This is a genomic window from Acidimicrobiia bacterium (assembly GCA_012959995.1).
Taxonomy (GTDB): domain Bacteria; phylum Actinomycetota; class Acidimicrobiia; order Acidimicrobiales; family MedAcidi-G1; genus MedAcidi-G2B.
Genome location: DUCC01000009.1, coordinates 45,910 through 102,077 on the forward strand (window position 1 = coordinate 45,910; position 56,168 = coordinate 102,077).

Annotated in this window: 58 protein-coding genes and 1 tRNA gene (1 of these 59 running past the window's edge); 44 read left to right on the top strand and 15 right to left on the bottom strand. The window is 56.0% G+C overall.

Annotated elements, in window-relative coordinates:
* Positions 1-63 precede the first annotated feature (63 nt).
* From EYQ49_01695 to EYQ49_01705, 3 genes are read left to right on the top strand one after another with little or no spacing between them, the layout of a single operon-like run.
* Complete coding sequence (locus tag EYQ49_01695; GenBank protein HIG24592.1) at positions 64-450, top strand: TraR/DksA family transcriptional regulator; 387 nt, start codon at positions 64-66, stop codon at positions 448-450.
* 11 nt (positions 451-461) lie between these two features.
* Complete coding sequence (gene lspA, locus EYQ49_01700) at positions 462-1,007, top strand: signal peptidase II (protein HIG24593.1); 546 nt, start codon at positions 462-464, stop codon at positions 1,005-1,007.
* Entirely contained in the window at positions 940-1,935 is a 996-nt protein-coding gene (locus EYQ49_01705; GenBank protein HIG24594.1) for an RluA family pseudouridine synthase, read from the top strand. The genes lspA and EYQ49_01705 overlap by 68 nt, the downstream gene beginning before the upstream one ends.
* On the opposite strand, the gene EYQ49_01710 is transcribed toward EYQ49_01705, so the two are convergent.
* Positions 1,932-2,372 (bottom strand): Rrf2 family transcriptional regulator, encoded by a 441-nt coding sequence (locus EYQ49_01710; protein HIG24595.1) that lies wholly within the window; start codon positions 2,370-2,372, stop codon positions 1,932-1,934. The genes EYQ49_01705 and EYQ49_01710 overlap by 4 nt on opposite strands.
* Before the next feature lie 44 nt (positions 2,373-2,416).
* On the opposite strand from EYQ49_01710, the gene EYQ49_01715 reads away from it, so the two are divergent.
* The 5 genes from EYQ49_01715 to EYQ49_01735 all read left to right on the top strand — a co-directional run bounded on the left by EYQ49_01715 (position 2,417) and on the right by EYQ49_01735 (position 9,146).
* Positions 2,417-3,526, top strand: a complete 1,110-nt coding sequence (locus tag EYQ49_01715) for a PglZ domain-containing protein (GenBank protein HIG24596.1) — start codon at positions 2,417-2,419, stop codon at positions 3,524-3,526.
* A 37-nt stretch (positions 3,527-3,563) separates the two neighbouring features.
* On the top strand, positions 3,564-4,064 hold the full coding sequence (locus tag EYQ49_01720) for a DUF2587 domain-containing protein (GenBank protein ID HIG24597.1): 501 nt from the start codon (positions 3,564-3,566) through the stop codon (positions 4,062-4,064).
* A gap of 64 nt (positions 4,065-4,128) precedes the next feature.
* On the top strand, positions 4,129-7,671 hold the full coding sequence (dnaE, locus tag EYQ49_01725; protein HIG24598.1) for a DNA polymerase III subunit alpha: 3,543 nt from the start codon (positions 4,129-4,131) through the stop codon (positions 7,669-7,671).
* A gap of 169 nt (positions 7,672-7,840) precedes the next feature.
* Positions 7,841-8,512, top strand: a complete 672-nt coding sequence (locus EYQ49_01730) for a hypothetical protein (protein HIG24599.1) — start codon at positions 7,841-7,843, stop codon at positions 8,510-8,512.
* Between the two features lie 4 nt (positions 8,513-8,516).
* Positions 8,517-9,146, top strand: a complete 630-nt coding sequence (locus tag EYQ49_01735) for a nitroreductase family protein (protein HIG24600.1) — start codon at positions 8,517-8,519, stop codon at positions 9,144-9,146.
* Here the strand turns inward: EYQ49_01735 and EYQ49_01740 are convergent.
* Positions 9,143-11,173, bottom strand: coding sequence for a thioredoxin domain-containing protein (locus EYQ49_01740; GenBank protein ID HIG24601.1), 2,031 nt, complete (start codon positions 11,171-11,173; stop codon positions 9,143-9,145). The two genes, EYQ49_01735 and EYQ49_01740, sit on opposite strands and share 4 nt — an antisense overlap.
* Positions 11,174-11,244: 71 nt before the next feature.
* Between EYQ49_01740 and EYQ49_01745 the strand changes: the two genes are divergently transcribed.
* Positions 11,245-12,108 carry a 1,4-dihydroxy-2-naphthoate polyprenyltransferase gene (locus tag EYQ49_01745; GenBank protein ID HIG24602.1) on the top strand — a complete coding sequence of 288 codons (864 nt, stop codon included), beginning with the start codon at positions 11,245-11,247 and terminating at the stop codon, positions 12,106-12,108.
* A 4-nt stretch (positions 12,109-12,112) separates the two neighbouring features.
* Here EYQ49_01745 and EYQ49_01750 read toward each other — a convergent pair whose 3' ends face one another.
* Genes EYQ49_01750 through mshD form a run of 4 tightly spaced genes read right to left on the bottom strand, consistent with a single transcriptional unit; the run spans position 12,113 to position 15,159 of the window.
* Positions 12,113-12,748 (bottom strand): ubiquinone/menaquinone biosynthesis methyltransferase, encoded by a 636-nt coding sequence (locus tag EYQ49_01750; GenBank protein HIG24603.1) that lies wholly within the window; start codon positions 12,746-12,748, stop codon positions 12,113-12,115.
* Between the two features lie 50 nt (positions 12,749-12,798).
* Positions 12,799-13,134 (bottom strand): hypothetical protein, encoded by a 336-nt coding sequence (locus EYQ49_01755; GenBank protein ID HIG24604.1) that lies wholly within the window; start codon positions 13,132-13,134, stop codon positions 12,799-12,801.
* A gap of 4 nt (positions 13,135-13,138) precedes the next feature.
* Positions 13,139-14,239, bottom strand: a complete 1,101-nt coding sequence (rlmN, locus tag EYQ49_01760; protein ID HIG24605.1) for a 23S rRNA (adenine(2503)-C(2))-methyltransferase RlmN — start codon at positions 14,237-14,239, stop codon at positions 13,139-13,141.
* Complete coding sequence (gene mshD / locus EYQ49_01765) at positions 14,236-15,159, bottom strand: mycothiol synthase (GenBank protein HIG24606.1); 924 nt, start codon at positions 15,157-15,159, stop codon at positions 14,236-14,238. Before mshD ends, rlmN begins: the two co-directional genes overlap by 4 nt.
* On the opposite strand from mshD, the gene nth reads away from it, so the two are divergent.
* Complete coding sequence (nth, locus tag EYQ49_01770; protein HIG24607.1) at positions 14,981-15,676, top strand: endonuclease III; 696 nt, start codon at positions 14,981-14,983, stop codon at positions 15,674-15,676. The two genes, mshD and nth, sit on opposite strands and share 179 nt — an antisense overlap.
* Before the next feature lie 180 nt (positions 15,677-15,856).
* Here nth and EYQ49_01775 read toward each other — a convergent pair whose 3' ends face one another.
* Positions 15,857-16,048, bottom strand: coding sequence for a hypothetical protein (locus tag EYQ49_01775; protein ID HIG24608.1), 192 nt, complete (start codon positions 16,046-16,048; stop codon positions 15,857-15,859).
* A gap of 95 nt (positions 16,049-16,143) precedes the next feature.
* On the opposite strand from EYQ49_01775, the gene hisD reads away from it, so the two are divergent.
* Genes hisD through trpE form a run of 9 tightly spaced genes read left to right on the top strand, consistent with a single transcriptional unit; the run spans position 16,144 to position 23,548 of the window.
* Positions 16,144-17,448: a histidinol dehydrogenase gene (hisD, locus tag EYQ49_01780; GenBank protein ID HIG24609.1), complete on the top strand. Its 1,305-nt coding sequence runs from the start codon at positions 16,144-16,146 to the stop codon at positions 17,446-17,448.
* Positions 17,441-18,514 (top strand): histidinol-phosphate transaminase, encoded by a 1,074-nt coding sequence (hisC, locus tag EYQ49_01785; GenBank protein HIG24610.1) that lies wholly within the window; start codon positions 17,441-17,443, stop codon positions 18,512-18,514. Before hisD ends, hisC begins: the two co-directional genes overlap by 8 nt.
* Positions 18,511-19,104 carry an imidazoleglycerol-phosphate dehydratase HisB gene (gene hisB / locus EYQ49_01790; protein HIG24611.1) on the top strand — a complete coding sequence of 198 codons (594 nt, stop codon included), beginning with the start codon at positions 18,511-18,513 and terminating at the stop codon, positions 19,102-19,104. Before hisC ends, hisB begins: the two co-directional genes overlap by 4 nt.
* Positions 19,101-19,733 (top strand): imidazole glycerol phosphate synthase subunit HisH, encoded by a 633-nt coding sequence (hisH, locus tag EYQ49_01795; GenBank protein ID HIG24612.1) that lies wholly within the window; start codon positions 19,101-19,103, stop codon positions 19,731-19,733. The genes hisB and hisH overlap by 4 nt, the downstream gene beginning before the upstream one ends.
* On the top strand, positions 19,730-20,464 hold the full coding sequence (gene hisA / locus EYQ49_01800) for a 1-(5-phosphoribosyl)-5-[(5-phosphoribosylamino)methylideneamino]imidazole-4-carboxamide isomerase (GenBank protein ID HIG24613.1): 735 nt from the start codon (positions 19,730-19,732) through the stop codon (positions 20,462-20,464). The genes hisH and hisA overlap by 4 nt, the downstream gene beginning before the upstream one ends.
* Positions 20,461-21,231 carry an imidazole glycerol phosphate synthase subunit HisF gene (gene hisF / locus EYQ49_01805; GenBank protein HIG24614.1) on the top strand — a complete coding sequence of 257 codons (771 nt, stop codon included), beginning with the start codon at positions 20,461-20,463 and terminating at the stop codon, positions 21,229-21,231. Before hisA ends, hisF begins: the two co-directional genes overlap by 4 nt.
* A gap of 21 nt (positions 21,232-21,252) precedes the next feature.
* On the top strand, positions 21,253-21,606 hold the full coding sequence (locus EYQ49_01810) for a co-chaperone GroES (protein ID HIG24615.1): 354 nt from the start codon (positions 21,253-21,255) through the stop codon (positions 21,604-21,606).
* Positions 21,607-21,649: 43 nt separating this feature from the next.
* Positions 21,650-22,024 (top strand): phosphoribosyl-AMP cyclohydrolase, encoded by a 375-nt coding sequence (hisI, locus tag EYQ49_01815; protein ID HIG24616.1) that lies wholly within the window; start codon positions 21,650-21,652, stop codon positions 22,022-22,024.
* A 3-nt stretch (positions 22,025-22,027) separates the two neighbouring features.
* Positions 22,028-23,548, top strand: coding sequence for an anthranilate synthase component I (gene trpE / locus EYQ49_01820; protein ID HIG24617.1), 1,521 nt, complete (start codon positions 22,028-22,030; stop codon positions 23,546-23,548).
* On the opposite strand, the gene EYQ49_01825 is transcribed toward trpE, so the two are convergent.
* The gene (locus EYQ49_01825) at positions 23,545-24,921 is read right to left on the bottom strand and encodes a HAMP domain-containing histidine kinase (GenBank protein ID HIG24618.1); all 1,377 of its coding nucleotides are present in this window, start codon (positions 24,919-24,921) and stop codon (positions 23,545-23,547) included. The genes trpE and EYQ49_01825 overlap by 4 nt on opposite strands.
* Entirely contained in the window at positions 24,921-25,598 is a 678-nt protein-coding gene (locus tag EYQ49_01830) for a response regulator transcription factor (protein HIG24619.1), read from the bottom strand. The genes EYQ49_01825 and EYQ49_01830 overlap by 1 nt, the downstream gene beginning before the upstream one ends.
* A 99-nt stretch (positions 25,599-25,697) precedes the next feature.
* On the opposite strand from EYQ49_01830, the gene trpC reads away from it, so the two are divergent.
* From trpC to EYQ49_01865, 7 genes are all read left to right on the top strand, one after another.
* On the top strand, positions 25,698-26,513 hold the full coding sequence (trpC, locus tag EYQ49_01835) for an indole-3-glycerol phosphate synthase TrpC (GenBank protein ID HIG24620.1): 816 nt from the start codon (positions 25,698-25,700) through the stop codon (positions 26,511-26,513).
* 9 nt (positions 26,514-26,522) lie between these two features.
* On the top strand, positions 26,523-27,185 hold the full coding sequence (locus tag EYQ49_01840; GenBank protein HIG24621.1) for a phosphoribosylanthranilate isomerase: 663 nt from the start codon (positions 26,523-26,525) through the stop codon (positions 27,183-27,185).
* Entirely contained in the window at positions 27,176-28,363 is a 1,188-nt protein-coding gene (gene trpB, locus EYQ49_01845; protein ID HIG24622.1) for a tryptophan synthase subunit beta, read from the top strand. The genes EYQ49_01840 and trpB overlap by 10 nt, the downstream gene beginning before the upstream one ends.
* Positions 28,360-29,145 (top strand): tryptophan synthase subunit alpha, encoded by a 786-nt coding sequence (gene trpA, locus EYQ49_01850; GenBank protein HIG24623.1) that lies wholly within the window; start codon positions 28,360-28,362, stop codon positions 29,143-29,145. Before trpB ends, trpA begins: the two co-directional genes overlap by 4 nt.
* Entirely contained in the window at positions 29,129-29,542 is a 414-nt protein-coding gene (locus tag EYQ49_01855) for a globin (GenBank protein HIG24624.1), read from the top strand. Before trpA ends, EYQ49_01855 begins: the two co-directional genes overlap by 17 nt.
* Before the next feature lie 182 nt (positions 29,543-29,724).
* Positions 29,725-30,003, top strand: a complete 279-nt coding sequence (locus tag EYQ49_01860) for an HU family DNA-binding protein (GenBank protein HIG24625.1) — start codon at positions 29,725-29,727, stop codon at positions 30,001-30,003.
* Positions 30,004-30,141: 138 nt separating this feature from the next.
* On the top strand, positions 30,142-30,591 hold the full coding sequence (locus EYQ49_01865) for a beta-hydroxyacyl-ACP dehydratase (GenBank protein HIG24626.1): 450 nt from the start codon (positions 30,142-30,144) through the stop codon (positions 30,589-30,591).
* Here the strand turns inward: EYQ49_01865 and EYQ49_01870 are convergent.
* From EYQ49_01870 to fabD, 4 genes are all read right to left on the bottom strand, one after another.
* Positions 30,588-31,760 carry a beta-ketoacyl-ACP synthase II gene (locus EYQ49_01870; GenBank protein HIG24627.1) on the bottom strand — a complete coding sequence of 391 codons (1,173 nt, stop codon included), beginning with the start codon at positions 31,758-31,760 and terminating at the stop codon, positions 30,588-30,590. The genes EYQ49_01865 and EYQ49_01870 overlap by 4 nt on opposite strands.
* Positions 31,760-31,996, bottom strand: a complete 237-nt coding sequence (gene acpP, locus EYQ49_01875; protein HIG24628.1) for an acyl carrier protein — start codon at positions 31,994-31,996, stop codon at positions 31,760-31,762. Before acpP ends, EYQ49_01870 begins: the two co-directional genes overlap by 1 nt.
* A 104-nt stretch (positions 31,997-32,100) precedes the next feature.
* A complete protein-coding gene (fabG, locus tag EYQ49_01880; GenBank protein HIG24629.1) occupies positions 32,101-32,841 on the bottom strand; it encodes a 3-oxoacyl-[acyl-carrier-protein] reductase in 741 nt (246 codons plus the stop codon).
* A gap of 20 nt (positions 32,842-32,861) precedes the next feature.
* On the bottom strand, positions 32,862-34,037 hold the full coding sequence (gene fabD, locus EYQ49_01885; GenBank protein HIG24630.1) for an ACP S-malonyltransferase: 1,176 nt from the start codon (positions 34,035-34,037) through the stop codon (positions 32,862-32,864).
* A 136-nt stretch (positions 34,038-34,173) separates the two neighbouring features.
* On the opposite strand from fabD, the gene EYQ49_01890 reads away from it, so the two are divergent.
* The 9 genes from EYQ49_01890 to uvrA all read left to right on the top strand — a co-directional run bounded on the left by EYQ49_01890 (position 34,174) and on the right by uvrA (position 45,757).
* Positions 34,174-34,260: transfer RNA gene (locus EYQ49_01890), tRNA-Leu, on the top strand.
* A gap of 53 nt (positions 34,261-34,313) precedes the next feature.
* Positions 34,314-34,619, top strand: coding sequence for a hypothetical protein (locus tag EYQ49_01895; protein ID HIG24631.1), 306 nt, complete (start codon positions 34,314-34,316; stop codon positions 34,617-34,619).
* On the top strand, positions 34,612-35,202 hold the full coding sequence (locus EYQ49_01900) for a response regulator (protein ID HIG24632.1): 591 nt from the start codon (positions 34,612-34,614) through the stop codon (positions 35,200-35,202). Before EYQ49_01895 ends, EYQ49_01900 begins: the two co-directional genes overlap by 8 nt.
* Positions 35,203-35,228: 26 nt before the next feature.
* On the top strand, positions 35,229-37,907 hold the full coding sequence (polA, locus tag EYQ49_01905) for a DNA polymerase I (protein HIG24633.1): 2,679 nt from the start codon (positions 35,229-35,231) through the stop codon (positions 37,905-37,907).
* Positions 37,894-38,646 (top strand): class I SAM-dependent methyltransferase, encoded by a 753-nt coding sequence (locus tag EYQ49_01910; protein ID HIG24634.1) that lies wholly within the window; start codon positions 37,894-37,896, stop codon positions 38,644-38,646. The genes polA and EYQ49_01910 overlap by 14 nt, the downstream gene beginning before the upstream one ends.
* Positions 38,647-38,793: 147 nt before the next feature.
* The gene (rpsA, locus tag EYQ49_01915; GenBank protein ID HIG24635.1) at positions 38,794-40,266 is read left to right on the top strand and encodes a 30S ribosomal protein S1; all 1,473 of its coding nucleotides are present in this window, start codon (positions 38,794-38,796) and stop codon (positions 40,264-40,266) included.
* Between the two features lie 7 nt (positions 40,267-40,273).
* Entirely contained in the window at positions 40,274-40,897 is a 624-nt protein-coding gene (locus tag EYQ49_01920; GenBank protein HIG24636.1) for a dephospho-CoA kinase, read from the top strand.
* On the top strand, positions 40,894-42,915 hold the full coding sequence (gene uvrB / locus EYQ49_01925) for an excinuclease ABC subunit UvrB (protein ID HIG24637.1): 2,022 nt from the start codon (positions 40,894-40,896) through the stop codon (positions 42,913-42,915). Before EYQ49_01920 ends, uvrB begins: the two co-directional genes overlap by 4 nt.
* Before the next feature lie 10 nt (positions 42,916-42,925).
* Complete coding sequence (uvrA, locus tag EYQ49_01930) at positions 42,926-45,757, top strand: excinuclease ABC subunit UvrA (GenBank protein ID HIG24638.1); 2,832 nt, start codon at positions 42,926-42,928, stop codon at positions 45,755-45,757.
* 36 nt (positions 45,758-45,793) lie between these two features.
* Here the strand turns inward: uvrA and nadA are convergent, their stop codons facing one another.
* On the bottom strand, positions 45,794-46,885 hold the full coding sequence (gene nadA / locus EYQ49_01935) for a quinolinate synthase NadA (protein ID HIG24639.1): 1,092 nt from the start codon (positions 46,883-46,885) through the stop codon (positions 45,794-45,796).
* Positions 46,886-47,077: 192 nt separating this feature from the next.
* Here nadA and uvrC point away from each other — a divergent pair, with 192 nt between their 5' ends.
* Positions 47,078-48,940: an excinuclease ABC subunit UvrC gene (gene uvrC, locus EYQ49_01940; GenBank protein ID HIG24640.1), complete on the top strand. Its 1,863-nt coding sequence runs from the start codon at positions 47,078-47,080 to the stop codon at positions 48,938-48,940.
* 4 nt (positions 48,941-48,944) lie between these two features.
* Here the strand turns inward: uvrC and EYQ49_01945 are convergent, their stop codons facing one another.
* Entirely contained in the window at positions 48,945-49,784 is an 840-nt protein-coding gene (locus EYQ49_01945; protein HIG24641.1) for a DMT family transporter, read from the bottom strand.
* 48 nt (positions 49,785-49,832) lie between these two features.
* Between EYQ49_01945 and EYQ49_01950 the strand changes: the two genes are divergently transcribed.
* The 8 genes from EYQ49_01950 to EYQ49_01985 all read left to right on the top strand — a co-directional run.
* Complete coding sequence (locus EYQ49_01950; protein ID HIG24642.1) at positions 49,833-50,576, top strand: class I SAM-dependent methyltransferase; 744 nt, start codon at positions 49,833-49,835, stop codon at positions 50,574-50,576.
* A gap of 9 nt (positions 50,577-50,585) precedes the next feature.
* Positions 50,586-51,434, top strand: coding sequence for an RNase adapter RapZ (gene rapZ, locus EYQ49_01955; protein HIG24643.1), 849 nt, complete (start codon positions 50,586-50,588; stop codon positions 51,432-51,434).
* Between the two features lie 130 nt (positions 51,435-51,564).
* Entirely contained in the window at positions 51,565-52,692 is a 1,128-nt protein-coding gene (gap, locus tag EYQ49_01960; GenBank protein HIG24644.1) for a type I glyceraldehyde-3-phosphate dehydrogenase, read from the top strand.
* Between the two features lie 5 nt (positions 52,693-52,697).
* Positions 52,698-53,822 carry a phosphoglycerate kinase gene (locus tag EYQ49_01965; GenBank protein ID HIG24645.1) on the top strand — a complete coding sequence of 375 codons (1,125 nt, stop codon included), beginning with the start codon at positions 52,698-52,700 and terminating at the stop codon, positions 53,820-53,822.
* A gap of 37 nt (positions 53,823-53,859) precedes the next feature.
* Positions 53,860-54,636, top strand: coding sequence for a triose-phosphate isomerase (locus EYQ49_01970; protein ID HIG24646.1), 777 nt, complete (start codon positions 53,860-53,862; stop codon positions 54,634-54,636).
* Between the two features lie 27 nt (positions 54,637-54,663).
* Positions 54,664-54,891 (top strand): preprotein translocase subunit SecG, encoded by a 228-nt coding sequence (gene secG, locus EYQ49_01975; protein HIG24647.1) that lies wholly within the window; start codon positions 54,664-54,666, stop codon positions 54,889-54,891.
* 56 nt (positions 54,892-54,947) lie between these two features.
* Positions 54,948-55,916: a hypothetical protein gene (locus EYQ49_01980; GenBank protein HIG24648.1), complete on the top strand. Its 969-nt coding sequence runs from the start codon at positions 54,948-54,950 to the stop codon at positions 55,914-55,916.
* Between the two features lie 110 nt (positions 55,917-56,026).
* Positions 56,027-56,168: the 5' portion of a hypothetical protein gene (locus EYQ49_01985; protein HIG24649.1), read on the top strand. Its footprint extends 815 nt past the window's final position; only the first 142 of its 957 coding nucleotides appear in the window; its start codon is at positions 56,027-56,029; its stop codon lies beyond the right edge, outside the window.

Consider the following 56,168-nt stretch of genomic DNA (forward strand, 5'->3'; position numbering starts at 1 on the left):
GTTGCGGCGAAGAAAACGCCTGCTAAGAAAGCTGCGGCAAAGAAAACCCCGGCCAAGAAAGCTGTGGTAAAAACTCGTTTCGGCAAAGTCTTCCTTGACAAGCAGAAAAAACTCCTCCTCGAAGAACGCAAGCGTTACGTAAAGAGCGCCGACATCCTCCAAGCCGAAGCCGACTCGCTTTTGGAAGGCCGCGAACCTGGGGACGTTCAGTTTGATGAAGAATCCGGCGAAGGCGACTCAGTAGCGGTAGCCCGCGACCTCGACCTGGCCCTTAGCGCCCAAGCCCGCGATGCCGTAGACGCCATAGATGCAGCCCTTGAGCGCATCAAAAAGAAGACCTACGGTGTTTGCATCAAGTCAAGCAAACCGATCCCCAAAGAACGCCTTCAAGTCATTCCTTGGGCCGCCGAACGAGTGGAGTACAAAGTCGGCGGACTAGGCACCCCCTAGGCCTCTCCGCCATGGTCGACATGAAAAAAATAAGCATTTGGGCCCCTGCGGTCGCCGCCGGCAGTGCGGTGTTAATGAGCGACCAACTCAGCAAATGGTGGGCACTCTCTGCTCTCGACGAGCATCAGATAATAGATCTTTTTTGGACATTGCGGCTGCGTCTAGTTTTTAACACCGGAGCCGCTTTTAGCCAAGGAGAAGGCCTCGGCCCCATTTTTGCTGTCCTGGTACTCGTTGTTTTAATAGTGGTAGCCCGACATGGCGCCAAACTCAATGACCCCCGTGCCCGGTTGGCCATAGGAATCATTACCGGCGGGGCCTTGGGCAACCTGGCTGACCGGCTCTTTCGCTCCGACGGTTCATTTTTTAATGGAGCAGTAGTCGACTTTATTGACCTGCAATGGTGGCCGGTTTTTAACGTGGCCGATGCTGCGGTAGTGATGGGTGGGCTGCTCATCATTTTGGTGGGAGTAGCCCACGACCGAACTCATGCCGGCCAAGGAACGCAAACCTCGCCAGAAACCTCTCCGGAAAGAGGTGCCACTCATGGCGACTGAACTCAGCGAAATAATCCCCGAAGCGTTAGCGGGCGAACGCCTCGACCGGGTGGTGGCTTTCATGGCCGACGTCAGCCGAAACCGGGCCGGCACGGCCATCGACGAGGGGCTGGTAACCCTCAACGGAAAAGAAGCCACTGCTCGATCTCGTCGCGTAAATACCGGTGAAAAAATTGTTATCGAAAACCTGCAGCGAAGCCCCGAAGCCGGACCTACTCCGCAAGCCGAAATAGAAATACCTGTTTTGCACGCCGACGCCGAAATAATCGTGGTAAATAAGCCCGCCGGCTTGGTGGTGCATCCGGGGGCCGGCAACGAAACCGGCACCATGGTCAACGGTTTACTGGCGCAATGGCCAGAAATCTCTGGGGTGGGGTCCTCTGAACGGCCGGGCATCGTTCATCGACTCGACCGAGGAACCTCTGGCGTTTTGGTGGTCGCACGCACCCAACAGGCCTACCACCACCTAACAGAGCAACTGGCCGACCACAGCATGGGGCGACGCTATAAAGCGCTCTGCTGGGGCCATTTTGAAGCGGCTAACGGGGTGGTCGACGCTCCCATTGGGCGTTCCGACAAAGATCGCACCCGGATGGCCGTGGTAGCTGCTGGACGCCCCGCCCGTACCCATTACGAAGTACTTCAAGAATGGGAAAATCCTGAAGTCTCCTTGGCGGAATGCCAGTTAGAAACCGGACGCACCCACCAGATCCGAGTACACCTCTCGGCCATTGGGCATGCCCTGGTGGGCGACGGCGCTTACGGCGGAGACCGCATCGGCTTGGACCTTGATCGCCCTTTCCTCCATGCGGCGCATTTAGGTTTTGAACATCCCAACGGTTCAGGTTGGGTGTCGTTCGACGCAGAACTGCCTGATGATTTAGCAGACCTGCTTACTCAACTAAAAGAACCCGAGACGGATACTTAACTGGTTGGCCACTCTTGGTCGCCGCGAGCCATAGCCACGATGTCATGCAAACTAAACGAATCTAAATAAGTCCGCATATGGGTACCGGCATCGGCCCAAATCGATAACAACACGCACTGCCCCTCATGGTCGCAAGCGCCCTCGGTATGCGGCTCGTTAAAATCGCCAGCCACAATTGGGCCATCGACGGCGGACACAATTTGTGATAACAAAATATCTTCCGGGGCTCGAGCCAACAAGTAGCCGCCACCCACGCCTCGTTTGGAACGCACCAAGCCAGCGCCTTTTAGCGCTAATAAAATTTGTTCAAGGTAAGGCTGAGGAAGATCGGTTTGATCAGCGATCTCGCGCACCGACCGCGGAAGATCGCTTTCCTGAGCCAAAGCCAAGGAAAGTAAAGCACGGCTGGCGTAATCGCCACGAGTAGATACCTTCACGCCTACCGATACTAGACGGCGAATAACTCGCTACGGTCATGTTCATGAACTCGGCTTCTTATGCTTCTCCGGTTTTGCCCGACTTTGCTGGCGGTTGCCTTACCGGTTTGGTCCCCGCATTGGTGGAAGGCGACACCTCGCCTGCCTGGATAGCCGCCGAAGTATTGGAAGCCCAACAAATAATTTTGTTAGTTCTGGACGGTTTAGGTTGGCACCAGTTGCAGGAGCGAACCCATATAGCTCCTACGCTCAGCGGCCTCTCGGGCGGAGCGATCACCACGGTGGCCCCCAGCACCACGGCGGCGGCCCTGACCTCTATAACCACCGGAAAGCCGCCAGGAGAACACGGCCTGGTTGGTTACCGCATGCCAATAAATGGAAAAATTTTAAACACTCTGCGCTGGTCAACCGGCCAAGGTGATGCACAAAAACAAATCATCCCCACGGAAATTCAACCCTGTTTGGCTTTCGGCGGGCAATGGCCGCCAGTGGTAAGCCAAAAGAAATTTTCTCATTCCGGCTTCACCTTGGCCCATATGACCAACACCCGGCAAGTGGGTTACGAAAACCGACAAGGCCTCGTAGATGGCGTAGTGGAACAAATCAACAACGGGGAGCCCTTCGTCTACGCCTACTGGGATCGCATCGACCAGATGGGCCACGAGTTTGGTTTTGGTGACCAATACTGCGAAGAATTAGCTGCTTGCGACAAAATGATTACTGAACTGATTAACCGCTTGAACCCGGGGGTGGCTTTGCTGGTGACTGCCGATCACGGGCAAGTGGAAGTCGGGGACCGCATGTTGGACCTTCCCCCAGAAGTTACCAAACTCATCGACGGGCAAAGCGGCGAAGCCCGCTTCCGATGGCTACATGCCCGTTTGGGAAGCAGTCAAGAACTCTACGCGGCAGCAACCGAAGCTTTCGCCGACGTGGCATGGGTGGTTACTGCTGAGCAAACGGTGCGCCAAGGCTGGTTTGGCCCGCAGGTGACCGAAGCGGCGCGCTCTCGATTAGGAGATATTGCGTTGGTCGCCCGAGACCCGGTGGGCTTTCGTGATGCGGCAGAGGTCATGTCCATTGAGTTAATCGGACGCCACGGCTCGCTTACCGCAGAAGAAATGCTGGTACCGGCAATAAGTGTGGTGACCTGACCCGCACTGCGGGTTCAGTGGCGTAGAGTCAGTTTCAATGGAATCTCAAGGCGAAAAAAACAGCAACCTCGAACTCCCGGAAATAATTTCGGCACCCGAGTCGAGTGAAGAAAAAACGGCTGACCAACAACCCGGTGAAGTGATCGAACAACCAGCCAAGGTCATGCGGGTAGGCACCATGATGCGCCAACTCCTCGAAGAGGTGCGTTCCGCCACCTTGGACGAAGCCAGCCGAGGGCGGCTAAAAGAAATATTCGAAAGCGCCGTAGAAGAAATCGGTTCAACCCTTACCGATGACCTACGGGCCGAACTTGATCGCCTGGTCTTGCCCTTTGCCGACGAAGCACCCAGCGCCGCCGAACTGCAGATTGCTCACGCCCAACTGGTGGGCTGGCTAGAGGGCTTAGTACAGGGCATACAAGCCACCTTGTTTGCCCAGCAACTCGAAATGCAACAACAACTGGCCGGCATGCGCGTCGGTGAAATCGGCACCGGAGAAGAGCACAATCCCGAACGCCCCCACGGCAGCTACCTCTAAGTCGGATAATTCTTTTCTATGAACCGGTTAACTGTTTCGTTATCTGATAAACCATCAGGCACCCATGGCTGACTCTTTTACCCACCTCCACGTCCACACCGAGTACTCCATGCTGGACGGTGCAGCTCGCATCGATGACCTGGTGACCGCGGCGGTAGCCGACGGACAGAGCGCTTTGGGGATCACCGACCACGGCAACATGTATGGAATTTTGGACTTCTACCGGGCCTGCCACGCACAAGGGGTGAAACCCATTTTGGGCACTGAAGCGTACATGGCCTACGACTCTCGACATGAGCGCCCCTCACGAAGAGGCCGAGTGGACGACTCAGGCGGCGACACCGGCAAAGGTCGCAAACTTTACTACCACCTGACCTTGTTGGCCGAAAACCAAACGGGCTACCGCAACCTTATTCAGGTCGCCAGCCGGGCCTTCATGGAGGGCTACTACTACAAGCCTCGAGTGGATTGGGAAGTCCTGTCCGACCACCATGAAGGCCTGATTGCCACCACCGGTTGTCTCGGTGGGCAAGTACTACAGGCCCTGATGGCCGACGATTATGAAGGCGCCAAAGCAAAAGCTGCCCGGCTGCAAGACATTTTTGGCCGAGAAAGCCTGTTCGTGGAGCTCCAAGACCACGACATTCCCGAACAACACCGCACCAACCCGCAGCTCATCAAATTGGCCAAAGAAATTGGCGCCCCTTTGCTGGCCACCAACGACAGCCACTACACCCACCAGCACGACGCCAAAAACCATGATGCGTTGCTGTGTGTGCAAACCAGTTCGTTAATGAAAGACCCCAACCGTTTCAAATTCCACGGCGACCAGCACTACCTCAAATCTGCTTACGAAATGCGCAACCTTTTTTCCGAAGTACCGGAATCCTGTGACAACACGCTGCTTATCGCCGAACGCGCCAACGTTGAAATTGAGTTCGGCAACCCGCAACTCCCGGACTTCCCTATCCCCGAAGGGTTCGACGACGACGACGCCTACCTCGAGCACCTGACCCTGAGCGGAGCAAAAAAACGCTGGGGCGACCAACTGCCCGAAAAAGTGACCGACCGCTTGGTCTACGAACTACGGGTCATTCGCGACATGGGGTTCTCCTCGTATTTCCTAATTACTTGGGACCTCATTCGCTACGCCCGAGATCGCGGCATTCGGGTGGGTCCGGGCCGAGGAAGCGCCGCCGGTTGCGCCGTGGCCTATTGCCTGCAAATCACCGACCTCGACCCTATTCGTTACGATCTCTTGTTTGAGCGTTTCTTAAACCCCGGCCGAGCCTCTATGCCCGACATTGACATGGACTTTGACTCCCGCTACCGAGACGAGTTGATTCGCTACGCCGCCGATAAATACGGCCGCGACCACGTAGCCCAAATCGTTACATTTTCTCAAATTAAAGCGCGTGCTGCGGTACGAGATGCCGCCCGAGTACTGGACTTTCCCTACGCCATGGGAGACAAAGTCGCCAAAGCTATGCCTCCGTTGATTATGGGCCGAGACACACCGCTGGCCGCCTGCCTAGAAGAAGTCGAAGAACACCGAGGTGGCTACAAAATGGCTACCGAATTGCGTGAAATGTACGAAACGGACGAAAACGTTCGCCAAATCATTGATGTCGCCAAAGGCCTCGAAGGGATGCGGCGTCAAGACGGTATTCATGCCGCCGCCGTGGTGATTACCAAACAACCACTCACCGACTATCTGCCCATCCAACGAAAACCAGAATCCGGCCAAGACCCAGACCTCGCTCCGGTAGTTACTCAATACGAAATGCACGGTGTGGAAGACTTAGGCCTCCTCAAAATGGACTTTTTGGGCCTCCGCAACCTTGACGTCATTACTGACACCTTGCTGCTGATTAAAAAAACCCGTGGAGAAACGGTCGACATAGACAACGTTGACCTCAAAGACGAAGAAACCTTTGCCTTATTGGCCGCCGGCGATTCCATCGGGGTGTTCCAATTGGAATCCACCCCAATGCGGGCTTTGATGCGGTCGCTGGCCCCCAACAGTTTCGAAGACGTCGCCGCTTTGGTGGCCCTGTACCGGCCCGGCCCTATGGCCGCCAACATGCACAACGACTATGCCGACCGAAAAAACAAGCGACAAAAAGTTACCTATTTTCACCCAGATGCCGAAGAAATTTTAGGCGACACCTACGGGCTCATGATTTACCAAGAATCAGTGATGCGGGTGGCACAAAAGTTCGCCGGTTACTCCTTGGCTCAAGCAGACAACCTACGGAAAGCTTGTGGCAAAAAAGTTCGCTCTTTGATGCAAGAAGAACGCCAAGGCTTTGTCCAGGGCTGCGAAGCCACTGGTTACGGTGCTGAACTTGGCGAAGAACTTTTCGACGTGATCGAACAGTTCGCAGACTACGCCTTTAACAAGAGCCACTCTTACGGTTACGGCTTGATTGCTTACCAGATCGCTTATTTAAAAGCCCACTATCCGGTGGAGTACTTAGCCGCTTTGCTGACCAGTGTGAAATCGAATCTTGATAAAGCGGCGGTCTACCTCAACGAATGCCGCATCCTAGATATTGAGGTAGGGGTTCCCGACATCAACCTGGCCCATAGCGACTTTCACGCCGTGCCTGCGCTTGATGACCTAGAGGCTAAGGACCGCATTGTTTTCGGCTTGTCGGCGGTAAGAAACGTGGGGGAGGGCTTGGTTTCTTTAATGGTGGCCGAACGAGAAGAAAACGGCCCCTTCGTGGATTTCTACGACTTTGCGGAGCGTTGCAACCAAACCGTGCTCAACAAGCGCTCGATCGAATCGTTGATCAAAGCCGGAGCTTTCGACAGCCTGGGGCATGCCCGCCAAGGATTGTTGCTGGCCTTCGAATCCATTGTGAACCACACCTTGGCCCGGCGCCGGGAGCACGATATGGGAGTAATGTCGCTCTTCGGCGAAGCTAACGACGGCCCGGCTTTTGATGAGCGAGAACCCATCACCGATCTCGAATTTGAAAAAATGGTCCGCCTGTCTTTCGAAAAAGAAATGCTGGGCCTCTACGTCTCCGACCACCCATTGATGGGCATCGAAGGCGCTCTGCGGAGACGGGCCGATGTTTCGGTTGCAGACATGCTTGAACAAGAAGAGGGAGCGTTCCGCACGGTGGGCGGGGTTATCACCAACCTCGACAAAAAATGGACACGAGCGGGCAAACTCATGGCGGTGTTCCAGTTAGAAGATTTAGGGGGCGCTGTGGAGGTGGTGGTGTTCCCCAACAATATGGAGACCCACGGCCACAAGCTAGAAGATGACCGGATTGTCTTGGTAAAAGGCCGCATTGACGTGCGTGACGATACGCCCAAGATGATCTGTCAGGACTTAGAAATCTTTACCCCCGCAGAAGTAGACGAAGCACGGCCGCTGCGGGTGAAGCTCCCCTTATCCCAAGTTAACGAAGAAATGATCGACCACTTAAAAGATCTTTTTAAAGCCCACCCCGGAAACTCGGAAGTCTTTTTGCATCTCGGAGAGCGACAAGTGCTGCGCCTACCAACTGATTTTGCGGTTAACCCGGCCGGGGGACTGGTAGCAGAACTGCGAGTTTTGTTAGGTGCCGAAGCAGTAGTTATCGGCTGAATCAACCAAGCTAATTTTGGGGGGTTGGTAACGTGGACTCAACACGGCAGGCTTAAGAAGACAAAATTGGCCTTTAAGCGAGCATTTCGTTATGAACTGCTCCTTTAATCAAGCGAATGACAGATTCCCCAAAGACGATAAACCCTAAACCGGGTGGAGGTTGTGACCAATGGCTGCTATTGAGGTAGAGACCCAAGACTGTTCCATGCTCGGTGATGCCGAAATTGAAGAAATGGCTGACCTGTGTGTTGAGGGAGCGAATGCTTTCGAAATTGGCTTGATCTCAAAGCAAACCGAAGCCTGGGTGCTGGCCACCACTGCACGAGAAAACGGCCGACTGAAAGGCTTCGCCCTGTGCACGTTAGAACGCATCGGCGGCACCCCCAGCGTGATCATCGGCATGGCGTCAATCCATCCCACCTCGCGACGCAACACCGTGCTGCGGGCCGTGATTAACGAACTCCAATGCCGGGCCGTTATGGCTTTTCCTGACGAAGATGTTGTCTTCGGCGCTCGTTTCAATAGCCCCGAGGCCCTAGAGGCCTATCGCTCGTTAAGCGATTTGATTCCTCGGCCAGATCATCGGGCCACCGGGGAAGAACGAGCTTGGGGACGCCGCTTTGTTAAGCGTTTTGGTTTGCCTTCCGCCTCCTACGACGAACGCGCTTTTGTCACCACCGGTGACGGCTCGGCCCCCTGCGTATTTGACCATGTCTCGTTGAAACCAGAGAGTGTCGACCCAGAAATTGCTGCCATTTTTAAGAAACTGAAAACAAAGCGTGGCGACTCGGTGGTGTCTTGGGGTTGGGCCATGTCTGAGGACCTCGAAAAACTCGCCTAGAAGTATGCAAAGCGCAGGTGGTGCGACACCGGGGGTTGCACAAGCCTTGGCCGCTCGCCGGAGTTGCCGCAATTACCGGCCCGACCCACTGCCCAGTGAATTACTAAACGGACTGATTGATCAAGCGCGCCGAGCCCCCACCGCAGGGAATTGTCAAGGGGTAGAATTTTTGGTCCTTGACCAGCCTGACCAAGTGGCTGCTTATTGGGAAATCACCTTGTCGGAGGAAAGAAAAAAAGCCTTCCCTTGGCCAGGCCTTCTACTTGCTCCTGCTTTGGTTGTTCCATATGGGATGCCTAGCCGCTATCTCGAGCGATACCGCGAACCCGACAAAGCAATGGCCGAAATGGGAGAAAACATCGAACAATGGCCAGTGCCTTACTGGCTGGTAGACGGGGCAGCAGCAGCCATGGCCTTACAACTTTTGGTTGTGGAAGCCGGTTTGGACTGCTGCTTCTTCGGGCAATTCAGCCATGAAAAAAATATTGCCGACCGATTCGGCGTGCCCCAAGAGGCCGTGGCTGTCGGCACCTTGGCTATCGGCTATGCCGCCGATGATCGCCCCAGCAAGTCAACAAAGCGCCCCCGCCGCCCTCTGGCAGAAGTACTGCATAACGGCCGCTGGGGCCGTTAGTGCTTTTCGAGAGCTTCGAGTAAGTCCTCGGGAGTACTCACCGGCGCTCGGCACGAAAAGTTTTGACACAGATAGGCCAAACCTTCTTGTCGGCCTTCCCAAAGGGGCCCGGGGAGGGGCTCGCCCCAAGAGAGAACCAAATTAGGTCGCCAGGTGGAGCGCACAGCAGTCAACAGGTCGGGGCGGGTTCCGGGAATGACCAACTCGCTAAGCCCGGTGAGGTGCATGTCCACGGCTCCTAAAAGGTGACCAAAAGCGGTGGCATGGGCGGCGGCGGGCGCCCCAAAAAGCGCCAGCGTGCCTTCGGCCGCCTCGAGGTAGCGGTCTTCACCGGTTAGCGCACCTAAACGCAAGAGCGCTCCGGCGGCCAAACTGTTGGCCGATGGTAAAGCATTGTCCATGATTTCTTTGGGGCGAGCCACCAGCGCCGGAGCATCGCTTCCGGTAGAAAAAAATCCTCCTCGTTCTGGGTCGCTAAAGAACTCCAACAAAACATCAGCAGTTTGGGTAGCTACTTCAATCCAACGGGCTTCACCGGTGGCTTCGCTCAAGCGAACTAGGGCGTCAATCATGGCGGCATGGTCGGCGGCAAAGCCGAGTTGACGGGCGCCGCCGTCGGCCTGCCACGAGCGCAACCAGCGGCCCTGCCCCTGGTGTAAATGGGTACAAAGAAAGTCAGCGTTTTCTTGGGCCGCTTGCAACCAGTCGGGGCGGTCCAAAGCAGCGGCCGCTTCGGCCAGGGTGGCCAGCATCAAGCCGTTCCATTCGGTAATGACCTTGTCGTCGAGGCCTGGACGAACCCGTTTTTCTCGTTGAGCCAGCAAAGATTGGCGGGCGTTTTCTATTTGGGTAGGGCGCATCAGCTCGCCCCGTCGAGGACGAAACAAGATATTGCTGCCCTCGAAGTTCCCCGTCTCGGTTGCCCCGTACCAGTCCAAGGCGGCGGGAGCATCGGGCCCACAAACGGCTTCGATTTCTGCAGTCGACCAAACAAAAAATCGACCCTCTACTCCTTCGGAATCAGCATCCTCAGCCGACGCAAACCCGCCACCTGGTTGGGTTAGGCGGCGTAGAACGTAACTGATGGTTTCTTCAGTCACCTGCCGCCAACGTTGGTGGCCAACAACTTGCCAAGCATGCAAATAAGTACGAGCGAGCAAGGCATTGTCGTAAAGCATTTTTTCAAAGTGGGGAACCAGCCATTGTTCATCTACCGAATAACGAGAAAACCCGCCGTCAAGGTGATCGTAAATCCCCCCAGAGGCCATGGCATCTAGGGTGGTGGTTAGTGCCTCTTGTGCTGCGGGATGGGGCTGGCGAGACAACAAGCGCAGCAACACATCAAGGCTCATGGCGGGAGGAAACTTGGGGGCGCCGCCAAACCCGCCCCATTGCTCGTCATGGTGGCTGAGCAGGGTTTCTACTGCTTCTTCGATGGCGTCAGGAGCGGGCTGCCCTTGGGGCTCGCTTGAAGCACTTCTTGCCATGTGAGGCAAAATCTTTTGGGCCAACTGTTCGAGGTCGGGGCGCCGTTCGTTCCACGCTTTGCTTACCTCGTTTAAAACCTGAGAAAAAGAAGGCATTCCTCCTCGGGGCTGGTCAGGCCAGTAGGTGCCGGCATGAAAAGGGCGGCCATCGGGATAACAAAAAACGGTCATGGGCCAGCCGCCGCGCCCGGTTAAGGAAGTCAAAGCATCCATGTAAATACTGTCAATGTCGGGTCGTTCTTCACGGTCAATCTTTACGTTTACAAATCCGGCGTTCATGATTTCGGCCGTCTCTGGGTTTTCGAAAGATTCGTGGGCCATGACGTGGCACCAGTGGCAAGCCGAATACCCGACAGAAAGCAAAATAGGCCGATCAGTATTCCGCGCCTCGGCAAAAGCTTCATCGCCCCACGGCCACCAGTCCACCGGGTTATCTGCGTGCTGACGTAAGTAAGGGCTGGTTTCATTGGCGAGCCGCTTCACAGAGGGCACTCTAGCCACTCCGTGTCTCCACGAGAGAGCCCCTCCGAGATGAAACATGGGGTCTGGCCCCATGTTTCATCTCGGGGAGAAGAGAGCATCCCGGGTGCGGGTGATGGCAGACTGTGATGATGCAACGATGGATACTAGGCGCACGATTGCGCACCTTGCCTGCAGCCGTGGTGCCAGTAATGGTCGGTACCGCCGCCGCTGCTGGCAACGGAATTATTTGGTGGCGAGCAGCCGCTGCTTTGCTGGTTGCCCTGTCGCTGCAAACCGGAACCAACTTTGCCAACGATTACGCCGACGGAGTACGCGGCACCGATGGGCCAGATCGCGTTGGCCCAGCCCGTTTAGTGGGGGCCGGCTTGGCCCGCCCCGAAGAGGTCAAACGAGCCGCCTTGTTGTCCTTTGGGGTGGCTGCTCTCGTGGGGGCGGTGTTATCTCTGATAGTGGCGCCGTGGCTGCTTTTGGTAGGGGCGACTGCCTTGGCGGCGGGCTGGTTTTACACCGGAGGCAAAAACCCCTATGGGTATCGAGGGTTAGGCGAAGTTTTTGTTTTTGTCTTTTTTGGTTTAGTAGCCACCATGGGAAGCACCTATGTGCAAGGCCGCCAGGTAACTTGGTTGTCTTTTTCCTCGGCGGTTGCTGTGGGCATGCTGGCTTGTGCGTTGTTGGTGATCAACAATTTGCGCGACCGCCCAACCGATGCCCAAGGAGGAAAAATAACTTTGGCCGTGCGCTTGGGGGACCGCCCAACCCGCTTGCTTTATGTTGTGCTGATAGACGGAGCGCTCATGGTGGCTTCGCTGGGCGTTTTTGTTCGCCCCTGGGCACCGCTAGTGCTTGGTGCAGGTTTGGTGGCCGCCCCCGCAATACGTCAAGTTTTGGGTGGAGCCAGCGGAAGTGCGCTTATTCCCGTTTTGGCTTTAACAGGAAAGGTCCAGATGGCGGCCGGCGCTTTGCTTACTTTAGGTTTGGCGCTATCTGCCTAAGGCGTTAACTGCGGGTAGCGGTCAACAATTGGGCAATGCCTCCGTTAAGCCGGCGCTTGGTTACTTGAGTAAAGCCGGCTTGTTCCATGAGGGCCAAAAGTTCCGCTTCCGGCGGAAGGTAAGCCACTGATTTTGGGAGATATTGGTAAGCGCTGCGGTCCGAAAGAAGCCCGCCGATGAAAGGAACAACTTTGCCAAAGTAGAGGCCGTGGCCCCAACGCAGAAAACGGTTTTGCGGTTGGTCTACTTCTAAAAGCGCAACGCGGCCTCCGGGTTTTATTACCCGAGCAAGTTCGGTAAAAAAAGGTGGCAGGGCGGTGAAGTTGCGCAAAGCAAACCCACAAGTCACCCCGTCGACGCTTTGTGCCGATACCGGAAGGCGCAAAGCATCGGCATGTACCAGTGGTGCGGTAGTGCGGGCCGCCACCAACATGCCCCACGAGACGTCCACGCCCAGGGGACGAAGTTCAGCTTTTTCTAGATCCAGACATAAGTCGCCGGTTCCGCAAGCCAAATCTAAAACTACGGCGTGCTTGGGGAGATGCAAATCTCGTACGGTCCTTTTGCGCCAACCAACATCCATGCGAAAAGTCATGATGCGGTTAACCATGTCGTAGCGGGGAGCAATTTTGTCGAACATAGAACGCACGGCGGCCGCTTTTTCTTCGCCCCGTGGGAGTTCTGAACCGCTCACTTAAACCACACCCGTTGGTGTTCTCGGCTCATGGGGTGGGTTAAGAGCACGACCAGGATGATGGGGAAAATAACGGAAAAAATAGTGTTGAAATGAAAGCCATAGATGTTTAGCCGCACCAGGACCGAAGCACCGGCGACGGCCACCCCGGCATACCAACCGAGGCGCCGGTCTTGGGCAATGAAGTAGGCGGCCGGAATCATCAACAACCCCAACACGGTTAAGGCCTGTACCCCGCGAGCCATGTTGAACACCCCCTCGATATAAAGCAACAAGGTGGCGGTGACCAGAGTCTGTGGTTGGTGGCGGTTAACCCACCGGCGTTGTTCCATGGTCTTATTCTGGCGGCGAATCTTGACGATCGCTCCGCGAAGGGAGGTCTACCGCCACCCGAGGCCGCTCTAAGCGAGTGGAGCGAAGTTGCCCGCAAGCGGCATCAATCTCGGTGCCTCGGGTGCGACGGATGGTGGCGTTAGCTCCCAAGTTGGTGAGATGCTCAGCGAACTTGCGCACCTGCTCGGGCGAAGAACCCTGAGAAGGCCACCCGGGGGTTGGGTTGAGGGGAATCAAGTTAATGTGCGCCCCCAGCGAGCGGGCAAAACTGGCCAATTGTTGAGCATCAACGGGCTGATCGTTTACGTCGGCAATAAGCGCCCACTCTAGAGACAAGCGTCGCCCCGTACGGTCAAAATGGACTCGACAAGCGTCCGCTAATTCAGCCAGCGGCCAGCGTTGGTTTATGGGCACCAATTCGTCACGGAGGTCATCGTTGGCGGCATGAAGCGACACGGCCAAGTTGACGGGGAGTGCTTCTTCGGCCATGCGTAAAATGCCCGGGACCATGCCCACAGTGGAAACGGTTATGTGGCGTGCCGAAAGACCCAAGTCGCCGTGTAGACGTTCCACGGCCGTCCAGGTGCGGTCGAAGTTAGCCAAAGGTTCACCCATGCCCATAAAGACCACGTTAGAGACCCGACGGTCGCCGGCTTCTTGTTGGGCTCGTATGACCTGTTCGACCATTTCTCCGGCGGTGAGGTGCCGGTCGAACCCCATTTGCCCAGTGGCGCAAAACCCGCAACCCATGGCGCAGCCCACTTGGCTACTTATGCAAACCGTGGAACGCTTTTGGTAATGCATGAGAACGGTTTCAATGAGCGCATCGTCGGTCAACCGCCATAACCATTTAATGGTTTCGCCCTGGTCGCCTACCGAGCGGACATCTTGGCGGAGAGCGGCCGGCAGAGCGGCACGGAGTTCTTCTCGCAAGTTTTTTGGCAAAGTCGAAATCTCATCGGGGTTCACCAAGTCTTTGTAGAGGCCTTGCCAAACTTGGTCTACTCGGTAGCGGGGGAGGTCGCCGAGCAGTTCGGCCAACTCGGCTCGACCGTGGTCGTAACGGGTAACCGGAAGTTGCCGGCTGGTTGGGTTCTCGGTCACCGGACGATCCGTTGGTAGGAGCGGTTAACGAGTTCTCGTTTGAAACCCATGGCGCTGTAAATGCGGTTGGCGGGCCGGTTGTCGGACTCCACGTAAAGCATTGAGTGTTTGAGCCCTTGTTCGGTCATCCAGTTGAGGCCAGCCAAAGTTAATTGGGCCCCGTAGCCCTGGCCATGCAGATCGGGGTCAATAGCGATGGCGTAGATTTCGCCGCGTGCCGGTTTCAGATCGTGGTGAACCTTCACCCAACAAAAACCTGCGACCTCGCCATCTAGTTCCCAAAGTAAAAATCCTTCCGGGTCGAACCAAGGTTCAGACATTTTTTCGGCCAACTGCTGGGCCGTCATGTCGCTTTGCTCGGGGTGCCAAGCAAAGGCTCGGTTGTTGATGTCTAGGAAGTCCTCTTGGTCTTCGTCGGTATAGGGGCGGGGTTCTAAGGTGCTGAGGGGCGCAGGCAGCGGGCGTTCTAAGCGCCACAGATCACGTACCGGGGTGAACCCGGCGGCCAAAGGTACTTGGTCGCTTTGCAAGGTGGCGTTTTCGATCCAGTATTCCAGCCGGCCGCCTCCGTAGTTCATTAAGGCCTGCCCGGCGGCTTCAAGCATGCGTTGTTGGCGGGGTTTGTCTTCTTCGGGTACGACAAGGTGAACCAGCCATGCATTGCGGGCTGGTTCAAGAGTGGCTGAGTCGGTGCCGTCAGAAACGGTGAGGGTTTGAGCGTCGTCTGGGGGAGCATTGTCCATGACCGGCGAGGTTACCGCCTGTGGCGGCAAGTGCTGGGGTACGGTTGAAGATATGGCACTTCCCCGATCTCCAAAAGGCCGAGCCCGCGTCACTAACCAGCGTTTATCTGAGGAATATCCGGATGCGCTTTGTGAACTCGACCATGAAAATCCGTTCCAACTGTTGACCGCTACCATTTTGTCGGCGCAGTGCACCGATAAGCGAATCAACATGGTGACCCCGGCATTATTTAAGCGTTACCCCACGCCAGAAGATTTAGCGGGCGCTCGCCCGGCGGAGTTAGAAGAGATCATCCGGTCGACTGGTTTTTATGCCGCTAAGGCCCGCAGCCTGTTGGGAATGGCTCAACGTTTGGTGGAGGTGTATGACAGCGAAGTGCCGGGAGACATGAAGGATTTGGTTTCTTTGCCGGGGGTCGGGCGCAAAACAGCCAATGTGGTAAGGAGCGTAGATTTAGGGCTCCCCGGATTGCCGGTAGATACTCATGTAGGCCGCTTGGCTCGCCATTTGGGCTTGACTACCGAAACCGACCCGGTGAAAGTTGAAAGAGAACTCAACCCCATGGTGCCGGCTGATGAACGAGGTTCGTTTAGTTTGCGTTTGATTTTACACGGGCGGCGAGTGTGCCCCAGTCGCAAGCCGCGATGCGAAGAATGCGTGTTGAACGATTTTTGCCCCGATTCAACCGCTTGAGGCCGGTTGTAAAAAAAATAGCTTCGGCGTCTTTCTTTGCGCAGTATTTTGTATTACTCTAAATGTTGCCGGGTCCCGCCACCCGGCCGCGAGGGAGGGTCCCGCCACCCACCTCGCCCGCTTGACGCCCTTCGGGGCGTCAAGCCTTTTTACGGCCTGTTTTCGTATTGGGGGCTGCGGTTAGCGTTGGCGCCCTAAGCGGCTGAGTTCACGTTGGGCAGCTTGTAGGTGGCGTTCTACCTCTAAGAGCGTGGAATTTTCGTCGGTTCGGTCGCCGTCGGGGTTTTCCATTAGCGCACTGATGCGTAGTGCCAAAGCGGTTATTTGGGTTTCCAACGAAGAAAGTTCACCGGGAGAAGGAAGCGTGGCCATAGGTCAAGTCTGCCCGAAGTTTTGGCAATGAACAATTTTCATGGGATGAAAAAAATGATGACTTTCTCTGGGCTGTGGCCGGGTAGCGTGTCTAGGTGCTTGCTCGCTTAGATCTCCGTGGCTCTACGGCCCCCCTGGATGAAGTCTTGCCGCGTCCCGGATTGGGTGAGGGCAACCCGAAAGAAGCCGTTCAAAATATTTTGGCTCAGGTAAAAACAAACGGCGACGATGCTTTGCGTGAACTCACCGAACGCTTTGACGGGTGCCGGCCCTCTTCGCTGGTCATCGGGCGTTCCGAGATGGAAGCAGCCTTAGGTCGAGTGCCCGAAGATTTTCGCCGGGCGCTAGAAACCGCGGCCAAGAATATTCGCCTCCACCATCAAGACCAGCAAGAAAAAAAGCACACGGTGTCTCGTCAAGGCTTGACCGTTGAGTCCTGGGCGCAACCGGTGGAGCGTGCCGGATGCTACGTACCGGGGGGCCGCGCCGCTTACCCATCCACGGTGTTAATGACCGCCATCATTGCCCGAGTAGCAGGGGTAAAAGAATGTGTGGTGTGTGTGCCGCCGGGCCCCGATGGCTTGGTGCCCGACGCTACCTTGGCCGCCGCTGCGGTAGCGCAGGTAGATGTAGTGCACCCGGTGGGAGGCGCTCAAGCCATTGCGGCGTTGGCCTACGGTACCGAATCGGTAAAACCAGTCGAGGTCATTGTGGGCCCCGGCAACGTGTATGTGGCTTTAGCTAAGCGAGAGGTGGCCGGTTTGGTGGCGGTCCCGTCGGCTTTTGCTGGCCCCTCGGAGGTGGTGGTGATAGCCGATGAGAGCGCTCCACCCGAATTGGTAGCTATTGACCTCATGGTGCAGGCCGAACACGGACCACAAGGACTGGCTTGGCTTATCACTTGGGACTCCGCAACGGCAGACCGAGTGGACGAAGCGTTGCAAGAATTGTTGATCACCGCCCCGCGTCGGGCCGAAATTGAGTCAACGCTACAAGACGCTGGTTACTGCGTTTTGGTTGATGACCCCGCTCAAGCCTTAGCGGTGTCTGACGCTATAGCCCCCGAACACTTAGAAATAATGACCACGGAGGCCGATGTTTTGGCGGCCCGGGTGCGTCATGCCGGTGCTATCTTTTGTGGACCATGGTCGCCGGCTTCGCTGGGCGATTACGTCGCCGGGCCTAGCCATGTTTTACCCACCGCTGGGACCGCTCGTTTTTCTGGCGCCTTGACGGTTAGCGATTTTACTAAAGAGATGCACATCGTGACGGCCAGCCCGGAAGCTATTGAAAAGCTCGGACCGACCGTGGTGGTGTTGGCGGAAGCCGAGGGTTTGGATGCTCACGCCGCTTCGCTACGCATACGTCAAGATTTGTTGATTGGTCAAAACGATGACTAAGCGCCCAGAGCCCCGCCAAGACCTGGCCTTGTTGGCGAGCTACCACTCGCCGCAGGTAGACGTCGAGGTGCGGCTCAACACCAACGAAGCTCCCCAAGGCCCGCCCGTGGAATTTATGACCGCCTTAGCGGAAGCCGTGGCGGCTTTGCCATTGCATCGCTACCCGGACCGTTCGGCGGAAAAACTCCGCAACGCCCTCGCCCAGCGCTACGGCCGAAAAATGGACGAAGTCTTTGTGGCCAATGGCTCTAATGAGGTTTTACAAAGCTTGCTTTTGACCTACGGCGGGCCGGGGCGTTCCTTAGCGCTCTTTGAACCTACCTACGGAATGCACGCCCAGATTGCCCGCACCACCGGCACCACGGTGTTGGCTCGACCGCGCCAGGATGATTTTTCTCTGGCCCCGCACACGGTGGCTGAGGTGGTTGAAGCAGAACAACCCGATGTGGTGTTTTTGTGTTCCCCCAATAACCCCACCGGCACTCAAGACCCTCCGGGTTTGGTAGAGGACACGCTGGCTCAAGTTGAGTCCTACGGCGGGCTTTTGCTGGTCGATGAGGCCTACGGGCAGTTCGCTGACCAAAGCGCAGTGAGTCTGATCGGTGAAAGTCGTTCACTGGTGGTAAGTCGAACTTTTTCTAAAACATGGGCACTGGCTGGGGTGCGTTTGGGCTATTTGCTGGGGCCCGCCTGGTGTGTGTCGGAGTTAGAAAAAGCTTCGCTTCCTTACCACCTTGGGGCGCTTACCCAAGCTGCTGGCCTGCTGGCTTTGGATTACCAAGAAGAGATGGATGCTCGGGTAGATTTTTTACGCTCAGAGCGGCAAAGGGTTTTTTCGGTGTTAAAAACACTGCCGGTAACCGTATGGCCCTCGGACACAAACTTCATTTTGTTTCGCCCCGAAGAAAAGGAAGGCCGTGTGGTGTGGCAAGAACTTCTGGATCGGTCAATTTTGATCCGAGACTTTTCTGCTGAGCCCGGTCTCGCGGGTTGCTTACGGGTCACTATGGGCACCAGTCAAGAAAACAATCAATTTCTCGCCGCACTTGAGGAGGTACTGTCATGACCAACAATCGCACCGCTACTAGAGAACGCATCACTGCGGAAACTTCTATTGCCTTAAGCCTGGATCTCGACGGAGGTGAGGTCACCGTGGCAACGGGCATTCCGTTCTTTGACCACATGCTGAACCAACTGGGCCGCCACGGAGGCTTTGGCCTCCAAGTGGCTTGCACCGGAGATTTAGCGATCGATGCCCACCACACGGTGGAAGATGTGGGCATCACCCTGGGCGATGCTTTTGCCGAAGCGCTCGGCGACAAAGCCGGCGTGCGGCGCTTTGCTTCGGTGGCTGTGCCTCTTGATGAAGCACTCGTTGAGGTAGCACTGGACCTTTCGGGCCGGCCCTTTATGCACTACGACGTGGAGTTCCCTGGGCAAAAAATCCTTAGCGACCCGCCCTTCGATCCACAACTCATTGAAGAGTTTTGGCGAGCCTTTAGTACCTCGGCGCAGATTACTTTGCACTTGGTTTTGGTGCGAGGAAAAAACACCCACCACATTGTGGAAGCGAGTTTTAAAGCAGTAGCTCGAGCGCTACGAGACGCCGTGCGTGTTGAAGGCCACGAGGTTCCCTCCACCAAAGGCACTCTGTGACCTCAAGTTCTCGTATTGCCGTGCTGGATTACGGCATCGGTAACCTTCGTTCGGCACAAAAAGCCTTAGAGTACTTGGGGGCCCAAGCGGAGTTAACCGCCGACCATCGACAGATTGCTGCCGCTGATGCGGTGGTTCTTCCTGGTGTGGGGGCCTTCGGGCGATGTGTAGAGGCCTTGGCAGAAGCGGACCTGGCCGAGGTAGCACACCAAGCGGCGATTGAAGCCAGCCAAGGTGGCCGGCCGTTCATAGGAATCTGCGTGGGCATGCAGATGCTTTTTTCAACCAGCAGCGAATCTCCCGGACAGGGCGGCCTGGGCGTATTCCCTGGGCAGATAGGCCCGTTGGCCGATGACGTAAAACACCCACAAATGCAATGGAACCAACTGGAGTTTTCTTCTCACCCCATGTTTGCTGGGCTGTCAAAAAATGCTTGGGTTTATTTTGTACATGGCTACGCCGGGCCGATTACTGAACACACCGTGGCGACCTGCGACTACGGAGGCCCGGTTTGTGCCGCGGTAGCCCAAAAAAATCTGTGGGCCACCCAATTCCACCCAGAAAAATCAGGCCCCACCGGTCTAACTGTGTTGACCAACTTTTTAAACGAGACGGCAGGCCCGTCATGAGCCCCAAACTTTTTCCGGCTATTGATCTGCGAGGTGGCCATTGTGTGCGCCTCGTCAAAGGCGACTACGACCAAGAAACCATCTACGGCGATGACCCGGTGGCCCAAGCCTTGGCTTTTGAAGCAGCGGGCGCCGACTGGTTGCATGTGGTGGACCTCGATGCGGCGCTAACCGGTGACCCGGTAAACCGGCCCGCCGTGCAAGCCATAACCGCCGCGTTATCTATCCCCGTGCAGACCGGGGGCGGAGTGCGTTCACTGGACGATGCCCAAGCCTTGTTTGCGGCCGGAGCGACCCGGGTAGTTATGGGGACGGCCGCCGTAGAAAACCCCCAACTGGTAGCCAAGGTAGCTGCCGTGGGTTCGGTGGCCGTGGGCCTCGACCTGCGCGGCACCGAAATAGCGGTGCACGGGTGGACCAAAGGCAGCGGTTTGCAACTCGACCAGGCTCTTGAGCGTTACGCCGCTCTGGGTGCAGAAGCATTCGTGGTGACGCAGATAGATCGAGACGGCACCTTGGCTGGCCCCGACCTTGAAGGATTAACCGACGCCTTAGATCAAACCAGCGTAGACGTGGTGGCGTCGGGCGGCGTGGGGCAAATGAAAGACCTTGAACAACTGGCCGATTTGCAAGCCCAGGGCCGCCACTTGGCCGGCATCATCATCGGTAAAGCGCTCTACGAGGGAACGGTCGACCTGGCGTCGGCGGCCCAGATGCTGGCCGAACGATGAAATCAATTCGAGTCATCCCTTGCCTTGACGTGCACCAAGGCCGGGTAGTTAAAGGCGTTAATTTCGTCAACCTGCGTGACGCCGGCGACCCGGTAGAACTGGCCGCTCGTTACGACCAAGAGGGCGCCGATGAATTAATCTTTTTAGATATCACCGCTTCCTCTGACGAACGCAACACCATGGTCGAGGTGGTGCGCCGCACCGCAGAAGAAGTGTTTATTCCTTTCACCGTGGGGGGCGGCATCCGGTCGGTAGAAGATGCCCGCCAAATATTGCGAGCCGGAGCCGACAAAGTATCAATCAACACGGCAGCCGTAGATCGCCCCGCACTCATTTCAGAACTGGCCCAAGAGTTCGGTAGCCAGTGTGTGGTGGTTTCTGTTGATGCTCGGCGAAGTAGAGAGACACCCAGCGGGTTCGAAGTCTTTATCCACGGTGGGCGCACCGCCACCGGACGCGACGCCGTGGCCTGGATAGAAGAAGTAGTGCAGCGCGGCGCTGGAGAAATCATGCAAACCTCTATGGATCGTGACGGCACCCGAGACGGTTTCGACCTCGAAATGTTGCAGACCCTGGGGGCCAACTGCCCGGTCCCGCTTATTGCCAGCGGGGGAGTGGGCAGCCTTGAACATTTGGTAGATGGGGCAAAACAAGGGGGCGCCGATGCGGTGTTAGCGGCCTCTATTTTCCACTTTGGCGAACACACTATTGCCGAAGCCAAGCAAGCCATGGCCCAAGCTGGTCTGCTTGTTCGCCCAATCGTTTAAACGCCCGCTACCGTTTCGCCAATGACCAAAGAGACTGCGTCCCTACCCGGCCCCGACGACGAGCGACTGCCCATAAAAATGCTTAACGATCGGATATTGGTCAGCGTCGAAGGAGCCGAAGGAGAACGCCGCTCCTCTGGAGGTATTTTGATACCGGCGACTGCTCAATTAGGCAAACGGCTTACCTGGGCCATCGTGGTGGCCGCCGGCCCCAACGTGCGGGCTATGGAAATCGGCGATCAAGTATTATTCAACCCCGAAGACCGCTACGAAGTTGAGGTACGGGGCGCGGATTACATAATCTTGCGCGAACGAGATATTCATGCCGTGGCCGCCGAACGGCTAGAAGAAAACAGCACCGGGCTGTACCTCTAAAACCTTTCTCTTAAACGACGCCTTCTACTCTAGGATTACCTTCATGACCCAAACCCTTGTTTCTCAACCCATTGCCGTAACCGAAGAACAACTCAGTCACATCACCTACAACAGCGACGGTTTGGTGCCGGCTATTGTCCAAGAAGAAGGCACCGGACAGGTGCTAATGATGGCTTGGATGAACGAAGATTCATTAAAAGAAACCATGGCCACCGGACGCACCTGGTTTTGGAGCCGAAGCCGTCAAGAATACTGGTGTAAAGGGGAAACCTCCGGTGACCGTCAATACGTGCGGTCTGCTTCCTACGACTGCGACGGCGACACATTGTTGCTCATTGTTGAACAAGAAGGCGAAGGGGCTTGCCACACTGGCGAGTACAGCTGTTTCTTCCGCCCCTTTGGTGCCACCGGCGAGTAGCCGATGCGTACCTCTGCCCGGGCAGCTTTTCACGAACAAGCCCGCACCCACACTGTGGTCCCGGTTTGGCGCGAACTTTTAGCCGATCTCACCACCCCGGTGTCGTTGTTTGCCCGCTGTATTGGCGACGGCGAAGGATTCTTGCTGGAAAGCGTGGACCGTGGTGAAACCTGGGGCCGTTGGTCATTTATTGGCCGCAACCCTTCGCTGACCCTTACCTCTAAAAACGGAGCGGTGGAAGTAGACGGTGACCTCCCCGAAGGCGTAGACACCTCGCAAGGCCTTCTGGTGGCCATGGAAGGGCTTTTGGGTCACTACCGCTCACCCACCATAGAAGGCCTCCCGCCGTTGCATGGTGGCCTTATGGGGTACTTGGGTTACGACGTGGTGCGCGAGGTCGAAAATCTCCCCGACGTGCCATTCGACGACCGCGGTTACCCCGATGGGGTGATGTCGGTTATCGGAGACTTAGTGGCTATTGACCACTGGCGTCAGCGAGCAGTGCTGATGGCCAACGTGGTGGTGGCTCCTGGAATGGGCACCGCTGCTTTAAATGCCGCCTACGACGAAGCCCAAGAGCGTCTTGACCAATTGGCTTCCGATGGGGCTCGCCCGCTTGATGAACCACTCATGGAGCCTCCACGAGAAGACGATGAACCGCCAGAAGTCACCTCCACCATGGGGGCCGAGCAGTACGGTTTAGCGGTAGAAGCGGCCCGTGAACACATCATGGCCGGCGATATTTTTCAAGTTGTGCTTTCGCAAAGGTTCGATGTAGAACTGGACGCTGAACCATTTGACGTCTACCGGGTACTGCGGCAACTGAACCCCAGCCCTTACATGTATTTTCTTCGTTACAACGATCTCACTTTGGTAGGGGCCTCACCCGAACCCATGGTGAAGTTGCTTGACGGACGGGTGGTTTCACGCCCTATTGCCGGCACCCGGCGACGCGGAAAAACCGAAGCTGACGACCGCCGCATGGCCGGGGAACTTCTCGAAGACCCCAAAGAGCGTGCCGAACACGTCATGTTGGTGGATCTGGCCCGAAACGACGTCGGGCGGGTAGCCAACTTCGGCAGCGTAGAGATGGAAGAAATGATGACCTTGGAGCGCTACAGCCATGTCATGCACCTCACCAGCCAAGTAGCCGGTGACCTCGCTGACGGGGTAACGCCCATTGATGTGTTGCGGGCTACCTTGCCTGCCGGCACCGTTTCGGGCGCTCCCAAGGTACGGGCTATGGAAATCATCGACACTTTGGAACCAGTGAAACGCGGCCCCTACGCCGGGGTAGTGGGGTACTTTGATTTTTCGGGAAACATCGACACGGCAATAACTATTCGCACCATGTTGATAAAAAACGGGGTGGCTTCTGTGCAGGCCGGAGCGGGTATCGTGGCCGACAGCGTGCCCGAACTCGAACACCTGGAATGCGGCAATAAAGCCCGAGCGTTACTTTCGGCCATACCGGCGGCCCGACGCATGACCCAGCAACGCAAGCAGGCTCAGCAAGCGCCTTAAGGCAGCAGCGGGAACGACACGGTCATGGTGGTGCCCGAACCTAAGGTGGAGGCCACCTGCACGGTGCCCTCCATGGCTTCTACCAATTCTCGGACAATAGCGAGGCCAAGGCCAGATCCAGATTCAGTATTTTTGGGCTGATGGCGAGAAACATAAAGGCGTTCAAAGACATGAGCCAGGTCTTCGTCGGCGATACCGGGCCCGTTGTCGATTACCGAAAGTGTGGCGTAACCGCCCTCAAGAGCAACCCCAAGGGTGATGTGACTTGTGGTGTAACGAAGGGCGTTTTCTATCAAATTGGCCATGACCTGAGCTAACCGGTCGGGGTCTACGTTGACGTGAGCAGCGCTTGGCGCGCTGCTAAAGACTAAATCGATGTCTGCTTCTTGGGCGCTGGGCCGAAAGCCCTCCAGCGAGCGTTGTGCCGCCTGGGAAAGGTCAATGCTTTGTTGATGCATAGTGAACTGTCGGGCATCGAGACGAGCCAACTCAAGCAAGTCACGTACCAAACGGTCAAGGCGCCGAGACTCCGACAAAATGATGGCCCCCGCCCGCTGGGCGTCGGTAGACGTACCGTCGGTAAGTGCTTCGGCGTAACCCTGAATGGAGGTCATGGGGGTGCGTAGGTCGTGTGAAACTGAGAGCAAAAATTGGCGTTCTACACCGCGAGCCCGCTCGAGGTTAGCGGCCATGGCGTTGATGGCTCGAGCGAGGTCGGCGGCTTCGTCGGTTTCTTGGGGATCGGGTTGGGGAAGCCGACTGGTTAAGTCTCCGTCAGCGAGGCGACCCGCAGTTTTGGTGGCCTCAATAATGGGTTGAGCCATTTGCTTGCTCAAGCGGAGGGCAACAAAAACGGCCAGAATTATCGTTGCGAAGGCCGCAAACAAAAACCAACGCACCGCGTCGCCCAGCGCATCATCGTATTCTCCTGCCAGCACCACTATCGCGGCGGCCTCGTTAGGCAAACTGGTTTTCGAAAGAGAAGCGGCCCATGCGCGGCCCTCTAAAGCGCCAGAGCTGGTGCCGTTGGCGAAGAGTTCTTCCAGGTCAAGGGAGGCAAAATCTAGACCATCGGGGAGAGCCGCTAAGACAACGAGGGGTTCCGAAGAGGCTTCGTTGACGATGAGTAAGCCAAACTCGCTGACTCCTAAAGCGTGGGTAATGCGCCGCAAGCGTTCGCGGCCAAAAGGTGAGCGATCTGTCGCCATTAAAGTTTCGTCAATGAAAGCCGTTGTAGATTTCGCTCGGTCGGTGAGTTGGTCGCGGGTAAAGGATTGACGATCTAGCCGAGCTTGAAAAACCGTGCCCAAGCCCGCTAAAAAAAGACCCACTACTACGACCCCAACCAGGGTGACCACCAAGCGACGTTGCATCAGTCGAACCGGTAGCCGATGCCTCGTACCGTTTTTACCGGCAGAGCATCGTCGAGTTTGCGGCGTAGTTGGCGCACATGAACGTCTACGGTGCGGATGTCGCCTACCCAATCGGAGCCCCACCCACCGTCTAAAAGCTGGCGACGGGTAAGGGCCAAGCCACGGTTTTGTGCAAAAAACCACAGGAGCGCCCACTCTTGAGCGGCTAAAGAAACGGGTTGTCCATCGAGCAAGGCTTCGCACCGTTGCCCATCAATTTGCAACGACCCTATGGTCATGAGCTGAGTATTGTCAGCAACTGAGGTGCCGCTGCGCCGCAAAATAGCATGCACCCGCCCCATGAGCTCTCGGGGGCTAAAGGGTTTGACAACGTAGTCGTCGGCCCCCAATTCGAAGCCCACTACCCGGTCAATTTCGTCATCTCGGGCGGTCAACATGATGATGGGAACGTTGGAGTCTGTTCGCAACGATCGGCAAACGTCAAAGCCGTCCATTTCGCCGGCGAGGCCGATATCCAAAATAACTAAGTCAGGTTTACGCAAGGAGCAAACTTCCAGAGCTCGTGCCCCCGCAGTGGCCTGATAAACGCGGTGTCCCTCGTTGGTTAAATAGAGATCTACCAGGTCGGCAATGTTGGGGTCGTCTTCAACTAATACAATGATTGAACGCTCGCTCATAGGTCACCATCATGTCATCATCATGTGAGGAGCGTGTTAAGAGTCTTCTCCGAAGAAAAATGATGCAGGGCCCGGCGGTGCGTTGGGTAGCCTCATCCCATGGGCACTTACTTGGACGGCATCCTCGATTATCACCGAGAGCAAGCAGCGAACGACCTCCGTAGCGTGGACGCACTGATTGATCAGGCGGCAGAAACGGCCCCTACTCGAGGGTTCGCAGGGCACATTAAAAGTCGCCCCCCAGAAGAGTTAGCAGTAATTGCCGAGTTCAAGCGTCGATCTCCCTCTAAAGGCGATTTGGCCATGCACCTTGCCCCAGCAGAGATAGCTCAAAAATATGAACTGGGAGGAGCGACCTGCCTCTCGGTGCTTACCGACCAGCCCCATTTTGCCGGTTCCCCTCAAGACTTACAAGAGGCTCGCAGCGCCTGTTCTTTGCCCGTTTTACGTAAAGACTTCACCGTCGATTTGCGCAACATTTGCGATGCCCGCCTTATGGGTGCTGATGCGGTGCTGCTCATTGCCGCAGCCCTCGATGACTACCAGTTGAAAGATTTCTCTGCTTTGGCCCAAGAACTCACTTTGGATGTTTTGTTAGAAATCCACGATGAAGCTGAAGCAGAGCGGGCCCTCAATGTTGGGGCTTCTTTGATTGGAGTAAATCAGCGTGACCTGCACACTTTTGCCGTGGACACCGAGCGAGCGCTACGGGTGGCTCGAGCGTTACCTACCGAAGTGCTCCGGGTAGCGGAGTCAGGGATCGCCAGCCCAGCCGATGGCCCAGCTTTAGCGCAAGCCGGTTTTGATGCGCTTTTGGTTGGGGAGTGGCTGGTCACGGCGGAAGACCCTGCTCAGAGCGTGGCCGACCTCCGGTGCTCTCCGGCGAACACCAACAGCCGCCTCGAGACACAGTAGGTTCGGACTATGTTCATTAAGATTTGCGGAATCACCCGAGAGGAAGATGCCTTGCTGGCTACCGCTCTGGGCGCCGATGCAGTGGGCTTCATTTTCGCTCCGTCAGTGCGTCAGGTGGCACCACTGGCCGCTCGAGACATGGTGCGCCAACTGCCAGCGGACATCATGACGGTGGGAGTATTTCGTGACGCCACCAAAGAAAAAGTTCTGGAGACCGTTAACCAAGTCGGGTTGCGAGCCGTACAACTACATGGGCATGAAAGCCCAGAAACTTGCCGTTGGATAGCAGAAAGAGTGCCGGTAACTATTCGTGCTTTGGCCGCCGGTTCGCCGGACCTCACAAATTTTGACCAATTTGGAGCCGACATTTTGCTGCTGGACTCGCCCACCCCCGGGTCGGGTGAGGTTTTTGACTGGTCGCTGGCCGAAGGTGCGCCCAGCAATCAACGCCTATTGCTGGCCGGCGGGTTAACGCCAGAAAATGTGGCCACGGCTATTGCCAAAGTGAACCCCTGGGGAGTAGATGTGGCCAGTGGGGTCGAAGCCGAATCGGGGCGCAAAGACCCTCGTAAACTTCGCGCCTTCATTACTGCAGCGCAGTCCGCCGAACCAGCAGGTTACCAAGGAGCGCAAAAGCGCCCGTTTGATTGGGAAGAAGGAACATGGAACTAAACGAAAACGAGGCCCTAAAAGCCCCCGACGCCTCCGGCCGTTTTGGCGATTTCGGCGGCCGTTTTGTGCCCGAAACCTTGATGCCTGCTTGCTTGGAGTTAGAAGAAGCCTTCAACGAATCCTGGGCCGACCCGTCTTTTCGTAAAGAACTCGACGATTTGCTGGCCGACTACGCCGGGCGACCATCGCCGCTCACCGACTGCCCGAATTTGTCGGAGTTGCTGGGTTGCCGGGTGCTGCTAAAACGCGAAGACCTCAACCACACTGGATCGCACAAAATAAATAATGTTTTGGGTCAAGCTTTGCTGGCTCAACGCATGGGCAAAACTCGGTTGGTGGCCGAAACAGGAGCCGGTCAACATGGGGTGGCTACGGCCACTGCAGCGGCGTTACTCGGGATGGAATGCTGCGTCTATATGGGCGAGGTTGATGTGGAGCGCCAAAAACTCAATGTATTTCGTATGCGCTTGCTGGGGGCTGAAGTGCGTACCGCCTTGTCTGGAAGCCGCACGCTGAAAGACGCTATTAACGAGGCCATGCGTGACTGGGTGGCCACTGTTGAAGAGTCGCATTACTGCTTGGGTTCGGTGATGGGGCCTCACCCGTACCCCTGGATGGTGCGGACCTTTCACGAGGTTTTGGGTAGCGAAGCCCGCAGCCAGTGCGAGGAACGACTGGGCACCACACCCGATGTGGTGGTGGCTTGTGTCGGTGGCGGTTCAAACGCCATAGGGATTTTCTCCGGTTTTGCTGATTCTCCCGCCGAATTGGTGGGCGTTGAACCAGCAGGCGGAGCGGCGGTGGGCCGCGGCGTGCCTGGTGTGGTTCATGGTTCACGGTCGTTTTTGATGCAAGACGAATTCGGCCAGGTCTTGGAAGCAGAATCCATAAGCGCCGGGCTGGATTACCCCGGGGTAGGACCCGAACATAGTTTCTTGGCTGCTTCGGGGCGTGCCCGCTACGAATCGGTGAACGACGCAGAGGTCGTGGAGGCCTTTCAGTTGCTCAGCCGTTTAGAGGGGATCATTCCCGCCCTTGAACCAGCGCATGCGTTGGCTTGGGTGTCTCGTGAGCGGGCCTCGCTGGCCGGAAAAACCGTGCTGATCAACTTGTCCGGGCGGGGCGATAAAGACGTCGACCAGATACTGCAACTCCTCGAAAAAGAAGGCCGAGCATGAGCGGAACAGTAGAAGAAGCGCTGCGGGCTCGCCGGGAAGCGGGGGGAAAGTCTCTGGTTATTTATGTGACCGGTGCCTTGAACGACGATTTCGAAACCACGGTATTGGCGGTAGCGGCGGCCGGTGCTGATGTTATAGAAATCGGCATCCCTTTTTCTGACCCGGTAATGGATGGGCCGGTCATCCAAGAGGCCAACGAGAAAGCACTCAAAGGTGGGGCGACCCCGGCAAATATTTTGAGTCGCTTGCAGCGCCTCGAGGTGGAGGTGCCGTTGGTGGTAATGACCTACTACAACATCGCCGCCCACATGGGTTTGGAACGTTTTGCGCAAAGTTTGGCCAAGGCGGGCGTAGCCGGGTGCATCCTCCCCGATATGCCTCTAGAAGAAACAGCCGACTGGGCGGCCGTCGCCGATGCCGCCGGAGTAGAAACTATTCTTTTGGCTGCCCCCACCGGCGACGATGCACGCTTGACGGCGGTAAGCGAACGGTCACGGGGCTTTATTTATGGAGTGGGTTTGTTGGGAGTAACTGGGGTGCGCAGCGAACTGGCCTCTAGCGCCACCGAGATCGCTCGACGGTTAAAGAGCCTGACTGACCTTCCAGTACTCATCGGGGTAGGCATCGGTACCCCAGAACAAGCGGTAGAAGCCGCAGCGGCCGGAGACGGCGTGGTGGTAGGTACCGCAGTGGTAGCCCGCATGCTGTCCCCTGAGGGCCCTCAGGGCGTTGCCGCGTTGGTTAAGGACTTCCGGGAGGCCCTCGATGCGTCGTGCGCTTAGCCAACCAGAGGGCAGTGCTTCAGGCAGCCTGCACGAAGTAGTAGGCGGAGACCAGTGGTTCGTGGACTTGGTGAATCGCTTTTACGACGGGGTGGAACAAGACCCGGTGTTGCGACCGCTTTACCCCGAGGACCTCACTGACTCGCGAAAATGGTTGGCTATGTTTTTGCAGCAATATTGGGGCGGCTCACACGCTTACGACGAACAACGCGGGCACCCACGTTTACGTATGCGGCATGCAGGTTTTGTCGTGGGGGAGCGAGAGCGTATGGCTTGGATGGTCCACATGACGGCCGCCGTTCAAAGTGGAGGTTTAGAACCCGAAGCCCAAGAGGTCGTTATGGCATACTTCGACAATTCCGGCCGTCATCTCATCAACGATGAGAGCGCTGAATAAGGCTTTGTAATTTGCGTGTAGGGCAGGCTCTTTGCCCGTAGAGGGCGGTTTTACCAATATGGTGCTTTAAAAAAATATTCCCAAAAAGGGCTTAAATGCTTGACATGGGCCTAGAAAAGGTGTCGCGTGTCATTTGACCCGAGAGAGGAAGTGTCTTTCTCGCTAACAGTAAGGAGTGGTCAATGAATAAAAGTGAGCTAATTGCAGTTATGGCCGCAGAAACCGGAGTGTCCCAAAAGGATGCTGGTGCCTGCATTGATGCCATGTTTGGCGCTATCGCTGGCACCGTACGCGGTGGTGGCAAAGTAAGCATCCCTGGGTGGATTTCCTTTGAGCAGGTCGATCGGGCCGCTCGTGAAGGTCGTAACCCAGCAACCGGAGCAGCAATGCACATTCCAGCCAGCAAGGCTGTGAAGGTAAAAGCTGGTTCAAAGTTGAAGGCAGCCGGCAAAGGCGCCTAATTCAGAATCGCAGTTGACTTCGGTTAACTGAACTGGCGTGGGTTGGGGTGACGTGGAAGCGTCGCCCCAACGTTCGCCGAAGTGTTTTTACTTTCCGATGAGTCATCTGGTAAACCGTCTGTTTAAGGTCGTTGGCTAATGAGTACCTTTCCGCTTCCCCAAGAAGTTATTCCTCACCGTGATCCGTTCCTGTTTTTAACCGAGGTCACGGCGCTGGAAGCCGGGGTTTCTGCTACCGGGTTTTGGCAACTCACTGGCCATGAAGATTTCTTTGCCGGGCATTTCCCTGGCCTCCCTACCTTGCCTGGTGTCTTACAGTGCGAGTCCATTGCTCAACTCGGGGCCTATGCGTTGTTGAGTAATCCAGATTTCGCAGGAAAGTTGGCGCTCTTTGGCGGCATTGACAAGGTTCGTTTTCGCCGCCAGGTGCTCCCCGGAGATCGTTTAGAACTCGCAGTGACCCTCGATCGAGTATCGGCACGGGCCGGGCGGGGCAGTGGCACAGCAACCGTCAACGGGGAAAAAGCCTGCCAATGCGACCTGTTGTTTGTTTTTGCCCCAGTAGCAACGGGCGAAGATTCAGCTTAAGCGGGGCCAATAACCAGTGACCCGTTGTGGCCGCCAAAGCCAAACGAGTTAGACATGGCCGGCGCAGGCTCCCACGAAACGGGAGCGCCGGTCACCAAGTTGATGGCGGCCATGTCTGGGTCTGGGGTGGCGTAGCCCGCAGTGGGCGGAATCAATGCTTTTTGCATAGCCAAAACTACGGCTACGGCTTCGATGGCTCCGGCGGCGCCCAAAGCGTGACCGGTGATGCCTTTGGTGGAAGTAACCAACGGGTTGCCGTCGCCAAACACCTGGGCCATGGCGGCTGCTTCGGCCATATCGTTGAGAGGAGTTGAGGTGCCGTGAGCGTTTACGTGGCCGATCTGATCAGCGGTAAGGCCTGCTTCTTCTAGGGCGAGTTGCATGCAACTAATGGCTCCGACCCCGCCGGGAGAAGGTGCGGTGATGTGGTGGGCATCGGCAGTGCTCGCTCCGCCGAGTATTTCGGCCAAAATGGTGGCGCCTCGTTCTTGAGCGGTATCCCAGTCTTCAAGAACCAGCATGCCGGCACCTTCACCCATCATGAAGCCGTCTCGTTCGGCATCAAAAGGCCGAGAGATGCCGGAACTCGAAATAGCGGTCATGTTGGTAAATCCGGCAACGGCGGTCGGGGTAAAGGCCGCTTCGGTTCCACCGGCCAAAACCACGTCGCAGCGGCCTCCGGCAATTAAACGTGCAGCGTTGGCAATGGCGTGAGTGCCTGCAGCGCAAGCCGTGCATACGTTTTCGGCGGGGCCACAAAAACCGTGGCGCATAGAAACCGCGGCGGTGGCAGCATTGGCCATCATCATGGGCACCAAAAATGGAGAGACCCTTCGTTCGCCCTTTTCGAGCAGGACTTTAATCTGTGCTTCGAGGGTGGCGATCCCCCCAATGCCGGTGGCTACAATGACCCCTTTACGAGCGGCTTCGGCGGTTAAATCGCCGGCCTGTTCCAAAGCCATTTGTGCGGTGGCCAGAGCTAATTGGGTGCTGCGGTCACTGCGCCTTATGTCTTTTGGGTTCGCAAAATACGGGGCGGGGTCAAAGTCTTCAATGCGGCGTTCTCCTTCGGGGGCGGGCCCACAAAGGCCATCCCAGAAAGCATCAACGCCGGTACCACAAGAGGCGATAACGCCGAGGCCGGTAACGGCCACTCGCCTCCGGGTCATTAGAGCTTGCCGGTAATGAGGTCGAAGGCGCCGCCAATGGTGGCAATGCCTTCTAATTCGTCCTCTTCGACGGTTACGTCAAATTCTTCTTCCAAAGCCATGACCAACTCGACTAAGTCCAAGCTGTCGGCGTCTAGGTCGTCAGCGAAGCTGGCTTCCTTAGTGATTTGTGCGGCATCCACGGCAAGGACCTCCACGGCACATTTAGTAAATCGTTCAAAGTTTTCTTCGCTCACCGGTTTCTCCAGTTCAATAATGTTAGGGAACGGTCAGTACTGTAGTGGGGCAATTCGGTGCTTAAACCTTTTTTTGTTCCAAAAAATGGTCACCAGGCACAGACCTAACCCATGAACAACCCGCCATCAACCGGTAAAACGGCTCCGGTGACGTAGCCGGCAGCATCGGAGGCCAAAAAAGCTACCACATCAGCCACCTCTTGAGGTAGGCCGAGGCGTTTCAAAGGCACCGCTTCGGCGTAAGCATCTTGTTGCTCCTCGGGCAGGGCCGACAGCATGTCGGTCAAAATAGGCCCCGGAGCCACCACGTTGACGGTGATGTTGCGGCTCGCAAACTCTTTGGCCAGAGAACGCCCTAAACCCACTAACCCTGCTTTTGATGCTGCATAGTTGGCTTGCCCCGTTTGTCCGATGCGGCCGGCGATAGAAGAAACAAAAACAATACGGCCCCAGCGTTTTTTCATCATGCCTTTAACGGCACGGCGAGCCACCTTAAAGTTGCCGGTCAGGTTGGTGTCAATAACTGAAGAAAAATCGTCGTCGGACATGCGCAACACCAGACCGTCTCGGGTGATACCCGCGTTGGCCACCAAAATTTCTACCGGGCCGAGTTTTTCTTCAATTTCCGCAAAAGCGGCGTCGATCTGCTCGGTGTCGGTGATGTCGCAACTTACGGCGAGCAAACCGGCGTCGGTAACCTCTGGCGGGGCTTCACCTCGACAGGTCACGGCCACCTGGTGCCCTTGGGCGGCAAAAGCTTGAGCACAGGCCAGGCCGATGCCTCGGTTGCCGCCGGTCACCAAAACGACGCGTGAACCTTCAGCGGGGGTTGAGTCTTGATTCATGGAGTTCTCCTCGGTAATGCTCATTGCTCAACAATGAGCCAAGCGATGGGTTGACTAGCTGAGACACGTTCGGTATCGACGGCCAACCAGCCTTGTAGCTTTCCGGCGAACGAAGAACGCACTTCTTCTTGCCCGACGTGTCCCAAAAGGTCACCGGCTTGGACTGGTGATCCAAGCTCTCGCCCAGAAACTGGAGTAAAGACCCCGGCGGCGGGGCTGACCACCAATCGTTCGGTGGCGTAGAGATGCTCGCCTTCTTGCTCGCTGCTTGAAGACTGGGGCCCCGCCAAGGCTTCGAGCAGCAAGTCGAGATGGTCGGGGGTGTTTACCGAATGACGGGTGGCTTCTTTGATAGTGCGTTTTACTAGGCCGGTAAGCACGGTCCCCGGGCCTAGTTCGATAAAGGTGGTGAACCCGGCGCTCTCTAAGGTGGCCAAACTTTGATGCCAACGCACCGGGCTACAGAGTTGAGCGTTCATTAAGACCCGCCAAGTTTCGGGGCTTTGATGGGCGGTGGCGTCCACATTGGCCACCACTGTTCCTTCCGGTGGGCGAATCTCGGTGTTGTCAATAGCAGCAGAAAGACGCTGGCGAGCGCCATCCATGAGCGGGGTATGAAACGCTCCGGCCACGGCAAGCGGGGTGATCCGTTTTGCTCCACGATCTTTTGCTTCTTGCCCGGCGGCCGCCACCCCGGATGGGCTGCCGGCGATAACTACTTGGCCGGGGGCGTTGTAGTTGGCTACCCAAACTGGTTCGTCGACTGCCGCACAGGCTTCTTCAACGGGGGCATCTTTGAGGCCAAGAACCACGGCCATAGAGCCCTCTTGGTCTTCGATGGCTTGCCGCATGGCTTCGCCGCGCTCGATTACTAAACGCACTCCATCGGCGAAGTCCAAAGCGCCGCTCGCCGTAAGGGCGCTGAATTCTCCCAAACTGTGCCCGGCGTGGCCGACGGCATCAACGCCTACCCGCTCTACGGCATCGAGGACCATCATGGACATGAGGTAGGTGGCCAGTTGGGCATTATGTGTTTCTTGTAACTCTTCTGCCGAGGCGTGGAGCAAAAGGTGAGCAACGTCTCGTTGGGCGATGCTGGCCGCTTCTTCAACCAATTCCCAAGAAGGGTGATCTACCCACGGGGCGCCCATGGCGGGCTTTTGGGATCCTTGCCCAGAATAGGTAAAAACAATCATCTGGGGGGGGTCTCCTCAGTGGTGGCCAGCGGCGCGTAAACGATGATGCAACTACGGTAGTCGTTCAAAACGAGAATGGGGGAATGAGGGTCTGATGCTGCGTCTGATGACGGTAGGCTCCCGTCCACGGTTCCCTGCCCGGGTGGCGGAATTGGCAGACGCGAAGGATTCAAAATCCTTTGGCCGCAAGGTCGTGAGGGTTCAAGTCCCTCCCCGGGCACCACGAGTTTTATGAGAAGAAGGAAACTTCTTCTTTGGCATTTTCTCCGGAGGGTTATGAATCGCAAGTTGTTAGAACGTCGACTCAAAAGTATTGGAGCGCTCTTGCGCCGCCAACGGATGGAACTTTCCATTGCCGATGAACAACTGCGTCATCTAAAAAACGAGGCCGACGATGCTCGGGTTCGTTCTTTAGTGTCCGAAACCGCTCTGGCCGACCGGGAGCGGAGAGGTTCGGACCAACAGGCTCGTGCCATGTACCGCCACCACACGTTGCTGAGTAACGAAATAGCCGAACTAGAAATGCAACAAGATGAGTTGTTGGATCAAATCGCCGTGCTGGCCGAGGGGTCCGATGTCTGAGTTGGTTCGTGTGGTGTTGGCCGAAGATGAAGCGATCATCCGTTTGGACCTGAAAGAAACCTTGCAAGACGAGGGCTACGAGGTGGTCGGCGATACCGGTCGGGGCGATGTTGCTCTCGACCTGGTGGCCCAGCACAACCCAGATGTAGTGATTTTAGATATCAAAATGCCGGGGCTTGACGGGATTGAAGTGGCCCGGCAAATTTCGGCATCTCACGACACCGCAGTAGTAATCTTGACGGCCTTTAGCCAAAAAGATCTCATCGACCGAGCAGTGGCCGCCGGCGCATTGGCTTACCTGGTCAAACCCTTTCAACGATCCGATTTGATCCCCGCAGTCGAAGTGGCTCGAGCCCGACACCAAGAAATGCGAGCATTGACCGACCAAGCCCATACCTTGGCGGAGCGCTTAGCGGCCCGCAAGGTTCTCGACCGTGCAAAAGGCCGCCTAATGGATGAAAACGGACTAAGCGAAGCAGATGCTTACGGTTTTATCCAAAAAGAAGCAATGTCGGGGCGACGTTCCATGCTGGAGGTGGCTAACGAAATACTGGCACAAACCTCGCCGCCTGCTACTTCGTGACCATCGAGAAAAGGTAAGGTCGCCTCGTGTCTGGCCTCATGCTCATCGATGGAAACTCGTTGACCTATCGGGCGTTCTTTGCCTTGCCGACCGATATGGCGACCGCTTCGGGCCAGGTGACCAATGCGGTATACGGCTTTACCGCCATGCTTACCGCATTGCTGAGAGACCACCAGCCGGACGGCATTGCCGTGGCTTTTGATCTTCCTGACCCTACTTTTCGCCATCAGCGGCTGGACTCCTACAAAGCCAACCGTGAAAAGCAGCCCGATATTTTGTATGAACAACTGGCCTTGGTGCGTGAGTTGGTAGAGGCTTTAGGTTTTGTGGTGGTAGATGCAAAGGGTTTTGAGGCCGACGATGTTTTGGCCACCTTGGCCACCGTGGCTCGAGACGCCGGTCAAGAAGTGATGATCGTGACCGGTGATCGTGACAGTTATCAGCTGGTAGAGGACCCTTTGGTGAGGGTCTTGTACAACAAGCGGGGGGTTTCTGACTATGCCCTTTACGACGAAGCAGGTATTTTGGAACGCACCGGGGTGCACCCTCGGGACTATGTGGCCTACGCCGCTTTGCGAGGCGATACCTCAGACAACTTGCCGGGGGTCCCGGGAGTCGGTGAAAAAACTGCAGCCAAACTCATTAACGCCTATGGAGGGTTGGCGGGCATTTTTGCGGCCAGCGAAGAGCAAACACCAAAGTTGCGGCAAAATTTAGAAGAGAATGAGTCGCTGGCTTTACTCAATGAAGAGATGATGGTTTTGGTACGTGACGTGCCGCTGGGCCTTACCGTGGATGACCTTGCTCGAGGCCCGGTGCAGGTGGACCAAGCAAATGCTTTGTTCGATGCACTGGAGTTGAGCACGGCACGCCAACGGTTGGGGCCGTTATTGGGTACCGACTTCGGGGTCGACGATGACGAAGAAGCCGGACCCAGCGGGGGAGAACTGGCCGTGACCGTGCATCAAGTAAGCGGAGCGAAAGACTTGGCCGCTCTTGAAAAAAACGCTACCGCCGAATGCATCTTAGGTTTGGGTCTGAGCGACCAGCCAGAAGATGGTTTCGCTCTTTCTTTGCCGGGAACTCCCGAAAAAAGAGAAGCCTGGTGGATAAGCGCCGCGGCCCTCAACGACTCAGCGGTAGTTGAAGCCTTAGGGAAGATTTTGGGCCCCGAAGGTTCAGGAATAGCGACCCACCGAGCCAAAGCCACCGTGGCCTTGTTGCGTCGCTTTGGGGTGGATCCACTCCGCCTGCAGATAGATACCGAGTTGGCGGCTTACCTGCTGGACCCCGCCGATAGCAAAACAGATTTACCGAGCCTTTTTGGGCGCTACACGGGGGGAACAATCCCCGAATTGGGGGTCCCCGACGGCCAACTGGACTTGGGAGGAGACACTACGGATAGCGGAGAAATGGCCGGGTATCGGGCGGCCGCCGTTGCGCAATTGGTCGACCCTCTGGCGGAAACTCTGGTGGCGCAAAACCTTTGCCAACTCAACGAGACTATTGAGATTCCCTTGGTGCGGGTCCTCGTAAAAATGGAAGAGATTGGTGTCGGGGTGGACGTTGAAGAACTGACTCGTTTGCGGGATCACCTCACCGCAGAATGCGTGCGCCTGCGAGCCACCATTCACAAAGCAGCCGGCGAAGAGTTCAACGTGAACTCTCCAAAACAACTCCAAGTGATTTTGTTTGACAAACTCGGGTTAACGCCCGGAAAGAAAACGAAAACCGGTTTTTCGACCAATGCGGCAACGCTGGAACGTTTACGCAACGAGCACCCCATGGTTGAACATCTGCTGGCCTACCGGGAAGTAGAAAAACTCCGCTCAACTTACGGCGAGGGTTTGCTGGCCGAAGTAGGCCCCGGGGACCGTATTCGCGCTTCTTTTAACCAAACGGTGGCTCGCACCGGGCGGCTAAGTTCTGATGCCCCAAACTTGCATAACATTCCGGTACGCACCGAGGCCGGGCGAGCATTTCGTCGAGCTTTTGTGCCGGCCGCAGGCTGCCAACTTTTGGTGGCCGACTACAACCAGATTGAATTGCGCTGCATTGCCCACTTGGCCCAAGACCCCGGACTGATTGCCGCTTTTACCGCCGGGAACGACGTGCACTCTGCAGTAGCGGCTCAAGTCTGGCATTTGGAGCCTTCTGAGGTGACTTACGAACTCCGGTCTCGAGCCAAAATGGTTTCTTATGGTTTGGCCTACGGCATGGAGGCTTACGGGCTCTCTCAACGTTTAGACATTCCGGTGGGCGAAGCAACAGAAATTTTAGAAGCCTTTTTTGGCGCTTTCCCGGCGATACAGGACTACATGGGTCGAACCATTGAGGAGGCCCGCCAAAAGGGTTACACCGAAACGTTGTTTGGCCGTCGGCGTCGCATTCCAGAACTTTCGGCTTCGCAATTTAATGTGCGCCAAGCAGGGGAGCGCCAGGCCATGAACTCGGGGATTCAGGGTTTAGCGGCCGACATTTTCAAAGTGGCTTTGATCGGCATTGATCAATATTTAGAGCAAGAAAATTTAGCCAGCCGGCTTATTTTGCAAGTACATGACGAAGTGATTTTAGAAGTGCCGGCCGACGAAGAAGAAGCAGCCTTGGCTTTCGTACCCGAAATAATGGGGAACGCTTTTGACCTCGATGTTGAGTTGACGGTAGATGTGGCATTAGGAGCCACCTGGGCCGATGCCAAAGGGTAAACCGGGCCACTGGTTTGAAGAAGTCGCCGACCATTTAGGGCCCGCATATTTGCGTTATTCGTTTACTTATGGGACGAAACAAGAAGTAGATGCCTTAGAAAAAGCTTTGGCGTTAAAACCGGGCGACCATGTTTTAGATGTGGGTTGCGGCCCGGGGCGGCACGCTCACGAACTGGCACGACGGGGGTATCGAGTGACCGGTCTGGATATTTCTTCGACCTTTATTGAACTCGCTCAGGCGGAAGCAGACCCTAAAGTAACGTTTGTTTGTGGAGATGCTCGGGAAATGGTTTTTGATCAAGAATTTGATGCGGTGATCTCGCTCTGTCAAGGCGCCTTCGGCTTGGCCAGGGGGCCGGGCAGCAACCAAGAGGTTCTGGACCCCGACGGAGTGATTTTGGAGCGCATGGCTCAGGCCCTTAAGCCAGAAGGCCGACTGGCGGCCAGTGCTTTCTCCGCCTATTTTCAGGTTCGTTTTCTCGAAAACTCTGACACCTTTGATGCTGAGTCAGGGGTAAATCATGAAAAAACAACGATTCGTAACCCGTTTGGGGATGAGGTAGAGACCGACCTGTGGACTACGTGTTTCACCCCACGCGAACTGCGTTTGTTAGCGGATCGGGCCGGGCTGCTGGTGGAAGATATTTGGTCGGTGACTCCCGGGGACTACCGTAAGCGAGCGCCTGATACAGGCCATGCAGAGTACTTGTTGCTGGCCCAACGCCCGGCGGGTAAATAGTTCAGAAAAAGCAGGGAAAAAGCAGGGAAACGGTAGGCTCATTAGGTCCGTGCCACCGGTGCGGAAGCAATTTCCACCTATTTCCTATCCGACGAGAAGAACGTGTCCGACCAAACCCCTACCGATCCCGCCCTTATTTCCCCACCCATGGGGAGTTTCGATGAGAGCGGTGAGTACATCCCCCGTCAAATTGTTGACAACGACTTAGGCAGCTTGAGCATTGAAGAGGCCTACTCCGCCACCATGGTGGACGTTGTTCCCGGCCAACTCGTTGAGGGCACCGTAGTCCGAGTCGATAAAGACGAAGTCCTGTTGGACATTGGCTACAAATCCGAAGGGGTTATTCCTCCTCGTGAGCTGTCCATTCGCAACGGGGTTGACCCGTCCGAAATAGTTTCCATGGGCGAAAAAATCGAAGCAGTTATCGTCACTTTGGAAGACAAAGAAGGCCGCTTAGTTCTCTCTAAGAAACGTGCCCAGTACGAACGTGCTTGGGGCCAAATTGAAGAAGTTAAAGAAGCCAACGGCACCGTTTCTGGTTCGGTTATCGAAGTGGTCAAGGGTGGCCTCATCGTGGACATCGGCTTGCGAGGCTTCTTACCCGCCTCGCTGGTGGAGTTGCGTCGAGTACGTGACCTGCAGCCCTACATTGGCCAAACCATAGAAGCCAAGATCATCGAGTTGGACAAAAACCGCAACAACGTAGTGCTTTCTCGTCGTGGATGGCTTGAAGAGAGCCACAAAGAACAACGCGAAGAGTTCCTGCATGACTTGCGTCCTGGGGAAAACCGTAAGGGAGTTATCTCCAGCGTGGTCAACTTTGGTGCCTTCGTAGACTTGGGCGGCATGGACGGTTTGATCCATGTGTCTGAACTTTCTTGGAAGCACGTAGACCACCCCAGTGCAGTAGTTGCCGTGGGCGACGAAGTAGAAGTTCAGGTACTGGACATTGACCTCAGTCGTGAGCGCATCAGCTTGTCGTTGAAAGCCACGCAGGCTGACCCATGGCAAGAGTTTGCTACCGCTCACCAAACCGGTGAGTTGGTTTATGGCCGGGTTACCAAGTTGGTGCCCTTCGGGTCATTTGTTCAGGTCGGCGACGGCATCGAAGGATTGGTGCACATTTCGGAAATGTCTGCCCACCACGTTGACCTTCCCGAACAAGTAGTTACCCCGGGCGAAGAACTCTGGGTCAAGATCATCGACTTGGACCTCCAACGTCGACGCATCAGCTTGTCTATTAAACAAGCCGCAGAAGGCGGAACGGTAGCTGCCGAATACCAAGAGCACTTCGGCGAGCACGCCTACGATGATGAAGGAAACTTCGTTGGTAACGAAGACTCCGAAGGCCAAGAAGCCTGGGCTGAGCTTTACGCTGAAACCACGGAAGCTGCCGAGGAAACTCCGGCCGCTGAAGCTGCAGAAGAAGCTCCCGCAGAAGAACCCGCCGAGACTGTAGAAGCAGTAGAAGAGGCACCTGCAGAAGAACCTGCCGAGGCCGCTGAAACTGTAGAAGCTACAGAAGAGGCACCTGCAGAAGAACCTGCCGAGGTTGAAGCATCTGAGGAAGCGGCGGTTGAAGAAACCGGCGAAGCCGACGAGGATCCAGCTCAAGCCTGAGCTACGCATGACTGCCCCAGTCCAACCTCAGGCCGTGCTTGAGATCGGACTGACCGGTGGCATAGGTTCGGGAAAATCTACGGTAGCCCTCTTGCTCATAGAGCGCGGAGCGGTTTTGGTAGATGCCGACGCCATCGTTCGCAAACTGCAAGAACCAGGCCAAACGGTTTACCAGTCCATGGTGGACCGTTGGGGCACAAAAATCTTGGACCAACACGGGGCTATAAATCGCCCGGCTTTGGCCGACATTGTCTTCAACGACCAAGACGAATTAGCGGCGCTTAACGACTTGGTGCACCCTGCGGTGCGCCAAGAAATGGCTACCCAGCGAGCCGAACATGCGTCGGGTAAGGCCCCTATCATTTTGGACATCCCTCTTCTGGTGGAATCCGGCCACGACGACCTGACCCATGTGTTGGTGGTAGACGTCGACCCAGAGATCGCTGTTGAGCGCTTGATGAAATACCGGGGCTTTAGCGAAGAGGATGCCCGCAACCGAGTGGCCAACCAAGCCTCACGCGAACAGCGCAAAGAAAAAGCAGGGTTCGTCATTGACAACTGCGGCGATCAAGTTTTTTTGGCGCAGCAAGTAGATGCTGCTTGGGAGTGGATCCAGAGCCTCGATTCATGAGCACACCATTTCGCGTAGAGGCCCCGTTCTCACCCGCCGGGGATCAACCAGCGGCCATTTCTGCTTTGGCTGAAGGCATCGAAGGCGGCGAACGTTTTCAAACCTTGTTAGGCATCACCGGGAGCGGTAAAAGCGCCACCATTGCTTGGACCATTGAAAAAGTTCAGCGGCCTACTTTGGTGATTGCCCCCAACAAAGCGTTGGCTGCCCAGTTGGCAAACGAATTGCGCTCGTTCTTTCCCGACAACCGGGTGGAGTATTTCGTCTCCTACTACGACTACTACCAACCCGAGGCTTACATGCCTACCTCGGACACTTTTATCGAAAAGGACTCGTCGGTAAACGATGAGATTGAACGCCTCCGCCACGCCACTACAGCGTCCTTGCTGACCCGGCGAGACACCATCGTGGTGGCCTCGGTGTCGTGCATCTATGGGTTGGGGAACCCCGAGTTCTATCGTGACAACCTTTTGGTCTTAGCGGTTGGTGAAGAAATCAATCAACGGTCGGCACTGCGGCGGCTTATTGAGATGCAGTATGAACGCAACGACATGGTGCTGGGCCGAGGCAAGTTTCGGGTCAAAGGCGACACCATGGAAATCCACCCCTCGTACGAACAGTCTGCGTTTCGTATTTCGCTTTTCGGCGACGAAATTGAAAGCATTACTGAAGTTGACCCGTTGACCGGCGAACATTTGCAGGAACTCACCGATCTGGTGGTGTTCCCGGCCACGCATTACGCCGCTGATTCGGTGGTCTTGGCTCGGGCAATGGCATCCATCGAAGTCGAGTTGCAAGAACGTTTGGCCTTTTTTGAAAAAGAAGGCAAGTTGTTAGAAGCCCAGCGTCTGCGTATGCGTACCGAACACGACCTTGAAATGTTGGGCGAAGTGGGATTCTGCAGCGGAGTAGAAAACTACAGCGCCCCCATAGATGGACGCCGCGCCGGGGAGCGGCCCTACACGTTGTTGGATTATTTCCCCGATGATTTTTTAGTAGTCCTCGACGAATCGCACGTGGCGGTGCCGCAACTCAATGGCCAATATCACGGCGACCGCAGCCGCAAAGCAACCCTGATCGAACACGGTTTTCGCTTGCCGTCGGCGGCCGACAACCGTCCTTTGCGCTTTGAAGAGTTCATGGAACGGGTAGGCCAAGTGGTGTTCCTTTCCGCCACCCCCGGCCCCTGGGAGTTAGAAAATAGCAGCAACGTTGTTGAACAAATTGTGCGCCCCACGGGCTTGGTAGACCCCGAGGTCATCGTCAAACCCACGTCCGGGCAGATAGATGATCTGCAGGCCTTAATCGCCGACCGGGTAGTTAAAGACCAACGGGTGTTGGTTACCACCTTGACGAAAAAAATGGCGGAAGACCTCACCGACTACTTGCTAGAAAACGGGGCGCGGGTGCGTTACCTGCATAGCGACGTTGACACTTTGGAACGTATCGAGATTCTTCGCGACCTACGTTTGGGGGAGTTCGATGTGCTGGTGGGCATCAACTTGCTCCGGGAAGGGCTAGACCTGCCGGAGGTTTCACTGGTCGCTATTTTGGATGCTGACAAAGAAGGATTTTTGCGCAGCGAAACCTCGCTGGTGCAGACCATCGGCCGGGCGGCCCGCAACGTGGACGGCCAGGTGGTGATGTACGCCGACAAGGTCACTGCTTCCATGCAGAAAGCCATTTCGGAAACCATGCGCCGTCGAAAACTTCAGCAGGAGTACAACAAAGAACACGGAATTAACCCGCAGACCATTCGTAAAGCGGTGACCGATATTTTAGAGATGCTGCGCCCCTCTAAAGAAGCCCCCATGCCGGAAGGGCGTAAGCGCCGCACCAAAAAACTGGTGGAGGGGCTCAGCGAAATGCCCCACGAAGATTTATCTCGTTTGGTGCACACTCTGGAAGAAGAAATGAACGAAGCGGCCGGGGATCTTCGCTTTGAATACGCGGCCCGGTTGCGAGACGAAATACGCGAGATGCAACGCGAACTGCGTGACCTGAGCGAGCATCGTTAGACTCCCGGCAATGTCAGAACACTTGGTAGTCCGCGGGGCTCGTGAACATAACTTACGCAATGTTGATATTGATTTGCCGCGGGATCAGCTGATCGTTTTTACCGGCATTTCGGGTTCGGGTAAATCTTCGTTGGCCTTTGACACCATTTATGCTGAGGGGCAACGCCGTTATGTGGAGTCTCTGTCGGCTTATGCTCGCCAGTTTTTGGGGCAAATGGATAAACCAGATGTGGACTTTATCGAAGGGCTTTCTCCCGCTATTTCCATAGACCAAAAAAGTGCGTCACGTAACCCACGTTCCACGGTAGGAACCATCACCGAGGTCTACGACTATCTCCGCTTGTTGTTTGCTCGTATCGGTGTGCCCCACGACCCAGAAACCGGGGAACGTTTGGTGCGCCAAACCCCGCAACAAATTGTGGACCGAGTACTGGAAATGGAAGAAGGCACCCGATTTCAGGTGTTGGCGCCCGTGGTACGGGGGCGTAAAGGCACCTATGACACTTTGTTAGAAGATTTGGCCAGCCAAGGTTTCAGCCGAGCCATTGTGGACGGCCAAGACCATGGCCTGGGCGACGAGGTTGATCTAGCACGCTACGAGATGCACACCATTGAGGTGGTGGTGGACCGTCTGGTTCTGCGCGAGGGCATCGGTCAACGGTTGACTGAATCAATGGAGACCGCTTTGGCTTTGGCCGAGGGGGTAGCAGAAATTCAGATCGTGCCCCGGAGCGACGACGAAGAGCCGACTCGCATCGTTTTCAGTCAGCACCTTTCGCGGCCCAGCGACGGAAAATCTTTCGAAGAGTTGGCGCCCAGAAACTTCTCGTTCAATAGCCCGTACGGGGCTTGTTCGCATTGTGATGGTTTGGGGTCGGTTTTTGAAGTTGACTCGCAGTTGGTGGTGCCCAACCCTGAGTTGAGTTTGGGCGAGGGTGCTATTGCCCCGTGGTCGGGTGGCCGCAACCGTTATTTCGCTCGATTGATTGAATCGGTGGCGGAAGACCAAGGGATCGACATGGCCACTCCTTGGCAAAAGCTGCCGGCTAAAACGCAGAAAATGTTGTTGGATGGTGGGCTAAAAGAACGTATTCAGGTGCGTTACAAAAATCGTTTTGGTCGCACTCGGGTGTATTCCGCCCACTTCGAAGGGGTAATGCCTCAACTACGACGCCGCCATCGAGAGTCGGAAAGTGACGCCCAACGGGATCAGATCGAAGGGTACATGCGTCAGGTTCCGTGCCCAAAGTGTCAGGGAGCACGGTTGAACCCCTTGTCGCTGGCCGTGACCATCGGGGGCAAAAACTTACATGACATTTGTGCCCTGCCCATTGGGGAAGCTACCCAAGCGTTAGAAAGCCTGGAGTTAAGCGACCGAGACCTCATCGTGGCCGAACCGGTTTTAAAAGAGGTAAATGCTCGTTTGGGTTTCTTACTCGACGTGGGCCTGGACTACCTGTCGCTTTCTCGCTCGGCGGCCACCTTGGCCGGGGGAGAGGCACAACGCATTCGTTTGGCTTCACAAATTGGTTCCGGGTTGGTGGGTGTGCTGTATGTGCTCGACGAACCCTCCATCGGTTTGCATCAACGAGATAACCAGCGACTGATTGAAACCTTGGTGCGTCTACGGAATCTGGGTAACACGGTGATCGTGGTGGAACACGATGAAGAAACCATTTTGCAAGCCGACCATGTGGTCGATATTGGCCCGGGTGCCGGTGAGCACGGCGGGGCAGTGGTTTTTGAAGGCACGGTCAAGGGCCTGCTGCGCTCCAAAAACTCGGTCACCGGCCAGTATTTGTCGGGGCGTAAATCAATTGCTATTCCAGAACAGCGTCGCCCTGGTAACGGAGAATTCTTGACCGTGCAGGGGGCACGAGAAAACAATTTACAAAACCTTGATGTGGCTTTTCCGTTGGGGGCGTTGGTGGCGGTAACCGGCGTTTCCGGGTCGGGCAAGTCCACCCTGGTTAACGAGATTTTGCATAAGTCATTGATGCAGTCGGTCTATAAATCAAAAGTGCCGCCGGGCTTACACAAAGGGCTACTGGGCGCTGAGGCCGTGGACAAGGTCATCAACATTGATCAGGCACCTATTGGGCGTACGCCGCGCTCTAATGCGGCCACCTATACCGGGGTGTTCGACCACGTACGGAAGTTGTTTGCCAAAACCGAAGAGTCGCGGGTGCGGGGCTACCAACCGGGGCGCTTTAGCTTCAACGTAAAGGGCGGCCGCTGCGAGGCCTGTTCGGGCGACGGCACGCTCAAAATTGAAATGCACTTTTTGCCCGATGTCTATGTGCCCTGCGAAGTGTGCAAGGGCAAGCGTTATAACCGTGATACCTTAGACATCGAGTTCAAGGGTCGTACCGTGGCCGACATTTTGGCCATGTCTTGCGAAGAAGCCTTAGAGTTTTTTGACCGCCAACCACCCATCGTGCGCCACATGCAAACCTTGGTCGATGTGGGCCTGGGGTATATACGTCTTGGGCAGCCTGCCCCGACCTTGTCGGGTGGCGAAGCGCAGCGCGTTAAGTTGGCCAGCGAGTTAGCGAAACGTTCTACCGGTCACACGATGTACATCTTGGATGAACCCACCACCGGGCTGCATTTTGAGGACGTGCGCAAGTTGCTGGGGGTTTTAAATCGCCTCGTAGAGCAAGGCAATACGGTGATTGTTATTGAACACAATCTGGACGTAGTAAAAACAGCCGACTGGGTCATTGATTTGGGCCCGGAAGGCGGTGTGGGCGGAGGAACCGTGGTGGCCACCGGCACACCCGAAGATGTCGCCCAAGTAAAAAAGAGCTACACCGGCCGCTTTCTTAAAGAACTGTTTTAGCCCCCGTCATATGGTCTCAGAGGTGCATGACGGGCGCTAGGTGATTTCCAGCATGCGGTTGAGGGCTACTTTGGCCCACACTTGAGTTTCGGCATCCACGGAGATTTGGTTTTCTACCCGGCCCTCTACGAGGCCTTCCAGAACCCAGGCCAGGTGGCTGGCGTCGATACGGTTCATGGTGGCGCACGGGCAAAGGTCTGGGTCAAGGCAGACAATGGTTTTATCGGGGTGTTGGCTGGCCAAGCGGCTCACCAAATGCACCTCGGTGCCGATACCAATGATCGCACCGGCCGGTTGGGCCTCCACGTAGCGAATGATGGCATCGGTAGAGCCCACGGCATCGGCCAAAAGGACGGTTGCGTGTTCGCATTCGGGGTGCACGATGATGGTGGCATTGGGGTGTTCCGCCCGAAAATTCAAAAGGTTTTGGGGAGTAAAACGTAGGTGTACTGAGCAGAACCCTTTCCACAAAAGAAAAGTGCTGTCCTTAACCGCTGCTTCCGAAAGCCCACCACACTCTTGGCGGGGGTCCCATAACGCCATGTCGTCCACGGAGTAACCCATGGCTACCCCGGTATTGCGGCCCAAATGTTGGTCAGGAAAAAACAGTACCTGGTCGCCTCGTTGAAAAGCCCACTCCAGCACCGCTCGGGCATTGCTTGATGTGCAGACCGCTCCACCTTTTTGGCCCACAAAGGCCTTGATGGCGGCCGTGGAGTTCATATAGGTAATGGGTACTACCCGGTCAATGTCGGTCACCTGAGCAATGGCCTCCCAAGCTTCTTCCACCTCGTCGATGTCGGCCATATCGGCCATGGTGCAACCGGCCCGCAGGTCGGGCAAAACCACCTGTTGATGATCTTTGGTCAAAATGTCGGCAGATTCGGCCATAAAATGCACACCACAAAAAACAATGTAGTCGGCTTCCGAGTGTTCCTGGGCAAGTTGCGAAAGGCGAAAAGAATCACCCGAAGCATCGGCCCAACACATGACCTCGTCTCGTTGATAATGGTGACCCAAAATAAATACCCGGTCGCCCAAGGTTTCTTTAGCTGCTTGGATGCGGGCCGCGTTGAGTGGGGTGTCAGTAATGAACCGCTCGGGAAGCGGAGGCTGTAGTTGAAGCATGGATACCTCATTTGTAGGAGTTCCCAATTGATGGCCGGTGGGGGCAGCTTGGACGCCTCGCCACGGGTATGGCGGCCTTGGGAACAGATATGTTGCCGGAAACCAAGCCGACACCCAGAAGTGTACGCCTCGGTAGCCATGATGGGGCAGCAAAGAGAGACAAAAAGCCGTTTCGGCATCTACGCTGCAGGCATGGTTGAGCGTCCCCCCACTGGCACTATCCCCGATGCGCCGGGCTCGTACCAATTCTTGGACCCTTATGGGCGGGTTCTTTACGTCGGCAAAGCCAAGAGTTTGCGTAGCCGCTTAAATAGTTATTTCGGGCGGCGGGATCGCCTGGCGGCCCGTACCGCCCAAATGCTGGATGAAGCGGCCACCGTGGAGTGGATTCAAGTAGCTAATGAACTCGAAGCGCTCATGTTGGAGTTCAGCCTGATCAAAACCCACGACCCGCGTTTCAACATTGATCTCAAAGACGACAAGAGTTACCCGTATCTGGCTATCACCGTGGACCAAGAGTGGCCACGAGCTTTGGTGGTGCGAGAGCGCCGCCGTAAAGGGTCCCGATATTTTGGCCCCTACGGCCAAGCGGCGGCTATCCGAGACACCTTGGACCTTTTGTTAAAAACTTTTCCGGTGCGTACCTGCCCAGACACCAAACTGCGTGAGCATCAACGAGCCGGGCGGCCGTGTTTGTTGTTTCATATTGAAAAATGTTCTGGACCATGCGTGGGGGAGGTCAGTAGTGAAGAATACCAAGGCATGGTTAGCGACTTGATGCGGGTTATCGGCGGCGACACCAAAGAAGTCGAAGTGCGCCTACAGGGGCAGATGGATGCGGCTTCCCAAAGTCAGGAATATGAAGCGGCGGCCCGGCACCGTGATCATTTGATCAGCGTGCGGCGAGCCTCGGAAAAACAACAAATGGTGGGCACCGGTAACGAGTCGTTTGATCTGATTTCGGTAGCGGGCGACCAACTCGAAGTAGCGGTGCAGGTATTTACCGTTCGTCACGGCCGGGTGGTAGGGCGCAAAGGTTCCATCGTGGACCGAGTATCCGACCTCAAAGAGCCAGAACTTTTGGCACAGATCGTGGCCGGCCATTATCGAAATGAGCCGCCCCAAGGGGTACCCCGCTGGGTTTACGTCGCCGAAATGCCCGCCGATCAAAAGCTTTTAGAAAAGTGGCTCAGCAACGAGCGGCAAGGACCAGTGGGCTTTCGGGTACCGCAGCGCGGTGGCAAGCGAGACCTCCTCAAAACCGTGACCATCAATGCCGAAGAAGAGTTCATCCGGCACCGCATGAAACGGGCCGCTGACCACAACAGCCGGGCCCGAGCCTTAAACGAACTCCAAGTAGCCCTCAACTTGCCCGCTGCCCCGTTGCGCATCGAGTGCTACGACATGAGTCATCTGCAAGGCACCGACTACGTGGGGTCTATGGTGGTCATGGAAGATGGTCTGCCTAACAAAAACGAGTATCGCCGCTTTAAAATTCGCCACGTGGAAGGCAACGATGACTACGCCGCCATGGAAGAAGTGTTAACCCGCCGTTTGACGGCCTTCCTAGAAGAAGAGAAGCTTCCAGTCACTGAACGCTCCGGCCGGTTCGCTTACCCGCCGCAACTGTTGTTAGTAGATGGCGGCAAAGGCCAGTTGTCGGTGGCTCAACGAGTGGTTGGGCAATTAGGCCTAGCCGACCGAATACCGGTGGCTTCGCTGGCCAAACAGTTCGAAGAGGTGTACCGCCCGGGAAGCAAGGCACCAATTTTGTTATCAAGAACCTCCGAGGCGCTTTTTTTACTGCAGCGCATACGCGACGAATCGCATCGTTTTGCCGTCACCTACCACCGCCAGCTTCGCGCTAAACGCATGACCGGTTCGGTACTCGACGACATCGCGGGTTTAGGCCCCGAGCGTCGTAAAAAACTGGTTAAAGAACTGGGCGGGGTGCGGTCAATCCAAAATACTTCGTTGGAGGATTTGCTGGCCTTGCCCTGGCTACCCGATGCCGTGGGGCAAGCGGTTTACGCCAAAATGCACGCCGAGGGTTGAACCGCTAACCCAAAGCGATGAGAGCGCTGGCGGCCACCGCTCCGAACAACCCTAGGACTTGTATCCGTTGAAGACTTTCTTTAAGTATCCAGCGAGCCAGCAACACGGTGGCTGCGGGGTAAAGCGAACTCAACACCGCCACCAGGCTCAAAAGCCCCCGGTTGGTAGCCATCAAGAAAGCCACGTTGGCCACCACATCGGCTACCCCGGCGCCGACCACTAAGACGGTGACTTCTCGCTCCGGCCAAAACGAACGTTTAGGACCGAAGGCCGCCACTACCAAAAAGGTCACGGTAACTAAACGGGCGCCCACCAACGGCCAAGGCTCGGTGGCGGCAGAAGTGTTGTCAATAACGATGAAGAACCCGGCGAAACTTACGCCAGCCAGCAGCGATTCGGTAATAAGCCACGGAGGCAAGGGGGCCAAGTTTTGCTTTTCTGGCGTATGGCGAGAGATCAAAAGAATGCTCACTAGCCCCAGGCCGATGCCCAGCAAGTGAAGCGGCGAAAGGTGTTCGCCAAAGCCCAACCCCCAAAAAACCGGAATGATGGCCGCAGCCACGGAAGTAATCGGTGCCACCACGGTCATGGGGCCTCTGCTCAAACTGTGGTAGATCAAAAATATTCCGACCAAACCAAAGAGGCCGCTTATTGCCCCCAGCCCTAAATCCACCCAGAGAAACTGGTCAGCCATAAAGGGCACCAAACCCAAAACCAAAACGAAGCCCACCAGATGAGAGGTAGCGATAACGCTGAAAACCCCGGTTTTTCGTGCGGCTGCTCCGCCCATGAAGTCGCCGGCTCCAAAAAGGCCCGCACTAATTAACGCAAGAAAAGCAGCCATGGCGAGCCATCCTAAGGAATTGTTCGCACAACATGGCAACCTGTGGTCATGAACGGAGTAAACAGTTTGGACCCCTGGGAAAAACACGCCCAATGGTGGCAAGAGGGTTTTACCGAGGGAGCCGACGAAGAGTACACGGAACAAATTTTGCCGTTAGCTAGCGCCTTGCTCGAGGGCTATGAAGAGGTCCTAGATTTAGGCGCCGGCGAAGGGCAGATAAGCCGTTTGCTGGCCGCACAGGGTTCGCAGGTGGTCGGTGTCGACCCCAGCAACGCCCAAGTAACTGAGGCGCAACGCCGTGGTGGGAGCCCGGCGTATTTGCGGTCCTTGGCCGACGGGCTGCCTTTTGCTGATCAAAGCTTTGATGCCGTGGTGGCCTGCCTAGTTTTTGAACACATTTTGTCGGTAGATGAAGCCATAGCCGAGGTGGCTCGAGTGCTGCGCCCCGGAGGCCGGTTCTTATTTTTCCTCAACCATCCGCTCATTCAGACCCCGGACAGCGGTTGGGTGGACGACCAAATCATGGAACCTCCCGAGCAGTATTGGCGTATTGGCGCTTACCTTGGTGAATCTATTGAAATGGAAGAAGTAGACAAAGACGTGTTTTTGCCTTATGTGCATCGGCCCTTAAGTCGCTACGTCAACGCCTTGGCCGAAGCCGGGTTGATGCTGCAACGCATGCACGAACCGGCCCCACCGGAAGGCTTTTTGCGCCGGGTCGGCCAGTACGGATCGGCGGCGGCTATCCCTCGTTTATTGGTGTTGGTCACCGAACGAACCGACAGCGTCTAGCATCAAACCATGAGCAACGTTCTGGTAGTTACGGGGTTATCGGGGGGAGGCCGTTCAGAGTTTGCTAAAGACCTCGACGATCTCGGATGGTATGTCATGGATCGCGTGCCGGCCGATCTGTTGGTAAAAATGGCCGACCTGGCTGGGGCCCCGGGTACTCCATGGGAAAGAGTGGCTTTTACTTTGCGTCCCGATAGTCAACAAGGCGAAACGCTGCAGGCTATTGAAGAACTGCGTTCCACGGTAAATGGGCTACAAGTAGTCTTTTTGGATTGTTCCACTGAGGTGTTGGTGCACCGCTACGAGAACACCCGCCGCCCGCATCCCTTTGGTGTTGATTCAGGGCTGGAAGGGGCTATCGAAGCCGAGCGCAGCAGTTTGGAACCCGTGCGTTCTATTTCTGATCTGGTTATTGACACCTCTGAACTCAATGTGCATCAGTTGCGAGAAAAAGTCGACGCTCTCTACGGGCAAGCCCATGACCACCCGATGCGTATCGCCGTAACCTCTTTTGGTTTTAAACATGGAGCTCCTCGAGACGCCGACATGGTGTTGGACTGTCGTTTTTTGCCGAATCCGCATTGGGAAGAAGATCTCCGCAACTTGAGCGGTTTAGATGCACCGGTGCAAAACTTTGTGGAGGGCCAAGACCTCACCGAGCCCTTCTTGATGCACTTGTACGGGATGTTGGCCGTGTTGCTGCCGGCCTATGTCGCTGAGGGTCGGTCGTTTCTTTCCTTAGCTTTTGGCTGCACCGGCGGCCATCATCGGTCGGTGGCCATCGCCGAAACGGTGGTCAGTCATCTTCGCAAGCAGAGTTTTGACCCGTTGGTCACCCATCGCGACATCAACCGGTGATAATAAGGGACGAAGCAGGATTTTAGTGTGACCAATCTCTCAGAGTTTTGGGGTGCGAGCACCCCAAGAAGCGAGTAGCAATGAACCAACCAACGCTGGTGGCCACCAGGCCACAGGAGGCAAAAATATTATGACCATTCGTGTAGGCATCAACGGCTTCGGCCGCATCGGCCGTAACTTCTTCCGGGCTGCTCGAGCCAGCGGGGCGGACTTCGAGTTCGTGGCCGTCAACGACTTGGGCTCTGTAAAGACGCTGGCCTTTTTGCTGGGCAATGATTCGGTACACGGCACCCTTGATGCCAAGATCCGCACCACCAAAGATTCCATTGTGGTCGACGGCCACAAGATTCGTGTCTTCTCTGAACGTAACCCAGGAGACATTCCGTGGGGCGAGTTAAACGTTGATGTAGTGATTGAATCCACGGGCTTTTTTACCGCTCGTGATCAAGCGGCTTTACACCTCAAAGGCGGAGCCAAAAAAGTTATTATTTCGGCTCCCTCTGGCGACTGTGATGCCACCTTTGTGGTGGGGGTCAACGACGATAGCTACAACCCAGCAAAGCATCATGTGATCTCTAATGCCTCGTGTACCACCAACTGTTTCGTCCCCATGATCAAGGTACTGGACGACAAATTCGGCGTGGTGCAAGGCTTCATGACCACTACCCATGCCTACACCGGCGATCAAAGCCTTGTGGATGGCCCGCACAGCGACCTGCGTCGGGCACGAGCAGCGGCGGTAAACATTGTGCCTACCTCTACGGGGGCAGCGCGGGCTACCGCTTTGGTCATGCCCAAGATGAAGGGCAAACTTGACGGCATCTCTTTACGGGTCCCTATCCCTGACGGTTCGGTTACCGACTTTGTGGGCACGCTGAAAAAGGCGGCCACCGCAGAACAAATCAATGCCGCTTTCGCGGAAGCCGCACGAAAAGGGCCTTTAGCCAAGGTATTGGATTACAGCGAAGATCCGTTGGTGTCTTCGGACATCGTGGGCCGCCCCGCATCGTGCACCATTGATGGGGACATGACCATGGCCACCGGCAACATGGTGAAGGTTCTGGGTTGGTATGACAACGAGATGGGCTACTCCACCCGCATGGTGGATTTGACCAAAATCGTGGGCACTCGTCGTACCAAGAAAACCAAGGCCGGCAAAAAAGCGGCAGCCAAGACGCCTGCAGTTAAGAAGGCGGCGGCGAAGAAGCCTGCAGCGAAAAAAGCTCCAGCCAAGAAGGGCGCCAAGCGCGGTAAATAGTCCTCATGGATGTTCCGTCTTTAGAAGATCTGGGTGATCTGTCGGGCCGCCGGGTGTTGGTGCGTTGTGATTTCAACGTGCCCATTCGTGGCGGGCAGATCACCGATGATCTCCGTATAAAAGCGGCCTTACCCACGCTGAAGTACCTCGTGGATGCTGGGGCGTCGGTAACGGCTTGTTCCCATTTGGGGCGCCCCAAAGGCCAACCCGACCTGGCCTATTCCATGGAACCGGTTCGCCAGCGCCTGGCGAAGTTACTCCCTGGGGTTGCCTTGTTGGAGAACCTGCGCTTTAACCCTGGGGAAACCAGCAACGCCCCAGATTTTGTGGCCGAGTTGGTGGCCGGCCAAGATGCCTATGTCAACGATGCGTTTGGGGCATCGCATCGAACGCACGCCTCAATAGTGGGCCCGCCGTTGCACCTCCCTTCGGCCGCTGGGCGCCTGTTGCAACGCGAGGTAGAGGTTCTTGGTGGGCTACGCAATTCGCCTCGACGGCCCTTTGTGGGCATTATGGGCGGCGCCAAGGTGAGCGACAAACTTGGGGTCATCGAGGCCCTGCTTGGGGTGGTCGACGAGTTAATTATTGGCGGCGGCATGTGCTTTACCTTCTTGGCCGCTCAGGGGGCCTCGGTGGGGGCCTCGCTGCTGGAAGAAGACATGATCGATACTTGTCGCCGTTTGTTGGACTCCGGAGCCAACATTCGCTTACCGATGGATATCACCGCTTTGGGCCCGGGTGGCAAAATTGGCGATCCAGAAGCCGGGGGAGAGGTACGCCAAATGGGCAAGTCCTTGCCCGACGGCTGGATGGGGTTAGACATCGGCCCCGGTACGGCGGTTGATTTCTGCGACGTCATCACCAACGCTCGAACAGTTTTATGGAATGGCCCCATGGGGGTTTTTGAAGATCCTCGTTTTGCTGCCGGCACCCAAACGGTGGCCGAAGCAGTTGCTGAGTGTCGAGGCTTTACCGTGGTGGGGGGCGGCGACAGCGCGGCGGCGGCCCGCCAGTTTGGGGTGGCCGACCAAATGAGCCATGTCTCTACTGGCGGCGGAGCGGCCTTAGAATTAATCGAAAGCGGCGATTTGCCGGGCTTGGTGGCCCTGCGGAATGCCCAAAACTCTTAAATCTGAGAATCAAGAACTAGAGGCCAGGAGGCCAGAAGTGTCGAAGCGTAAACCGTTAATAAGCGGTAACTGGAAAATGCATCACAACCATTTTGAAGCGATTCAGATGGTGCAGAAACTTTCTTACTTAATTAACCCCGGCGACTATGAAGCGGTTGATGTTTCTATCCACCCACCGTTTACTGACTTGCGTTCGGTGCAGACGGTTTTGGAATCAGATCGTATTCCTGTTGTTTTGGGGGCCCAGAACTGCCATTGGGAAGAAAAGGGCGCCTTCACCGGCGAGGTGGCACCCACCATGTTGGCCAAAATGAACGTTTCTCTGGTGATTGTGGGCCATTCGGAACGTCGTGAACTATTCGGCGAAACCGACCAGCAGGTCAACAAAAAAGTAAAAGCGGTCCTCAAAGCAGAGATGACCCCTATTTTGTGTTGCGGTGAAACCCTCAAAGAACGCGAAGCGGGGGGCACGGCCGACAAAGTGTCCGGGCAAATCAAAGCAGGTTTGGCGGGCCTCAAAGCTGAACAGGTTGCGGGCTTGGTTATTGCTTATGAACCCATTTGGGCTATTGGTACGGGCCGTACAGCAACGCCAGAAGATGCCCAGGCGGTATGTGCAGCGATCCGCCAGGTAGTGGCCGACGGTTGGAAAGATGCGGCAGATTCGGTGCGCATTCAGTACGGGGGTTCGGTAAAGCCCGCTACGGCACCCGATTTGATGCGTCAACCAGATATTGATGGCGCTTTGGTGGGTGGAGCAGCGCTGGACCCTGACGAATTTTCTCGTATCATCAACTATCGCTTAGTCGGCTAAGGCGCTGACCCCGATAGCCTGTACCCCATGATGCTTTATCTCACCATTTTCCTTCAGGTCTCTTCTGGCTTGGGCTTAATCTTCCTCGTCTTGTTGCACAGCGGTAAAGGCGGCGGTTTGTCCGACATGTTTGGCGGCGGTGTGGGAGCCCAAACTGCTGGTTCGACGGTGGTTGAGCAAAACTTAGATCGCATTACCATTGTGACGGCACTGGTTTTTGCCTTCACTACGGTGGGGCTTTCGTTGCAGTTTTAGTCTTTGCTGCTCTTGCCATGGTTCGGTGGGGCGTTGGTTGTCTGTAAACTCTGCCGATGGATTCTTGGCGACGTTTTGCTGAACAAACACTAGTTTTCCATGGGGTAACGGGTCGTCGGTTGGTGGTGCCCAGTGCAAACCCGGTTAACTATTATCAAGCCGTTACCCAAACACAACGGTGTGCAGAACTTGCTATAGATGGTTTGTTCTTTTCATCTCAGAACAACCAAGATCAAGCCTCGGTCCTCATGGTGCCGGGCAGTCTTGGAGTTGGTGATAATCTTCTGGCTCATGCCGAGACCATGGTGGGTGCCGGGTTTTCGGTTTTTGTATTAGACCCCTTCGGGGCACGTTCGGTTACTTCTACGGTGGCCAATCAAACGGCGTATTCTTTTGCCGCTAGCGCTTTTGATGTGGTGCGAGCCCACCAAGTTTTAGCCCAGCACCCAGAAGTTAACCCGGCCAAGATTTCTTGGCAGGGGCACAGTCGAGGTGGCTCTGCCGTGCTCACGGCGGCTACTCGGTGCTTTATGGATCAAGTGGCCGGGCCCGAGGTATGGCCCGTGGGGGTGTACGCCGTCTACCCGTGGTGCGGGCATCAGTTTTTGAATCCCCAGGTGGGGCGAACCAAAGTGCGGGTCATTTCAGGGAGTTTGGATGAATGGTGTTCTCCCCAGCAGGCGCAGGGGCATGTGCAGGCCATAGGGGCCGCCGGGGGGTCAGCAAGCATGCGTATGGTGGCGGGCGCTCATCATAGTTTCGACCGCAGTACTCCTTTAGAAAACTTGGCCGATGCCGCGGTGGCTCCTTGGGCGCCCACGGTGTTTCTTGATCAAGAAGGGGCCATGATCGACCCCATGACCGGTTTGGTCGACCAGGAAATGACTGATCTGGTGGCCTTTCGTGCGGCCAACGCTGCGGGTTTTGGTCGCCGAGGCGCCCATATTGGTGGTTCCCCGGCCTTTGCTGAACTTTTTGTTGAAGACATGCTGCGCTTTCATCAATCGCTTGATGGGGCTTCTTAGTTGCGCTGGTTGGCAGTGTGAAAATGCTTCTCAAATCTTGAGATCTAAGAACAAGTATGATTCAGTGGGACGAGATGGATCTCTAATCTGCTAAAGAGAGATGGAAGCCTATGTTGAAGTTTGGTGAGTCGAGTTTGAGTTATGGAAAAACAATTGCGGTTGCGGTAGTGATTGCGTTGTTTTCTGCAATGGCTGCAACATCAGCATTGGCCGAAGAGTTACCTCCCGGAAGCCTTGATATCGACACGGCAG

Coding starts and splice junctions, on each gene's coding strand:
- trpE (HIG24617.1), top strand. CDS start 22,028: ATGCGTACCTCTGCCCGGGCAGCTTTTCACGAACAAGCCCGCACCCAC.
- fabD (HIG24630.1), bottom strand. CDS start 34,037: ATGATTGTTTTTACCTATTCTGGGCAAGGATCCCAAAAGCCCGCCATG.
- EYQ49_01980 (HIG24648.1), top strand. CDS start 54,948: ATGGATTCTTGGCGACGTTTTGCTGAACAAACACTAGTTTTCCATGGG.
- EYQ49_01830 (HIG24619.1), bottom strand. CDS start 25,598: ATGAGCGAGCGTTCAATCATTGTATTAGTTGAAGACGACCCCAACATT.
- EYQ49_01715 (HIG24596.1), top strand. CDS start 2,417: ATGAACTCGGCTTCTTATGCTTCTCCGGTTTTGCCCGACTTTGCTGGC.
- EYQ49_01855 (HIG24624.1), top strand. CDS start 29,129: ATGCGTCGTGCGCTTAGCCAACCAGAGGGCAGTGCTTCAGGCAGCCTG.
- EYQ49_01705 (HIG24594.1), top strand. CDS start 940: ATGCCGGCCAAGGAACGCAAACCTCGCCAGAAACCTCTCCGGAAAGAG.
- uvrA (HIG24638.1), top strand. CDS start 42,926: ATGTCAGAACACTTGGTAGTCCGCGGGGCTCGTGAACATAACTTACGC.
- nth (HIG24607.1), top strand. CDS start 14,981: ATGACCGGCGAGGTTACCGCCTGTGGCGGCAAGTGCTGGGGTACGGTT.
- EYQ49_01965 (HIG24645.1), top strand. CDS start 52,698: ATGGATGTTCCGTCTTTAGAAGATCTGGGTGATCTGTCGGGCCGCCGG.
- EYQ49_01735 (HIG24600.1), top strand. CDS start 8,517: ATGCAAAGCGCAGGTGGTGCGACACCGGGGGTTGCACAAGCCTTGGCC.
- EYQ49_01860 (HIG24625.1), top strand. CDS start 29,725: ATGAATAAAAGTGAGCTAATTGCAGTTATGGCCGCAGAAACCGGAGTG.
- EYQ49_01750 (HIG24603.1), bottom strand. CDS start 12,748: ATGTTCGACAAAATTGCTCCCCGCTACGACATGGTTAACCGCATCATG.
- hisC (HIG24610.1), top strand. CDS start 17,441: ATGACTAAGCGCCCAGAGCCCCGCCAAGACCTGGCCTTGTTGGCGAGC.
- lspA (HIG24593.1), top strand. CDS start 462: ATGGTCGACATGAAAAAAATAAGCATTTGGGCCCCTGCGGTCGCCGCC.
- EYQ49_01895 (HIG24631.1), top strand. CDS start 34,314: ATGAATCGCAAGTTGTTAGAACGTCGACTCAAAAGTATTGGAGCGCTC.
- trpB (HIG24622.1), top strand. CDS start 27,176: ATGGAACTAAACGAAAACGAGGCCCTAAAAGCCCCCGACGCCTCCGGC.
- hisB (HIG24611.1), top strand. CDS start 18,511: ATGACCAACAATCGCACCGCTACTAGAGAACGCATCACTGCGGAAACT.
- fabG (HIG24629.1), bottom strand. CDS start 32,841: ATGAATCAAGACTCAACCCCCGCTGAAGGTTCACGCGTCGTTTTGGTG.
- EYQ49_01900 (HIG24632.1), top strand. CDS start 34,612: ATGTCTGAGTTGGTTCGTGTGGTGTTGGCCGAAGATGAAGCGATCATC.
- mshD (HIG24606.1), bottom strand. CDS start 15,159: ATGGTAGCGGTCAACAGTTGGAACGGATTTTCATGGTCGAGTTCACAA.
- secG (HIG24647.1), top strand. CDS start 54,664: ATGATGCTTTATCTCACCATTTTCCTTCAGGTCTCTTCTGGCTTGGGC.
- EYQ49_01720 (HIG24597.1), top strand. CDS start 3,564: ATGGAATCTCAAGGCGAAAAAAACAGCAACCTCGAACTCCCGGAAATA.
- hisI (HIG24616.1), top strand. CDS start 21,650: ATGACCCAAACCCTTGTTTCTCAACCCATTGCCGTAACCGAAGAACAA.
- uvrB (HIG24637.1), top strand. CDS start 40,894: ATGAGCACACCATTTCGCGTAGAGGCCCCGTTCTCACCCGCCGGGGAT.
- gap (HIG24644.1), top strand. CDS start 51,565: ATGACCATTCGTGTAGGCATCAACGGCTTCGGCCGCATCGGCCGTAAC.
- EYQ49_01950 (HIG24642.1), top strand. CDS start 49,833: ATGAACGGAGTAAACAGTTTGGACCCCTGGGAAAAACACGCCCAATGG.
- EYQ49_01910 (HIG24634.1), top strand. CDS start 37,894: ATGCCAAAGGGTAAACCGGGCCACTGGTTTGAAGAAGTCGCCGACCAT.
- EYQ49_01740 (HIG24601.1), bottom strand. CDS start 11,173: ATGTTTCATCTCGGAGGGGCTCTCTCGTGGAGACACGGAGTGGCTAGA.
- trpC (HIG24620.1), top strand. CDS start 25,698: ATGGGCACTTACTTGGACGGCATCCTCGATTATCACCGAGAGCAAGCA.
- EYQ49_01865 (HIG24626.1), top strand. CDS start 30,142: ATGAGTACCTTTCCGCTTCCCCAAGAAGTTATTCCTCACCGTGATCCG.
- EYQ49_01920 (HIG24636.1), top strand. CDS start 40,274: ATGACTGCCCCAGTCCAACCTCAGGCCGTGCTTGAGATCGGACTGACC.
- hisA (HIG24613.1), top strand. CDS start 19,730: ATGAGCCCCAAACTTTTTCCGGCTATTGATCTGCGAGGTGGCCATTGT.
- EYQ49_01840 (HIG24621.1), top strand. CDS start 26,523: ATGTTCATTAAGATTTGCGGAATCACCCGAGAGGAAGATGCCTTGCTG.
- EYQ49_01745 (HIG24602.1), top strand. CDS start 11,245: ATGCAACGATGGATACTAGGCGCACGATTGCGCACCTTGCCTGCAGCC.
- EYQ49_01870 (HIG24627.1), bottom strand. CDS start 31,760: ATGACCCGGAGGCGAGTGGCCGTTACCGGCCTCGGCGTTATCGCCTCT.
- trpA (HIG24623.1), top strand. CDS start 28,360: ATGAGCGGAACAGTAGAAGAAGCGCTGCGGGCTCGCCGGGAAGCGGGG.
- nadA (HIG24639.1), bottom strand. CDS start 46,885: ATGCTTCAACTACAGCCTCCGCTTCCCGAGCGGTTCATTACTGACACC.
- EYQ49_01825 (HIG24618.1), bottom strand. CDS start 24,921: ATGCAACGTCGCTTGGTGGTCACCCTGGTTGGGGTCGTAGTAGTGGGT.
- dnaE (HIG24598.1), top strand. CDS start 4,129: ATGGCTGACTCTTTTACCCACCTCCACGTCCACACCGAGTACTCCATG.
- uvrC (HIG24640.1), top strand. CDS start 47,078: ATGGTTGAGCGTCCCCCCACTGGCACTATCCCCGATGCGCCGGGCTCG.
- EYQ49_01755 (HIG24604.1), bottom strand. CDS start 13,134: ATGGAACAACGCCGGTGGGTTAACCGCCACCAACCACAGACTCTGGTC.
- EYQ49_01775 (HIG24608.1), bottom strand. CDS start 16,048: ATGGCCACGCTTCCTTCTCCCGGTGAACTTTCTTCGTTGGAAACCCAA.
- rapZ (HIG24643.1), top strand. CDS start 50,586: ATGAGCAACGTTCTGGTAGTTACGGGGTTATCGGGGGGAGGCCGTTCA.
- EYQ49_01810 (HIG24615.1), top strand. CDS start 21,253: ATGACCAAAGAGACTGCGTCCCTACCCGGCCCCGACGACGAGCGACTG.
- EYQ49_01945 (HIG24641.1), bottom strand. CDS start 49,784: ATGGCTGCTTTTCTTGCGTTAATTAGTGCGGGCCTTTTTGGAGCCGGC.
- hisF (HIG24614.1), top strand. CDS start 20,461: ATGAAATCAATTCGAGTCATCCCTTGCCTTGACGTGCACCAAGGCCGG.
- rpsA (HIG24635.1), top strand. CDS start 38,794: ATGGGGAGTTTCGATGAGAGCGGTGAGTACATCCCCCGTCAAATTGTT.
- EYQ49_01730 (HIG24599.1), top strand. CDS start 7,841: ATGGCTGCTATTGAGGTAGAGACCCAAGACTGTTCCATGCTCGGTGAT.